This window comes from Lentzea waywayandensis (genome assembly GCF_900115955.1).
GTDB lineage: Bacteria > Actinomycetota > Actinomycetes > Mycobacteriales > Pseudonocardiaceae > Lentzea > Lentzea waywayandensis.
Genome location: NZ_FOYL01000003.1, coordinates 977,261 through 1,024,603 on the forward strand (window position 1 = coordinate 977,261; position 47,343 = coordinate 1,024,603).

Genomic DNA, 47,343 nt, shown 5'->3' on the forward strand with positions numbered 1-47,343 from the left:
CCGGTGTCGTGCTCACCAAGCTCGACGGTGACGCCCGCGGTGGTGCCGCGCTGTCGGTCCGCGAGGTCACCGGCCAGCCGATCCTCTTCGCGTCCAACGGCGAGAAGCTCGAGGACTTCGACGTCTTCCACCCGGACCGGATGGCGTCGCGCATTCTCGGCATGGGTGACGTCCTCACCCTGATCGAGCAGGCCGAGCAGCACTTCGACCAGGACCAGGCCGAGAAGGCCGCGGCGAAGCTGCACTCCGGCCAGTTGACGCTCGAGGACTTCCTGGAGCAGATGCTCGCGATCCGCAAGATGGGCCCGATCGCGAACCTGCTCGGCATGCTGCCCGGCGCCGGTCAGATGAAGGACCAGCTCGGCATGCTGGACGAGAAGCACCTCGACCGCATCCAGGCGATCATCCGCGGCATGACTCCGGCCGAGCGCGACGACCCCAAGATCATCAACGGGTCCCGCCGGCTGCGCATCGCGAACGGCTCCGGCGTCAAGGTCAGCGACGTCAACGACCTGGTCAACCGCTTCTTCGAGGCCCGCAAGATGATGGCGTCGATGGCCGGCCGGATGGGCTTCGGCGGCGGTGGCGGCAGCAAGACCCGCAAGGGCAAGAAGGGGAAGAAGGGCAAGGGCGGACGCGGCCCGACGCCCCCCAAGATCAAGGGCGGCTTCCCGCCCGGGATGTTCCCCGGCGGCATGCCCGGCATGCCTCCCGGCGGGATTCCGGGCATGCCTCCCGGTGGTGGCCTGCCGAACCTGGGCGGCCTGAACGAGCTTCCGCCCGGTTTCGACCCGTCGAAGTTCAAGTTCGACGGGGACGACAAGAAGAAGTGACCATGCACCTGCGCGGCGTCGTCCTGCCGGACGGCGAGCCGCGAGACCTGTGGGTCGTCAACGGCCGTGTCCGCACCCAGCCGGTGCCGAACGCGCAGACCGTCGTCGACGGCGGGTTCCTGGTTCCGGGCCTGGTCGACGCGCACTGCCACGTCGGCCTGGGCCCGCAGGGCGGCGTCGAGCTGCCCGAGGCCGTCGAGCAGGCGCTCACGGACCGCGCCGCGGGCACGTTGCTGATCCGCGACTGCGGCTCACCGATCGACACGACGCCGTTGCAGGAGCGCCTCGACCTGCCGCGGATCATCCGGTCCGGCCGGCACATCGCCCGCCCGAAGCGCTACATCCCGCACATCGGCGTGGAGATCGAGTCGGATCTCGCGACGGCCGTGGCCGAGCAGGCCGCGTACGGCGACGGCTGGGTCAAGCTGGTCGGCGACTGGATCGACCGCGGCGAGGGCGACCTCGCTCCACTGTGGACGGACGAGGAGCTGGCCCAGGCCATCAAGGTCGCCCACGCCGCCGGTGCGCGCGTGACGGCGCACGTCTTCGGTGAGGACGCGCTGCCGGGTTTGATCAACGCGGGCATCGACTGCATCGAGCACGGCACCGGCCTGACCGACGACACGATCTCGTTGATGGCAGAGCACGGCACCGCGCTGGTGCCCACGCTGATCAACATCGAGACGTTCCCCGGCATTGCGGACAAGGCCGGTAAGTACCCGAAGTACGCGAACCACATGCGTGACCTGCACGCTCGCGTCTCCACCACCGTGGCGTCCGCGATCGAGGCGGGCGTCCCGGTCTACGCGGGCACCGACGCGGGCGGTGGCATCCAGCACGGCCGCATCGTCGACGAGATCGTCGCGCTGCACGGCGTGGGGATGAGCGCTCTGGACGCCATCGGCGCCGCGTCGTGGGGTGCTCGCGAGTGGCTCGGCTTCCCGTCGCTGACCGAGGGCGCGGCCGCGGACATCGTCGTCTACGACGAGGACCCGCGGGAGAACCTCGAGGTTCTCCGCACGCCGCGCATGATCATGCTCAGGGGCCGGATCCACTAGTCCTGGAACTGGGCCATCGCACCGATCTGGTACGAGCCGCCCTTCTGGTGCGTGATGACGGCCATCCGGTTGGCGGCGTTGATCAGCCCGAGCAGGCAGATCAGCGCCGCGACCTGCTCGTCGTTGAAGTGCTTGCGGACGCCTGCCCAGGTCTCGTCGCTCACGCCGTCCCGGGTGAGCACGGTGCCCTCCTCGGTGAACGCCAGCGCGGCCTGCTCGGCCTCGGTGAACACCGTGGTCTCGCGCCAGCCGGCCACCAGGTGCAGGCGCAGCGGGTCCTCGCCGGCCGCGATGGCCTCCTTGACGTGCATGTCGAGGCAGAAGCCGCAGCCGTTCAGCTGGCTCGCCCGCAGGCTGACCAGTTCCGCCGTGATCGCGGGCAGCGACGTCTGGTGCACGGCCTGGCCGAGGCCCGCGAACCGCTTCGCGAGCTTGCTGCCGGTCTCGGTGCCGAAGAGGTTGAAGCGCGGTTCCATGAACTTTTCCTCCCTCGTGGACTTGCTTGACGACCACGAGATGCCGCTGCCCCGAATCCTGTGACTGTGATCCGGCCCACTGTCACAAACCGCCGTCGGCTGGTGTCTTGTGTCCATGGACGCCGCCACCGACACGTTCGTCAGCCACCGCAACCTCCTCTTCACGATCGCCTACGAGATGCTCGGCTCCGCCGCCGACGCCGAGGACGTGCTCCAGGAGACGTGGCTGAAGTGGTCGGGCGTGGACCACGGCGTGGTCGAGAACCACCGCGCCTACCTGGTCCGGATCGTCACCCGCCAGGCCCTCGGCCGCCTGCGCACCCTGGGCCGCCGCAAGGAGTCCTACGTCGGTTCGTGGCTGCCGGAGCCGTTGCTGACCGCCCCGGACGTCGCCGAGGACGTCGAACTGGCCGACAGCGTCTCGATGGCGGTGATGCTGGTCCTCGAAACCCTCACCCCGACCGAACGGGCGGTCTTCGTCCTGCGCGAGGTCTTCGACCTGGACTACGACGAGATCGCCGCCGCCGTCGACAAGAACCCGGCGGCCGTCCGCCAGATCGCCCACCGGGCCCGTTCGCACGTGGCCGCCCGCCGCCCGCGCGAGGTAGTGACCCAGGCGGCGTCCCGCGAGGCGCTGGCGGCGTTCCAGCGCGCCACCGAGACGGGTGATCTCCAGGGCCTGCTGGACCTGCTGGCACCGGACGTCGTGTTCCTCGGCGACGGCGGCGGCGTGAAGCAGGCCGTCCCGCGTCCCGTCGTGGGCGCCTCGAAGGTGGCGCGGATGCTGCTCGGCGGCCTGCTGAAGGTGACCGGATGGGCGATGGAACCTGCTCAGGTCAACGGATACCCGGCGCTGATCGTGCGGTTCGACGGCGAACTCGACACCGTGATCGCGGTGCGCGTCGAGGACGGCCGGATCAGCGGCCTGTACGCGGTGCGCAACCCGGCCAAGCTCTCGCACATGGAGCAGGAGACGACCCTGCGGCGCTGATGATCAGCGGCGCGGGGGTTTAGTAGCAGCCTTTGTCCGCCGATTCACTCACCAGGAGTGGGACATCCGGCGGGGACTCGATCTGACCATCTTTTGGCCAGGTGCTTGGCCCCGTTCGTGTCGGTGCCGCACAGTAACCTCGGACTCGGGGGCGGCAGCGTCCCCCAAGGGGGCTCGCGGTCCCCACTCCAAGCGTATCGCGAGGCACCGACAGCGCATCGGTGCTTCAGAAGCCGTCGATCGCGAGGTGGGCTGACCATGAGTGTGCCAGTGCCTGCTGTTCGTCCGCTGGCAGTCGCCGCGTGACTAGATTGCAGAGCGTGAGTGAAGCGGAATCCCTGAAGCCGAAGCGGGGCTTCATCGAGAGCGTGCGGGACATCAGCCGCAACCCGGAGCCGGAGCGGGTCGGCCAGCGCTGGGGGTTCGGCGCGTTCCTGCTGGTGGAAGCCGTTTTCATCCTCAGTGCCGTGTTCATCACGGCGATCGCCAAGCAGTTCGGTGTGAACCTGCTGGAGTCGGTGCCGCTGGTCCTGGTCGGCTCGATCGTGCCGACGGTCCTCGCGGCGGGCACTGCCATCGTGATCACGTACGTCCGCGGCAACGGCCCGAAGATCGACCTGCGCCTGAGCATGACGCGGGAAGACCTGGCCATCGGCCTGAAGCTCGGCATCCTCGGCCTCGTCCTCACCTACTCCGCCGCCACGATCTGGGCGAAGGTCGTCGGCGAGGAGAACGCCACGAGCGCGGTCGGCGACCTGCTGTCGGGCTCGAACCTGCCGCTCTCCGCGGCGATCACGATGTTCCTCTACGTCAGCCTCATCGGGCCGGTCTGCGAGGAGATCATCTACCGCGGCCTGCTGTGGGGCGCCGTCGAACGCCAGGGCTGGAGCCGCTGGGCCGCGTTCGGCCTCACCACGGTGATCTTCGCGATCGGTCACTTCGAGCCGCTGCGCACGTCGTTGCTGCTGGTGATCGCCATCCCGATCGGCATAGCCCGGCTGCTCACCCGCCGGCTCGGGGCGAGCATCGTGGCGCACGTGATGAACAACTTCCTGCCGGGACTCACGCTCCTGCTCGTCTCCGTCGGAGTCATGTGATGGACCTGAACAGCGACCTCGGCGAGGGCTTCGGCATCTGGAAGCTCGGCGACGACACCGCGCTGCTGGGCGTCATCACCAGCGCGAACGTCGCGTGCGGCTTCCACGCCGGTGATCCGTCCACGATGCGCAAGGTCTGTGAAGAGGCCGCCAAGAACGGCGTGAAGGTCGGCGCCCAGGTCAGTTATCGCGACCTGGCTGGCTTCGGGCGGCGGTTCATCGACGTCGACCCGGCCGAGCTGGCCGACGAGGTGCTGTACCAAATCGGTGCGCTCGACGCGTGCGCGCGAGCAGCAGGCACCGAAGTCGCGTACGTGAAGCCGCACGGCGCGCTCTACAACGCGACGGTGCACCACGAGAAGCAGGCCAAAGCCGTGGTCGACGGCGTCAAGGCGTTCAAGGACCTGCCGATCCTCGGCCTGCCGTTCTCCCATCTCCTGCACTGGGCGGAAGCCGCCGGCCTGCGTGCGGTGCAGGAGGCGTTCGCCGACCGCGGTTACCTCCCGGACGGAACCCTGGTGCCGCGCGGGCAGTCCAACGCCCTGCTCACCGACACGAAACAGGTCGTCGAACGCGCCGTGCGCCTCCTCTCGGGAGAGTTGGTCGCAGTCGACGGAGCGGTCATCAAGGTCCAGGCCGAGTCGTTGTGCGTGCACGGCGACACGCCAGGAGCGGTCGCGCACGCGCGTGCCGTTAGGGAAGCGCTCGGCACCGTGAAGCCGTTCGCGTAGGACCCGATTCGGATCCACCGGTTCCCATCTGGCAGAATTGCTCGCTGTCCGTCGTGGCCGGCCCCTCTGCCCGTGCCACGACTGTGCGAATCATCAACACAGAGCTTCGAGGAGTACCAGGCCAATGGCCGTCAAGATCAAGCTTCAGCGTCTCGGCAAGATCCGCCAGCCGTACTACCGCATCGTGGTCGCCGACGCGCGTACCCGTCGCGACGGCAAGGCCATCGAGACGATCGGCAAGTACCACCCCAAGGAAGAGCCGTCGTTCATCGCGGTCGACTCCGAGCGCGCGCAGTACTGGCTGGGTGTCGGCGCGCAGCCGACCGAGTCGGTCCAGCGCCTGCTGGAGATCACCGGTGACTGGCAGAAGTTCAAGGGCCTGCCGGGCGCCGAGGGCACGCTGCGGGTCAAGGAGCCGAAGACCCCGAAGGCCGAGCTCTTCGCCGCCGCGCTCGCCGCCGCGAACGAGGAGCCGATGACCGACGCCACCACGCCGAAGGCGAAGAAGGCCAAGAAGGCCGACGACGCCCCCAAGGCTGAGGCCGAGGCGCCCAAGGACGAGGCGTGAGTTTGTTGGCTGACGCCCTCGAACACCTCGTTCGCGGCATCGTCGACCACCCGGACGACGTCCGGGTGAACCTCGTCACGACCCGCCGCGGCCGCACCCTCGAGGTCCACGTCCACCCGGACGACCTCGGCAAGGTGATCGGTCGTGGCGGTCGCACCGCGACGGCTCTGCGCACCGTGATGGCCGGTATCGGCGGTCGTGGTGTCCGGGTCGACGTCGTCGACACCGACCGCTGAACGAAGCTGTAAAGGGCAAATGGACGTCGTCGTCGGCCGCGTGGCCAAGGCGCACGGGATCACTGGTGAACTCGCCATTGACGTGCGCACTGATTCACCCGAGTTGCGGTTCGCGCTCGGGCAGAAGATTCAGGCCAAGCTGCGTGACGGCACGTCCCGAAGCCTCACCGTGTCAGCCGCCCGGCCTCATGCCGGGCGGCTGCTCGTGCGTTTCGAGGAAGTCGTCACGCGCGATGTCGCGGAGTCGTTGCGCGGCACGTTGTTGCTGGGCAGCACGGACGACCTGCCGCCGACCGGCGACCCCGACGAGTTCTACGACCACGAGCTCGAAGGGCTCACGGCCGAACTCGTCGACGGCACGAAGATCGGCACGGTCAAGGAGATCCTGCACGGCCCCGGCGGCGAGTTGCTCGTGGTCATCCGTGACAGCGGCGAGGCGCTGATCCCGTTCGTGCGCGAGATCGTGCCCACTGTGGACGTTCGCGGCGGCCGTGTCGTGATCGACCCGCCAGAGGGCCTTCTCGATGCAGATTGACGTCGTCACGATCTTCCCCGAGTACCTGGCGCCGCTGCGTGCCGCGTTGCTCGGGAAGGCGATCGACAAGGGCCTGATCAGCGTCGGCGTGCACGACCTGCGTGACTGGACCCAGGACGTGCACAAGGCTGTCGACGACAGCCCGTACGGCGGTGGACCCGGCATGGTCATGAAGGCCGACATCTGGGGCCCTGCCCTGGATGACGTGTGCACGGACGAGACGCGTCTCATCGTGCCGACGCCGGCCGGACGTCCGTTCTCGCAGGAAGTCGCGCACGAGTACGCGAACGAGTCGCATCTCGTGTTCGCGTGCGGTCGCTACGAAGGTATTGACCAGCGTGTGGTCGATGACGCCGCACGGCGCGTTCGCGTCGATGAAGTGTCCATCGGGGACTACGTGCTGGTCGGTGGCGAGGTGGCGGTGCTCGCGATCGTGGAAGCGGTCGCACGGCTGCTGCCCGGCGTGCTCGGCAACCCGAAGTCGCACGCCGAGGACTCGTTCCAGGACGGGCTGCTCGAAGGGCCGAGCTACACACGGCCTGAGGTGTGGCGCGAGCTCGCGGTGCCGGACGTGCTGCGTTCGGGCAACCACAAGCTGATCAACCGCTGGCGACGTGACCAGTCACTCGCCCGCACCTTCGAACGGCGTCCTGACCTGCTGGAATCGCTGCCGGCGGAGGCGTTCGACAAGCACGACCGAGCCCTGCTCACGCGCCTGCGCGAGGGCGGGGAGTAGTCCGATTTCATTCCGGAGTGCCTGGTCTGGCACACTGGAACAGTTGCCGCAGCCGGTGTCATGTCGGCATGCGCACCAAGCCGAGCCCCCATCATGTCGTGCACAGCCATGGAACATGCTCTGGGGAGTTCAAGACACGTGAGGAACCACCGATGAACCTCCTGGACGCACTTGACGCCCAGTCGTTGCGCTCTGACATCCCGAGCTTCCGCGCGGGTGACACGCTGAAGGTCCACGTCCGCGTCATCGAGGGCTCGCGCGAGCGCGTCCAGGTGTTCCAGGGCGTCGTGATCCGTCGCCAGGGCGGCGGCATCCGCGAGACCTTCACCGTCCGCAAGGTCTCGTTCGGTGTCGGCGTCGAGCGCACCTTCCCGGTGCACTCCCCGAACATCGCCGAGATCGAGGTCGCGACCCGCGGTGACGTGCGTCGCGCCAAGCTGTACTACCTGCGCGACCTGCGCGGCAAGGCTGCCAAGATCAAGGAGAAGCGCGAGGCCCGTCCGGTCTCCTGACCGGTGGCTTCGAGCCCAGCAGACTTCGAGGACGCCTCCGCACCGGATGAACCGGAGCGGGGGCGTACTCCTGTCTGGAGAGAAATCCTCTACGTCGTCATGACGGCCGTCGTGCTGACGGTGCTCATCCAGGCGTTCGTGGCGCGGGTCTACGTGATCCCCTCGGCGTCCATGGAGAACACGCTGCACGGCTGCAACGGCTGCGAGAACGACCGGGTGCTGGTCGACAAGATCACCTACCGCTTCGGCGACATCGAGCCGGGCGAGGTGGTCGTGTTCCGCGGCCCCGAGGCCTGGACCTCCAACGACTTCCGCGGCGCCCGGTCGACGAATCCCGTCGCGGGTTTCGTGCAGAACATCGGTTCGCTGCTGGGCATCTCGCCCGCGAACGAGCGTGATTTCGTCAAGCGCGTGATCGCGTTGCCCGGCCAGACGGTGATGTGTTGCGACGAGCAGCACCGTGTCGTTGTGGACGGAAAATCGCTCGACGAGCCGTATGTGTACTGGCAGCAAGGCACTTCCCCTGCGGACCACGAGCCGTTCGACCCGATCCGAGTGCCGGATGGACGGTTGTTCGTCATGGGGGACAACCGGATGAACTCCACCGACTCGCGCAAACAGGGCGGCGGGGGCGTAGCGGGCACCGTGCCCGTCGAGAACGTCATCGGGAAAGCCCGGTACGTCGTTTTCCCGAAAGATCGGTGGAGTGTTGTGTCGGATCACAACCCCCAGCCCCTAGGCTGATCTCGTGGTCGACGACGCTCCAGAGCAGAACCCGCCCGGTGACGAGCCCAGTTCGGACGCTTCGGACAAGCCCGCGAAGCAGAAGAAAAAGGGCAACTTCTGGAAGGAACTGCCTGTCCTCATCCTGGTCGCGTTCGGCCTCGCGATCGGCATCCAGATCTTCCTCGGCCGCGTCTACATGATCCCGTCCGAGTCGATGGAGGCGACGCTGCACGGCTGCACCGACTGCTACGGCGACCGGGTGCTCGTCGACAAGGTCACCTACCGGTTCACCGACCCGTCGCCGGGCGACGTGATCGTGTTCCGCGGGCCGCCGTCGTGGCAGAACGACTTCATCTCCGACGAGCCGGCCAACCCGATCTCGCAGGGGTTGTCGTGGCTCGGATCGCTGATCGGGCTGCCGTCGGCGAACGAGGAGGACTTCGTCAAGCGCGTGATCGCCGTCGGCGGGCAGACCGTGAAGTGCTGCGACGAGCAGAACCGCGTGACGGTCGACGGCAAGGCGCTGGACGAGCCGTACAAGCACTACGACGAGGGCACGCCGGCCGAGCAGGAGTCGTTCGAGGAGCTCAAGATCCCGGACGGCATGCTGTTCGTGCTCGGCGACAACCGCAACCACTCGTGCGACTCGCGCTGCCAGGGCCAGGGCGGCCTCAACGGCCTCGTGCCGGTGGACGACGTGATCGGCAAGGCGCGCGTGATCGTGCTGCCTCCGTCGAGGTGGGGCGGGGTGACGGACCACGACCCGCAGGCCGTGTCGATGGGTGCGCCGGGATGGCAGCAGAACGTCCCGCTGGGGCTCGGTATCGTCGCAGCGTGGCCGCTTCTGCTGCTCGGACGTCGAGTGCGAGACCGACTCCGCCGATGACCATGCTGATGCCGCCTCGCGCGGTGGTGCGGGGCTCCGCGGGCAACTGGGCGTTGCAGAGCACGCTGGAGCGCCGGGGCCTGGGGCCGGTCGCCGGCGTGGACGAGGCAGGGCGTGGGCCGTGCGCCGGGCCGTTGGTGATCGCCGCGTGTGTCCTTCGACCGGGTGATGCTTCGCGGTTCGAAGGGCTGAACGACTCGAAGCTGATGACGGCGTCGGCACGCGATCGGATGTACGACCTGGTGCTCAAGCGTGCGCTGGCTCACTCGGTCGTGATCGTGTCGCCCGCCGACATCGACTGGCTGGGCATTCACGTCATGAACATCGAGGGCATGCGGCGTGCGGTCGCGCAGATGGCGACGCATCCCGGCTACGTGCTGACGGACGGCTTCAAGGTGCCGGGGATGCCCGCGCCGAACGTGGCGGTGCTCAAGGGCGACCAGGCCGCGGCGTGCGTGGCGGCGGCATCTGTGCTGGCCAAGGTCACGCGGGACCGGATCATGGCCGACCTGCACACCCGTCATCCGCAGTACGGGTTCAACGTGCACAAGGGGTACTGCACGCCAGAGCACACGGCGGCGTTGATGGAGCACGGGCCGTGTGCGGAGCATCGCTGGTCGTATGTAAATGTGGCAGCTGCGGCCGTCAAGCACGGTCTCGCCGCGCCGCACAGGGTGGCGCGCGGCACGACCGCGCAGGCTGTGGTCCAGAATGATGCAACCCCGGCTGACGCCGGGGAGCTCGCGACGAGTGAGGGCGCGGAGCAGATGACCCGCGCGGAGGCGTAATGAGTGCAGAGGATCTCGAGAAGTACGAGACCGAGATGGAGCTGTCGCTGTACAAGGAGTACCGCGACATCGTCAGCCAGTTCTCGTTCGTCGTGGAGACCGAACGGCGTTTCTACCTGGCCAACTCGGTGGACGTGCAGGTGCGCAACGCCGATGGCGAGGTGTACTTCGAGGTGCGCATGTCGGACGCGTGGGTGTGGGACATGTACCGCCCCGCGAGGTTCGTCAAGAACGTTCGTGTCATCACGTTCAAGGACGTGAACGTGGAGGAGCTGGACAAGCCGGACCTGCGTTTGCCGGAAAGCGGGCCGTTCCCCACGTAGGCCACTGGTGGCGTGACCCGAAACGTTGGCGGCGAATTCGCGCTCGGCAAGGCGCCTCGCGGCACTCGCCTGACCGCGAATTCGCACGGCAACGGCTCAGGCCACGCCACTAGCACATCCCACCGACAATTCCGCCGTTTCAAGATCCACAACGGCCGACTTGTCCACAGCCGCTGAGTTGTCCACAGATTCCCCTCAGCCCGGCCGCTCCTCCTGCCCCGCCCTGCAAGGTCGTACCCAACGACCCGCAGGGAGGCGAGGGCAGTGGTGGCACAGGCACTGGTCGAGACCAGGCAGCAGGAGAAGGGGCGTCAGGGCGAGGACCTGGCGTGCAGGTACCTGGAGGGGCAGGGCCTGGTGGTCCTGTCGCGGAACTGGACGTGCCGCGACGGGGAGCTCGACGTCGTGGCCGTGGAGGGCGATCGGCTGGTCGTCTGCGAGGTCAAGACCAGGTCCGGCCCGGCCTGGGGCCGCCCGGACGAGGCAGTGGACCAGCGCAAGCTCTCGCGGCTGCGCCGGACGGCCCTGCGCTGGCTGGCGGCGCACGGCGTCGGCTGGTGCAACGTCCGCGTCGACCTGATCTCGGTCACCTGGCCTCCCTCCGGCGAAGCGCGCCTGCAACACCTGCGGGGAGCCTGAGATGGGCCTGGCGCAGGCGTGGGCCGTCGCCCTGTACGGCGTCGACGGCCTGGCGGTCGAGATCGAGGCCGACGTGGGCGTGGGCCAGCCCCGCACCCACCTCCTCGGGCTTCCCGACGCGTCCTTGCACGAGTCGAAGGAGCGAGTGAAGGCCGCCGTCCGCAACAGCGAGGAGGAGTGGCCGAAGCAGCGCATCGTCCTGGGCCTGTCCCCGGCGAACCTGCCCAAGGGCGGCAGCAGCTACGACGTCGCCATCGCCTGCGCCACCCTCGCCGCCGCCGGCTCCGTCCCGTGCGAGCGCCTGGCCACCACCGTCCTGCTGGGTGAGCTGGCCCTGGACGGCCGAGTCCGCACAGTTCGAGGCGTTCTGCCCGCCCTGCTGGCCGCCCGCCGAGCAGGCCTCAAGACGGCCATCGTTCCGGTCGACGCCCTGCCGGAAGCCGCCCTGGTGGACGGCATCGAGCTCCACGGAGCCCAGACCCTCCGCGAGGTCCTGGCCTGGCTGCGCGGCGAGGACGTGACGCTGCAACCCCCACCGGCCTGCGCGGACCCACCACTGCCGGACGTCCCGGACCTGGCCGACGTGGTGGGCCAGCCAGAAGCCCGCTGGGCCCTGGAGGTAGCCGCGGCAGGAGCCCACCACCTCCTCCTGACGGGCCCGCCGGGCACCGGCAAGACGATGCTGGCCGAACGCCTCCCCGGCCTGCTCCCACCGCTGTCGCGCCAGGACTCCCTGGCGGTGACCGCCGTGCACTCGGTAGCAGGCGTCCTGTCCTCCGACTACCCGCTCGTGGCCAGCCCGCCGTTCGTCAACGTCCACCACACGACGTCGATAGCGGCCCTGATAGGCGGCGGCACCGGAATGGCGAAGCCGGGCGCGGCCTCCCGAGCCCACAAGGGAGTGCTCTTCCTCGACGAGGCCTGCGAGTTCGGCCAGAAGACCATCGACACCCTCCGCACGGCCCTGGAAGAGGGCGAGGTCCGCATCCCCCGCCGAGACGGCATAGCCCGCTACCCGGCCCGCTTCCAGCTGATCCTCGCCACCAACCCCTGCCCGTGCGCCCCGCCAAAGGAAGTCGACTGCATCTGCACGGCCACAGTCCGCCGCCGCTACCAGTCCCGCCTCTCCGGCCCACTGCTGGACCGCGTGGACCTCAGGGTCCGAATGAGAGCGACCACAGCCATGGCCAACGCCGACGCCACCCCACCAGAACCGACGTCGGTGGTCCGCGAACGAGTGCTCAAGGCCAGATCCCGAGCCGCCACCCGCTGGTCGGCCCACGGCCACACCTGGCCGGCCAACGCCCTGGTCCCAGGCCCAGCCCTACGTCGAGAGTTCGCCCTGCCAAGACCAACCACAGCCCTGCTGGACCGAGCGCTGGCAGTAGGCGCCCTGACGGGCCGAGGCGCAGACCGCTGCCTACGAGTCGCCTGGACCCTCGCCGACCTGGCCGAAGCCGACCGCCCAACCCAGGACCACGTAGCCGCGGCCCTCCACTTCCGAGAACGCCGAGCCCCCTGACCCACCGCTCCGACCCCGAGTCGCAAAGCCACCTCGCTCCACCAAGCCTTCACACCCAGGAGCCGCCGTTCGCGGAGCTTCAACGCCCCGACTCCGCGTCCGGCCCAGCAGAGCGGGCGCTCGTCCCCCAGCGAGCGCCCGCTCCCCACCAGCCACCGCACCCCCGCTAGCGCCCAGACCCCGCCGCTCACCGGCGGACCCGGCACCGGGCCTGCCCGGCACCAGGCCTGCCCGGCACCAGGCCTGGCAGCACCCAGGCCTGGCAGCACCCAGGCCTGCCCAGCACCCGGAGCTTGCCCGGCACCAGGCCGCCCAGCCCCCAGGCCTGCCCAGCCCCCAGGCCAGCTGTTCCAGTCGCGAGCTGCCCGGCCCCAGCCGGCTCCCAATGCAGCCGGGCGCGGAATCCCACTCCCACTCCGCGCCCGGTACCCCTCCACCGAGACGTTCGGACGCCTGTCCCAACCCAGGCGTCCGAACCTCCGGACACGAGCCTCGAGCCTCAGCTCCTGTCCGGTCCCGAGCGGGTCGTCCGCCCCTTCCCGGCGGGCGACCCGCTCACCTGACCCACGTCACGAACCCCAGCGCCCTCGACCAAGGAGCCCGAACATGACCTCTCTCCTGATCCCGGCTGCAAGCTCCGCAGCCTCCATCACTGCCGCCGTGCCGGCTCTCCTGCAACTGCAGTGCACAGTCCGGAAACGCACGTCCGGTGCCAGCCCACCAAGCCCGTGGCGCCCCGACCCGTGGCACCGCTGGCTGCCCTGGTGGTGGTTCCGGTGACCGCGACGCCGCCCACCGCGCCGCTGAACGGCCTGGCAACCACCCCGCCCACTCCGCCCGCCACGCCGCTGAACGGCTCGGCAACCAGCCCGCTCACGCCGCCCACCGCACCACTGAACGGCCCGGCAACCAGCTCGCCCACTCCGCCCACCGCACCACTGAACGGCCCGGCAACCACCCCACCCACCAACACCCGGTCCACCGCATCGCCGGCTGCCAGGGCCGTCGGCCCGACCACCACTCAGGCCACTCACCCGGCCACCACCCGAGCCGCCGACCCGGCCGCTGTCTCAGCGAGCTACCCGGCCACCGATGCGGTTCGCCTGGCAAGGGCCTACCTGTCTCGCGTCGCCGAGCCCTATGCGGCGGCACTCGCGGCACTGGTCGCCGAGGTCGGGCCGGTCGAGGCCGCGGAACGGGTGAGAGCCGGCGAAATTTCGCCGTCGGTGGCCAGTCAGACGTCCGCGCGGCGAGCGGAGGAGCGTGCTCACGCGGATCTTGCCGCCATTGTCAGGGCCGGTGGGCGGCTTGTCATTCCTGAAGACGAGGAGTGGCCGCGATGGCCATTGCTCGCGCTGGAGAACGTGGCTGCTCGTCGGTGTGGAGGTGAGCCGCTTGCGTTGTGGGTGCGTGGGCCGCACTTTCTTGCCGACGTGGTGGACAAGGCCGTGGCTGTGGTCGGGTCGCGGGCTTCCAGCGGGTACGGCGAGCACGTTGCCGGCGAGTTCGCCTACGGGTTGGCGTTGGCGGGCATGACCGTTGTTTCCGGTGCCGCGTATGGGATTGACGGTGCTGCCCATCGCGGTGCGCTTGGTGCCGGCGGACTGACGATCGCGGTGCTGGCCTGTGGGGCGGACCAGGCCTATCCCGCAGGGCATCAGGGGTTGCTCGTCAAGGTCGCTCGGGAAGGTTTGATCGTCAGCGAGTACCCGCCCGGCGTGATGCCCGCGCGGCATCGGTTTCTCACTCGCAACAGGCTCATTGCCGCGTTGGGCGGCGGCACTGTCGTCGTGGAGGCTGGGAAGCGCAGCGGGGCCAAGAACACGGCTGCGATCACTCTTGCGCTGGGGCGGCCGTTGATGGTGGTGCCGGGGCCGGTCACGTCGGCGAGTTCTGTTGGCTGCCACGAGTTGTTGCGGGACGGGCGGGCGGTGTCGGTGAGTTCGGTCGCCGAGGTCGTGGAGTCGGTGGGGCGGTTCGGCGACGACCTCGCGACCGAACCCGCCGAGAAGGAGAGCGACCTCGGCGCGCCGCAGGGGGAGGCCATGCGGGTGTACGAGGCCCTCGGGAAGCGGAACGGTGTCAGCGACGAGGTCGTGTCGGTCGAGTCCGGGGTGCCGTTGGAGCGGGTGCGGGCGTTGTTGCCCGAGCTGGAACTCGCTGGGCTGGCGCTTCAGGTCGACGAGGGCTGGCAGAAGCTGGAGCTGAGTTGACGGCGCCGCGGTCGAGCAGGCCGGTCCCTGCACGACGATCGGCCTGCGCGGCGGGCCGGTGACGTAGGCGCACGGGCTCCGCCGCCGCGGGGAGGAGAAGCAGAAGGACCATCTCGGACGGTAAAGCCCTCGGGTTGACCTGCGGCTTCTCCTCCTCTGCCGTCATCCGGAGGTGCCATCGGCCTCGCGTCTGGCGTCGTCGCCGAGGTACTGGTTGTTGTCTCGCAGCACGAGGGCGGCGATGACGGCGTCCGCCAGCGCGTCGGCCTTCTGCTGCTCCATGCCGAGCGACAGAGCGCGCTCAAGGGCGATCTGTCGCACCTCGGCGAGCTGGGTCGTGGTCAGCGGTGTGGACGGCAGCTCAAGTGGTGTGACGGGTTTGCCACGGAGCTTTCGCCACGCCTTGCGCACGGCGTTCGTGGTGCCGTCGCTGACGGCCTTGCCGACGTTGTCGGAGACGGCGGTGATCACGCTGCCGGACACGAGGGCGATCACCGGGGTCGCCATCGCGACGACGTCGCCCAGGCCGAAGCCCAGCGGGTCGTCGTGAGCCTGGCGCAGGCGGCGTTCTGCCTGCTTGGGGCTCTCCAGGTACGGGGCGGCGACGATGTCGAACGAGGACAGCTCCTCAGGAGCGATCTTGCGTACGACTCGGCGAGCGAGTTCATCGGCTGTTCGGACGGTGGTGCTGGCTGCCATCACTACTCCGAAAGGTGATCTGTGCGTGCCGCCAAACCCCTGCTCGTCACAGGGAGTTGAAACGTTATCGTGTTCCCGATCATGAGAGCGCTCTCAAATGGCGCGGGGGTGTGGCGATACTTGACCAAACGCCCCGACTGGCGCAGCGTCTTGGCCTATGTCCCCGCCGCCGCATGGTCGGACACGTCGTGTCGATCTCGTTCGCCTGCGCGAAAAACTGCCGGCGAACGTGACAGACGTGTTGCGGCAGTACGAACGGCACCTGATGTTGGAGCGTGATCTGTCGCCGCACACGGTGCGGGCTTACATCGGCGACGTGGTGGCATTGCTTGGACACGTCGCGGGGAATATCCCGGAGAATGCAGATGTAGAGCGCATCGACCTCACGAATTTGCGGTCATGGCTTGCCGCGCAACGCACTGCGGGCGCCAGTCGCACGACGCTTGCGCGACGTGCCGCTGCTGCGCGCGCGTTCACCGCGTGGGCGCACCGAGCTGGGCGTTTGGCCGCTGATCCAGGGCCTCGGCTCGCTGCTCCGCGACCACATCGGACGCTGCCGTCGGTGTTGCGCGAGGACCAGGCAAAAGACGCGATGAGGGCCGTATCCTCTGGCGCGTCCCAAGGCGATCCGGTTGCGCTGCGTGATCAGGCCGTGGTGGAGTTGCTGTACGCCACAGGTATCCGCGTGGCCGAACTCTGCGGTCTTGATCTCGACGACGTGGACTACTCCCTAAGGGTGATTCGAGTTCTGGGCAAAGGTGGACGCGAGCGCAGCACGCCATTCGGCGTGCCGGCCGAGCGAGCGCTGCGGCGATGGGTGGACGAGGGCAGAAACGCCCTGGTAGCACCGGATTCACCACCGGCGCTGTTCCTCGGTGCCCGCGGCGGCCGGCTGAACCAGCGAGCCGTTCGCACACTCGTGCACGAGGTCGTCGCCGTCGTACCGGGCGCACCGGACATCGGGCCGCACGGGTTGCGCCACTCCGCTGCGACCCATTTGCTGGAAGGAGGAGCGGACCTGCGCACCGTCCAAGAACTGCTTGGTCACGCTACGCTCGCAACGACTCAGCTTTACACACACGTCACTGTCGAACGGCTGAAGGCGATCCATGACCGAACCCACCCCCGTTCCTGACGCCGCAGGGGGAGGATCGCGTACGGCGACCGTGCCCCCTGAACCCGTCCTGCCCGCACCAGTGTCGAAGCAGGCGAGCAACGGGCACCGTCAGAACGGCGCGCCACGCACCGAGGCGACCCCCGAGCCCGGTGCCAACACGCATGTCAACGGCACGCCCGCTGCCGTTCCGACTGCGGTGACGCGTGCGGACGTGCGGTCCGGTGACGACGTCGAGGCCGGCATCGTCGCGCTGTGGCGCAGCTACGGCGAGTCCCGCGAGCAGAGCCAGCGCGATCGCCTGGTGCTGCACTACGCGCCGCTGGTCAAGTACGTCGCCGGCCGCGTCGGCACGGGTCTGCCAGCCCACGTGGACGTGGCCGACCTGATCCAGTCCGGCATCTTCGGCCTGGTCGACGCGATCGAGAAGTTCGAGCCGGAACGCGGCCTCAAGTTCGAGACCTACGCCATGCAGCGCATTCGCGGCGCGATCCTCGACGACCTGCGCTCCCAGGACTGGGTGCCGCGCTCGGTCCGCAGCCGCGCCCGCGACGTGGAATGAGCCCTCGAACGCCTCGGCGCCAAGTTGCAGCGCACGCCCACCGACCGCGAGCTCGCCGCAGAGCTCAAGATCGGCCTGGCCGAGCTGCGCGAGCTCTACGGCCAGCTCCAGCTCACCAGCGTCGTCGCCCTGGACGAGCTGATCGCCCCGAACAAGGGCGGCTCCTCCCTGGCCGAGTCGCTGCCCGACGACGCCGCGGAAGACCCGGTGGCGAGCCTCGTCGACCAGGACAGCCGCCGTCAGCTGGCCGACGCGATCGCCCAGCTGGCAGAACGCGACCGCGTGGTCGTGACCCTCTACTACTTCGAGAACCTGACCCTCGCCGAGATCGGCAAGGTCCTCGGCGTGACCGAGTCCAGGGTCTGCCAGCTGCACACCCGCGCCGTCCTGCGCCTGCGCACCAAGCTCAACGAGCAGTCCGAGGCCTGACCGCACCTCGTCCCACCCCAGCAGCCTGGCGTGTGCCGGGCTGCCGGACACCCGTACCGAGAAGTCGTACGGGCCTCCTCAAGGCGGCTTGAACCCCTTTCCGTCCGTTGCCGGGGCTAATTCACTCGAACGGGTGGCCCTTGGGGCTGCTCCAAGCACGCCCTGTGCCCACTCGGGCACCTCGGTGGACGCCTGGACCCGGAGTCGGGCAGTCGGCGAACAGGTGCGCCGAGCGTCGCGCGGGCGCCGAACGGGAGCGGCGGTCGTCGTGCGGTCGGCGAACCGCTGTGCCGGAAGGCGAGCAGCTTGCGGGCGGTCGGACCGCAGCCGTGTGGTGGCCGTTCAGGTGCTGCGGGAACCGGGCAGTGGGCGAGCGTCTGGACCTGGAGTCGGGCAGCGGACGACCAGGCGCGCCGAGCGCCGCGCGGAACGCCGAACAAGAAACGCCGAACAAGAACGCCGAACGGGAGCTGCGGCCGTCGTGCGGTCGGCGAACCGCCGTGCCCTGAGGGCGAGCAATTCGTGGACGGTCGGACCGCAGTCGCGTGGCAGGTGATCGGGCGCGGCGGGAGGCGGGCGTTGGGTGATCGGGCGCCGCGGGTGCTGGGTGATCAGGCGCGGCGGGAGGCGGGTGCTGGGCGGTCAGGCGCCGCGGGTGCTGGGTGATCGGGCGCGGTGAGAGGCGGGCGTTGGGTGATCGGGCGCGGCGAGAGGCGGGCGTTGGGTGGTCAGGCGGTGCGGGAGACAGGTTCTGGGCGGTCGGGCGCCGCTGGAGGCGGGCAGCGGGCGAACAGGCAGGCCGGGAGACGGGCGAGGTGAGGGGACGGCCGTCTCCCGGCCGCCTGGCGGGCGCTTGCGGCGTGTGTCGGGGGACGCCGCTGCTCAACCGCCGTGCGGACGGCGGGAGGCGCCCGATCGGAGCGCCGCGCGGGGGCAGTGCCGTGCGGCGGAGGCCTGGTCAGCCGCCTCGGGAAGGCGTGGTCAGGGGGAGCAGCCGTACCCGGCCCGCGGTGACCAGGCGGAGCGGATCCAGGTACGCGTGGTCTCGGCGGGCGCCCCAGTGCAGGCACGGGGACGGGCAGCGGCCCGCCTGCAGGTGACCGATCACCTCGCCCCGGCGCACCGGGCGGCCGGGCGTGACGGTGGGTGCGATCGGTTCGTAGGTGGTGCGCAGGCCGTTGCGGTGCTCCAGCGACACCAGGGTTCTGGCGGCCACCGCGCCCGCGAACACCACTGTGGCGTCGCCTGCGGCCAGGACCGGTGTTCCGGCGGGCGCCGAGAGGTCGACGCCTCGGTGACCGGGGCCGAACGGGGAGGCCGGGGCCTCGAACGCGCGCACTACGGAGTGAGGTGGTGGCAGGGGCCAGGCGAACCGGACCGGGGTGGGGGCCAGGAGCGTCGAGAGGAGCAGGGCTGTGGGGAGGAGGGGCATGGGTCAACGGTGGTGGGAGGGGGTGGCGGGGACCAGCGGGTATTGGGAATCTGTGGATTACTCGCCGGTTGTGGACAACTACCCCCTGCGAGATGGGGGCGATTCGAAGTTTGTCGGGGGTGAGGAGTAGACTTTTGGGCGCGTCCCGTCTGTGCGCGGGACGACTTCGCGTGCCAACGCAGATCCGACCGGCTGATCCCAGCAGGGTCGAGTCACGACGTTCGACGGTCCCGAGGGTGCAGAGATGCTCCGCGGGTGCGGACGGCGGCTTCGGCACCAGGGCTGAAGGCCGAACCCGGCCGGAAGCGAAAACCGAACCGACGCGCAAGGTGAGACCTCGCGCGTCCCGACAGATGAGGTGCGAACCGGCCATGGCCGTCGTAACCATGAAGCAGCTGCTTGACAGCGGCGTGCACTTCGGGCACCAGACCCGGCGCTGGAACCCGAAGATGAAGCGCTACATCCTCACTGAGCGCAACGGCATCTACATCATCGACCTGCAGCAGACGCTGACCTACATCGACCGGGCTTTCGAGTTCGTGAAGGAAACGGTCGCGCACGGCGGGTCGATCCTGTTCATCGGCACGAAGAAGCAGGCGCAGGAGGCCATCGCCAACGAGGCGCTCCGCGTCGGCATGCCCTACGTGAACCAGCGCTGGCTGGGCGGCATGCTCACCAACTTCTCGACGGTCCACAAGAGGCTTCAGCGCCTCAAGGAGCTCGAGACGATGGAGCAGACCGGCGGTTTCCAGGGTTTCACCAAGAAGGAAATCCTGATGATGAACCGCGAGAAGGACAAGCTGGAGCGCACGCTCGGCGGTATCCGCGACATGTCCAAGGTGCCCAGCGCCGTGTGGATCGTGGACACCAAGAAGGAGCACATCGCGGTCGGTGAGGCTCGCAAGCTGAACATCCCGATCGTCGCGATCCTCGACACCAACTGCGACCCGGACGAGGTCGAGTTCCCGATTCCGGGCAACGACGACGCGATCCGTTCCGCCGCTCTGCTGACCAAGGTCGTGGCCGAGGCCGCCGCCGCCGGTCTCATGCAGCGCTCCGGTGCCCGCCGCGACGCCGCCGAGGGCCAGGACAAGCCCGAGGTCGCCGCCGACGAGCCGCTGGCGGAGTGGGAGCAGGAGCTCCTCACCACCAACGCCGCCGTCGCGACTGAAGCCCCGGCTCCGGCCGAGCAGCCCGTCCAGTCCTGATTTCCCCCACGAGGTGCCCGCCCACAAGCGGGCACCTCGTGACCTAAGCGCGTACATCGCAGAAGGAAAACGATGGCGAACTACACCACCGCGGACGTCAAGAAGCTCCGCGAGCTGACCGCCGCCGGCATGATGGACTGCAAGAAGGCGCTGGACGAGGCTGACGGCGACTTCGACAAGGCCGTCGAGATCCTGCGCATCAAGGGCGCCAAGGACGTCGGCAAGCGCGCCGAGCGCACCACGTCCAACGGCCTCGTCGCCGTCAAGGACGGCGCGATGGTCGAGCTGCGTTGCGAGACCGACTTCGTGGCCAAGAACGCCGACTTCATCGCCCTGGCCGACGACATCGTCGCGCTCGCCAAGGCCAACAAGGTCGCCGACGTCGAGGCCCTCAAGGCCGTCGAGGTCGACGGCAAGACCGTGGACGCGCTGGTCCAGGAGTTCTCCGCCAAGATCGGCGAGAAGCTCGAGCTGGCCAAGGCCGTCGACTACGACGGCACCGTCTCGGTCTACCTGCACAAGCGCGCTGCCGACCTGCCGCCCGCCGTCGGCGTGCTCGTCGAGTACACCGGTGACAACGCCGAGGTCGCCAAGGGTGCCGCGATGCAGATCGCCGCGATGCGCCCGAAGTACGTCACCCGTGACGAGGTTCCCGAGGAGCTCGTCGCCAACGAGCGTCGCATCGCCGAGGAGACCGCTCGCGAGGAGGGCAAGCCCGAGGGCGCGCTCCCCAAGATCGTCGAGGGTCGCGTGAACGGTTTCTTCAAGGACGTCGTGCTCACCGAGCAGGCTTCCGTGACGGACAGCAAGAAGACGGTCAAGGCTCTTCTGGACGAGGCCGGCGTGACGGTTACCCGTTTCGCTCGGTTCGAGGTCGGCCAGAGCTGATTCGCATGAGGGCGGGGTTGCAGGCACCAGCGACCCCGCCCTTGGCGTGTCCACAGAAGTTTCCAGGCCAAAAGCGCGAGGAGAGGACCTGTGAGCGAAGAAGGTAGCCACGGCTACAACCGGGTGATGCTCAAGCTCGGTGGCGAGATGTTCGGCGGTGGTGGCGTCGGTGTTGATCCCGATGTCGTCCAGACAGTGGCCAAGCAGATCGCGGCCGTCCACAAGTCCGGCGTGCAGGTCGCCGTCGTGATCGGTGGTGGCAACTTCTTCCGCGGGTCCGAACTCCAGCAGCGCGGGATGGACCGCTCGCGCGCCGACTACATGGGCATGCTCGGCACGGTCATGAACTGCCTGGCGCTGCAGGACTTCCTCGAGCGCGAGCACGGCATCGACACCCGCGTGCAGACCTCCATCCAGATGACGCAGGTCGCCGAGTCGTACATCCCCCGCCGCGCGATGCGTCACCTCGAGAAGGAACGCGTCGTGATCTTCGGCGGCGGCGCCGGCCTGCCGTACTTCTCCACGGACACCACGGCGGCCCAGCGCGCGCTGGAGATCGGCTGCGAGATCGTCCTGATGGCCAAGGCCGTCGACGGCGTCTACACGGCCGACCCCAAGATCGACCCGGACGCGCTGATGTTCGACAACATCACCCACCGCGAGGTGCTGGAGCGCGGCCTCAACGTCGCCGACGCGACGGCGTTCAGCCTCTGCATGGACAACAACATGCCGATCCTCGTCTTCAACCTCCTCACCGAGGGGAACATCGCGCGCGCGGTGCGTGGTGAGAAGATCGGCACTCTGGTCAGCACCCCCGGTGGCCGCCCGGCCTTCTAGACCTGGTGGGATCTCTCCAGGACCGGGAATTGGGCACGAACACGCAGAGCAAGGAGCAGTCGTGATCGACGAGACCCTCCTCGACGCCGAGGAGAAGATGGAAAAGGCGGTTTCGGTGGCGAAGGAGAACCTCTCCTCCGTCCGAACCGGTCGTGCGACTCCCTCGATGTTCAACCGAATCCACATTGACTACTACGGATCGATGACGCCGCTCAACCAGATGGCGAGCATCACCGTTCCCGAGGCGCGCATGGCGGTCGTGAAGCCGTACGACGCGGGCCAGCTGAACGCGATCGAGAAGGCGATCCGGGACTCCGACCTGGGCGTCAACCCGAGCAACGACGGCGCGATCATCCGCATCGTCATCCCGCAGCTCTCCGAGGAGCGCCGCCGGGACATGGTGAAGGTCGCGAAGTCGAAGGGCGAGGACGCGAAGGTCTCCCTGCGCGGCGTCCGTCGCAAGGCGAAGGAAGAGATCGACAAGCTCGTCAAGGACGGCGAGGTCGGCGAGGACGACGGCGCGCGTGGTGAGAAGGAGCTCGAGGCTCTGACCCACCGCTACGTGGCGCAGGTCGAAGAGCTCGTGAAGCACAAGGAAGCCGAACTTCTCGAAGTCTGATGTTCCACTGATGGTTCGCCCGGCCGAGTCGCCGCAGGCGTGATTGCCCAGGCCGGGCGGAGGTCTTGATGGGAGCACAGGTGGCAGGCGGTCCCGCGGACGTCCCCACGTCGAAGCCGTCGCGCGCTGGACGTGATCTGCGCGCGGCGATCCTGGTCGGCGTCGGCCTCGGCGCCATGATCATCGCGTCGCTGCTGACCGTCAAGGAGACCTTCATCGGCATCGTCGCGGCTGCCGCGGCGGTGTCGACGTGGGAGATCGCGAACGCCTTCAAGAAGGCCGGCATCAACGTCGCCCTGTGGCCCGCGTTGATCGGCGGCCAGGCGATCATCTGGCTGTCGTGGCCGCTGGAGCGCTCCGGCATGATGACCGCGTTCGTGGTCACCGTGCTGGTGTGCATGATCTGGCGGTTCCGCGGCGGCTCGGACGGCTACCTGCGCGACCTGAGCGCGTCGGTGTTCACCGTCGCGTACGTGCCGTTGTTCGCGGCGTTCGCGGCCATGCTCGTCGTCCCTGAAGACGGCGCGGGCCGTGCGTTCGCGTTCATCATCGGTGTCGTGCTGTCGGACGTCGGCGGCTACGCGGCCGGTGTCTTCCTCGGCAAGCACCCGATGGCGCCGACGATCAGCCCGAAGAAGTCCTGGGAGGGCTTCGCCGGTTCGCTGACCGCCGGTGTGGTCGGTGGCGCGATCACGGTGACGACGCTGCTCGACGGCCAGTGGTGGCAGGGCGCGCTGTTCGGCGCCGCGCTCGTCGTCACGGCCACCGCGGGCGACCTGGTCGAGTCGCTGATCAAGCGCGACCTCGGCATCAAGGACATGGGCACGCTGCTGCCCGGCCACGGCGGCCTGATGGACCGGATGGACTCGCTCCTCCCGTCCGCCGTCGCCTCCTGGCTGCTGCTGCATCTGTTCGTGCAGTGACGTTTCGCGCGCAACGCCGCAAGTAGTGGTTGTGAGAGACCACGAGGCACTGGCGGCGTTCGAGCGGATCTACCGCGACAACGTCGGAGCGATCAGCCGGTTCTTCGCGCGACGGTGCGTGGACCCGCAGCTCGTCGGCGACCTGACCGCGGACACCTTCGTCCGCGCGATCACGTCGTTCGCCACGTTCGACGCGGCCAGGGGGTCCGCGTCGAGCTGGTTGTTCGGCATCGCCAGGCACACCTTCGCCGCGCACGCCGAGCGGTCCGTGAAGGGCGGCGATCTGGTGCGCAGGATCGGCGGCCGGCGTGAGCTCGACAGCGACGAACTGGCCGAGCTCGAAGCACGCATAGACGCCGAACGGCCTGGTCGCGCGCTGCTGGACCGGCTCGCTGAACTACCGGAGCTGGAACGGGAAGCGATCGAGCTCGTGCACCTCGGCGGTCTCTCTCCCAAGGAAGCGGCCGAAGCGCTCGGCGTGCCCAAGGGAGCGATGCGCACCAGGTTGTATCGCGCCATGGCACGCCTCCGCGCGGTCGTCGACGACGAAGAGGAGGCACGAGCCGATGAGCAGGTTTGAGGACAACCTCTGGGCGGAGCTGGAACGTGGTCACGCTCCCGTGCTGCTGCAGTCCGTTGCCACGCAACGACGTCTGCGCATGCGCCGATGGATGGGCGCAGCAGCAGGTGTGGTCGTACTGGGCGCCGCGGCAGTGATCGCACCCGTCTACTTCGGCGGCACGCCACCCGCGTACGCCGTGGTCGACAACCCGGACGGTTCGGTGACGCTCACCATCCGGGAGGTCCAGCGGTTCGAGGAGGCCACGGCCAAGCTGCGCGAACGGGGCATCCCGGCGATCGCGGTGCCGTTGCGGGAGGGCTGTGTCGAGACGGGGCGCAGCCTGAAGGTCCCGGTGGCCGCGGTGGACTTCGAGTTCACCGCGAAGGAATCCAAGATCACGATCACGCCGGACGGTATTCCGCCCGATGCCACGGTGGTCCTCGCGGCGGACAGCGGGGCTGATGTCTCGATCGTCGCCGGCGGCGTCTACGCGCGCGACCAGCTGCCCGGCTGTTTGCCGGTACGCGGACGTTAGTCGTCGTACGGGTCGTCCACCTCGGTGCGCGGCTCGGCCTCGATCACGCGGGACTGGTCGATCACGGAGAAGGCCATTCCCGCGTGGTCCTCGACCACGGTGATGCGTCCGAACGGGGTGTCGTAGGGCTCGACGGTCACCCGGCCGCCGAGCTCCAGCACCCGGTACGCCACCGAGTCGGTGCCGATCTCGGGCGCGGCGTTGAAGTACACCATCCAGTGGGAGCGCTCTCCGTACGGGAACTCGCGCCCCATCTTCTGCCGGCCGATCACCTCGGTGCCCTCGACGGACCACGACGCGTAGTCCAGCCGGTGGCCGTCGCCGATCTGCGTGATGTCGTAGTGGCACAACTCGCCGAAGAACTCGTCGGCCGCCGCGCCGTCACGGGTGTTCAGCTCGGCCCACGCGTAGGCGCCGTGCCCGCCCGTGCCGAACCGCCAGTCCGGCGGCACGTGCCGGAACCCGACGACGGCGCCGGTCGGGTCCTCGATCACGGTGCTCTGCGTGTGGTCGGCGGCGTCCTCGGGGTTGCGCAGCACCGATCCGCCGAGGTGGAAAGCCTTCTCCGCGGTCGCGCGCGCATGGGGCGTGACCAGGTACAACCGCCATGCGTCCGGGTCGCCCTGCGGCAGCCCGGCGACGGGGACGCCGTCCACCATCGCCACGGTGTAGCCGTCGTCGTCGGCGTAGTGCCAGCCGAACAGGCCGGTGTAGAACTCGATCGCGCCCTTGAGGTCGTCGACGGATCTCTCGACCCAGCACGGACTTCCGGACAGCAACGGTGCGAGCTGGGGCGTGTTGGGCGCGATCGACACTGCCGCCTCCTGCAGGGAAGAAGTGCCATCACGCTACGCCGTAGTTGGACGAATTCGAACGGTCATCGGCAAATGGAGGCCCTACAGTGTCTTCGTGAGGGGATTCGTGCGAGCGGCGCTGAATGCGGTGCGTCCGGTAGACGTAGTGCCAAGTCCAAATATCTGGCACTGGCCTGACGTCTACGAGGTCGAGAACCGCGCGCAGGACGTCCACGGCGCGATTTGGGCGGCGTTAAGCGAAGAATGTCCGTTTGACGGCCAGGACGTGGTGGACGTCGGCTGCGGCGACGGCTTCCACCTGCCCTTGTTCGCGCGCACCGCGAAGTCCGTCACGGGTGTCGAACCGCACCCGCCCCTGGTCGTCCGGGCCAGGCACCGGACTGCCGAGCTGGCCAACGCGCGCGTCGTTTCCGGTCCCGCACAACGACTTCCGCTCGACGATGCCTCCGCCGACGTGGTGCACGCCCGCACCGCCTACTTCTTCGGGCCGGGTTGCGAACCGGGACTGCGCGAGGCGGACCGCGTGCTGCGGCCGGGTGGCGCGCTCGCCATCGTGGACCTGGACGGCTCTGCCGATCCGTACGGGCCCTGGCTGCGCGCCGACGAACCGCGCTACGACCCGGTCGTGGTCGAGAAGTTCTTCGCGGACAACGGGTTCTCGCTGCGGCGGGTTACGGCGGAGTGGCGGTTCGAGAAGCGGGAGGACCTGGAGGCCGTGCTGCGCATCGAGTTCTCCGCGAAGGTCGCCGAACGGGCGATCGCCTCCGTGAACGGGCTGAGTTTTCCGGTCGGCTATCGCCTGCACGTCCGGCGCAAGCCGAAAGGGCTGATCGTGTGATCCGCGACTAGGCTTCGGTTCGTGGAGAAGCGAAACGCAGGCAGGTTGAACCGCCAGGTCGGCGTCATGGGACTGGGCTGCTGGCAGCTCGGTGCCGACTGGGGCGAGGTGGACGAGAGCGACGCGCTCGCGTTGCTGCACGCCGCGGCCGACACGGGGGTCGACTTCTTCGACACCGCCGACGTGTACGGCGATGGTCGTAGTGAGACGCTCGTCGGGCGGTTCCTCAAGGAACGCAAGGACGACGGGGTGTTCGTCGCCACGAAGATGGGGCGGCGGCTGCCGGCGCAGGTCGCGGAGGGGTACAGCCGGGAGAACTTCCTCGCGTGGAACGACCGGAGCCGCCGCAATCTGGGTGTCGACACGTTGGACCTCGTGCAGCTGCACTGCCCGCCCACTGCGGTCTACAGCCGTGACGAGGTGTACGACACCTTGGACGAGATGGTTGAGCAGCAACGGATTGCTGCCTATGGCGTGTCCGTGGAGAAGGTCGAGGAGGCGTTGGAGGCGATCAGGCGTCCGCACGTGGCCAGCGTGCAGATCATCCTGAACGCGTTCCGGCTCAAGCCCCTCGAGGAGGTGCTGCCCCAGGCCGCGCAGGCCGGGGTCGCGATCATCGCGCGGGTGCCGCTCGCGTCCGGTTTGCTGACCGGGAAGTACGACAGGGCAACGACTTTCGGTGCGGATGATCACCGCAACTACAACCGCAACGGCGAGGCCTTCGACGTCGGCGAGACCTTCTCCGGGGTTCCCTACGAGGTGGGCCTGGAGGCGGTGGAACGCCTGCGGCCGCTGGTGCCGGAAGGTGCCACGATGGCGCAGTTCGCGCTCAGGTGGATCGTGGACCAGTCCGGCGTCACGGTGGTGATTCCCGGTGCTCGCAACGTGGAGCAGGCTCGGGCGAACTCGCAGGCCGCCGAGTTGCGGCCGGTGGACGAGAAGGCCGTCGCGGCGGTGTACGACGAGCTGATTCGGCCGCACGTGCACGACCGGTGGTAGGTCACTCCTCGGCGAGGATCGCGTACAGCTTGCGGCGCAGCTCGTTGTAGAGCTCGGCGGCGCGGGTCTTCTGCTCTGGTGTGCCCGCGTGGGAGATCTGCTCCATCGCGGCGCCGAGCAGCCGGACCGCCGTGCGCAGTTCGCCGTCGACCGGGTCGAGCTGGATCTCGATGTCGTGCCAGGGCGGGGCCGGGTGCTCCGCCCTGCCGTGCTCGGTGAGTGTGAAAAGCTTCTTGCCTCCTTCTTCCAGTGCGGAGACGAGGCCTTCGTCGGCGAGCATCTGCAGCGTCGGGTAGACCGAGCCGGGGCTCGGGCTCCACACGCCGCCGGTGCGCTTGGCGATCTCCTGAATGATCTCGTAGCCGTGCATCGGCCGTTCTGCCAGCAAGGACAGAACCGCCGCCCGGACGTTGCCGCGCCTCTGGCGGCCGCCCCTGCCGCCGCCCCCGAAGGGACCGCGGCGATGCCTGTGGTGGTGCTCTCTGTGGTGTGGTTTCATCATCATGTCGCTAACGATATATCGGAATCTATCGCGATGCAACGGTCTTGTGTTGGTGAAGTTCGTGGGACACTAGATGTGCTATGACCTCGCTTCCCCTTGTCTTCGACGCGCCCAAGCGCGGCCTGCCGCCGCGCCACCTGGTCGACCTCTCGCCCGCCCAACGCGCGGAAGCCGTTGCGGCACTGGGTGAGAAGCCGTTCCGGGCGAAGCAGCTGTCGAACCACTACTTCAGCCGCCTGACCGTCGACCCCGCCGAGATGACCGACATCCCGGCCACCACGCGCGACAAGCTCGTGGCCGACCTGATGCCGCCGTTGTTCACGGTCGTGCGCAAGGTCACCGCCGACGAGGGCACGACGTCGAAGACCCTGCTGCGCGCACACGACGGCACGCTCATCGAGTCCGTGCTGATGCGCTACCCGGACCGCGCGACGCTGTGCATCTCGTCGCAGGCCGGCTGCGGCATGGCGTGCCCGTTCTGCGCGACCGGCCAGGGCGGCCTCCAGCGCAACCTGTCGACCGCGGAGATCGTGGACCAGGTGCGTCTCGGCGCCGCGGCCATGCGCGACGGCGACCTGCCCGGCGGCCCCGGCCGGCTCTCGAACATCGTCTTCATGGGCATGGGCGAGCCGCTCGCGAACTACAAGCGCATCCTCGAGGCCGTTCACCGCATCTGCGACCCGGCGCCGGACGGCCTGGGCATCTCGCAGCGCCACGTGACGGTGTCGACGGTCGGTCTCGTGCCCGCGATCAAGAAGCTGACCGAGGAGAACCTCCAGGTCCGCCTCGCCGTGTCGCTGCACACGCCTGACGACGAGCTGCGCGACACGCTGGTGCCGGTCAACACGAAGTGGAACGTCGCCGAGGTGCTCGAAGCGGCACGGGCCTACGCGGACAAGACCGGGCGGCGCGTCTCGATCGAGTACGCGCTGATCCGCGACATCAACGACCAGGGCTGGCGTGCGGACCTGCTCGGCAAGAAGCTGCGCAAGCACCTCGGGCAACTGGTGCACGTGAACCTGATCCCGCTGAACCCGACGCCTGGGTCCAAGTGGGACGCATCGCCGAAGCCCGTCGAGCGGGAGTTCGTGCGGCGGGTGCGTGAGCAGGGCGTCGAGTGCACCGTGCGCGACACGCGTGGGCAGGAGATCGCGGCGGCCTGCGGTCAGCTGGCGGCCGAGGGCTGACCCTCGTTATTGCGGTGCGCCGTGGAGGGCCGCGGCCTTACCGTTTCCCGCGATGAGACTCGAGGGGGAACGCTGGCGCACGCTCGTCAGCACGGTGAGGCTGGGGCGGGACGAGTACCGGGTGGTGCGGCCCGCCCGGCCGTTGCGTCATGCGCCGTTGTACGAGGGGTACATGGGCGTGGAGACGTGCGTGGACAAGGCGGCGGCGCTCGACATCGCCATGGCCTGGGCGTTCGCGATGCGGTCGCCGCGCACGGTGGTGTACCTGCCGTTGCGGCAGAGCGACCGCGAGTGCCGGAGCAGCGACGGGCCCGCGTTGGACCTGGTGCTGCTGCACCGCAGCCTCGGGTTTCGCCTGTCGAAGTGGAGGGACGTGCGGGCCAAGCTTCGGGGTGGACGGCCGCACACCGTTGTGTGCCGAGGGATGCCGCAAGAACGGCCGGTGCCGCGATGGAGCCAGGAGATGCTGCGCGGCGCGATCGTGGAAGGCACTGTGTTCGTCGTCGGCAGCAGGTCCACGTTCCAGGCCGGCGGGCAGGCGTTCCGGCAGTTGATCGAGGACTGCCCGCGGCACATGCACGAGGCCCCCGGCACGCACTGCTGTGCTGAGATCACCGCCAAAGACCAGCACTGGAACTGGCTGCACGTCGTGTACTGCGACCAGCACCGAGTCAGCACACGCCGATGAAGCTTGAAGGGGAACGCTGGCGCACGCTCGTCAGCACGGTGAGGCTGGGGCGGGACGAGTACCGGGTGGTGCGGCCGGCCAAGCCGTTGAAGCACGCGCCCCTGTACGACACGTACGACGGGTTTCGGGGCGTGCAGCTGATCGTGGACAAGGCTGCGGCACTGGAACTGGCGATGGCGTGGGAGTTCGCGATGCGGTCGCCGCGCACGTTGGTCTACTTGCCGTTGCGTGAGACCGAGTACGACTGCCGGTCGTTCGGTGTGGACGATGAGCCGTTGCTGGACCTCGTGTTGATGCACCACAGTCTCGGGTTTCCGCCGTCACGGTGGAAAGAGGTGCGGGCTCGGCTTGGGCGGGGGAGGCCGCACACCGTGCGCAGCAGAGGGTTTCCGGCGGTCGAGAGTCTGCTGACACCGGACCATCAACCGCTGCGCCGCGGCTACCGCGACGTGGTGCGGCACCACTTCGCGGCGGACACGTTGTTCCTCACCGGGAGCTGGAAGTCGTTCGCGCTCAACGGAGATCAGTGGCGTGAGCTGATCGAGGACGGGCCGCGGCGGATGCACGAGAACCCCGGCGAGCACTTCTGCACGGACATCGCGGTCGAGCGGATCTGGGACTGGATGCACGTCGCCTACTGCCACGAGCATCGGGTCAGCGCGAACACCTGACGCAGGGCCGGGATTCTGCGAAACTCCGCCCATGGGAGTGATGTACGACTACTTCGCCGCGCCGTCGGACGAGCTCGCGGCCGCCACGATCGACGGCGGGCCCGTGGGTGGTCCGTTCAGGACGGTCGAGACCAAGTGGCTCGATCCTGTTGTGGTGATGGGAAAGCTGGAAGAGTTGCTCACCGGCCGGCCCTACGACGAGGTGTTCGAGGACCCGCGGTGCGGCGACGACCTGGCGATCGAAGATGACGGTGAGCGGCTGGTCCTCACCGTCACCGACGGGCTGAGGGACGGGCTTGCCGGCACGGGCGAGCTGACCGACGTCGCCGAGGCCTGGTCGAAGATCGACGAACTGAAGAGGTTCGATCCCGTCGTTCTGGCCGAGATCCTGCATGAGCTCAAGGCCCTGGCCGTGGAGGCGGTCAAGAACGAGGAACGGCTCTACTGCTGGGTGTGCGTCTAGGGTTTCACCTCGGTCAGCACGCCGGTCGCCACGTCGAACACGAAGCCGCGCACGGAGTCCTTCACTGGCACGAACGGGTTGCCGACGATGCGCGCGAGTGACTGGCGCACGTCCTCCTCCAGGTCGCCGAAGGCCTCGGCGGACCAGGAGGGCTTGATGCCGACCTCGTCCTGGATCGAGCGCTTGAACTCGTCGTCGGTGAACGTCAGCATGCCGCAGTCGGTGTGGTGGATGAGGATGATCTCCCGCGTGCCCAGCAGGCGCTGGCTGATGGCGAGCGAACGGATCTCGTCCTCGGTCACGACGCCGCCGGCGTTGCGGATGACGTGCGCCTCGCCCTCGTTCAACCCCAGCACGCGGTACACGTCGATGCGGGCGTCCATGCACGCCACGACGGCCACGTGCTTGGCCGGTGGCAGGGGGAGCGGGCCGGAGAACTGGGCGGCGTACGTGGCGTTGTTGGCGAGCAGCTCGTCGGTCACCGACATGATTCATGTCCTCTCACCTGGATGTACAGGTGAGCAAACTGTTGTGTGCGCATACCTGCAACCGTGCCCGAACAGTGAGAAAGGCCCCCACTCAGACACAAGCGGGGGCCGAGCTGTCAGAGCTGCCAGTTCTGGTTCGCGCCGCCCGTGCACGTCCAGATGTTCAGCTTCGTGCCGTCAGCGGAGGAGTTGCCGGCGGCGTCGAGGCACTTGCCGGACTGCGGGTTGCGCAACGTGGTGCCGACGCGCGACCACACCTGTGCTCCGGTTCCGTTGCACGTCCACAGGTGCACGACCGTTCCGTCCGCAACGCCGGACCCGTTGACGTCCATGCACTTTCCCAAGGCGCGCAACGTGTCCCCGACGCGCGACCACTGCTGGGCGCCGCTGCCGTTGCAGCCCCAGAGCTGGATCGCGGTGCCGTCGGCGGTGCCGGAGTTGCTGATGTCGACGCACTTTCCGCCTGTGCCCACGATCGTTCCGGACCCCGACGAGGTCAGGAACTGGCTGCGTGCCACGTTCCAGCGCGTCGCCAGGTAGGAACCGGCGGGCGGGTTGGTGTGGAAGTAGTCGTCGCCGCCGCAGTCGAGCTGGTTCTCCGGCGCGCCGGGGCAGACGTTCACCAGGCCGCCGGGCGGGTTCGGGATGCCGCCGTCGTTGTAGCACATGATGTCCTGGTCGTCCCAGCAGTGACCGAACGCCGTGGAGTGCGGTGCCGAACGTTGCACGGCGCCCAGTGTGTGCAGCAGTTCGTGGGCGCTGGCCTGCCACGTCCAGCAGCCCGTTCCCACTGCGGCGTAAGAAGGTCCTGAGTTGTAGCCGTTGTCGGCACCGGGACGGTCGTCGCCCGGCGCGCCCCACGCCACGCCGCAGCCGCCGGAGTCGTGCCAGAACAGGTATTTGCGATCAGTGCGGTTGTAGCCACGCGCCGACAGCTGGTCGGCGATCGCGGAGGGAGAGGACATCGCCGACTGGGGAACGACAACGTTGTCCACCTTTGCGCGACAGTCGGCCTGCGTCACGAAGCGCACGTGCCGGAGGCCGCCGCCCAGGCGTGAGGCGGCCTCGACGAACGAGTTGTCGATCTGGTCGGCGAACGTCTGGAACTGGGTCACGAGCTGCGGATACCGGTCCGCGGACTGGTCGCCGCGCACGTAGACGGCCTGAACGCGCTTGCCGCTCACCCCGTCGCCGTCACACACGACGGACTGGACGGAGACGGCCGGCGAAGGCTGCCGGAACTCGTCCGGCAGATCGTCCACGATGGGACTGAGCAGGGACAACGCCACGAGCAACACGCCAAAAGACATGAGAGAGACCGCCTTCAACGCGATGACAGGGAAGCGGTCTAGACCATCTCGAACGGTAGCGAAACCCGCACGCACTGTCAGCGGACAGAACCGGACAGGAAACCGGCCGACACGGGCGTGCGGCTACCATGCGGCGTCGTGGGGGAAGACACGAGGCTGGTCGCGGGCAGATACGCGACGATCCGAGAACTCGGCCGGGGCGGCATGGGGGTCGTCTGGCTCGCCGAGGACAGGGTCATCGGACGGCAGGTCGCGCTCAAGGAGCTGCGGACCACCGAGACCGAGCGGGTGCTCCGGGAGGCCCGCGCGGCAGGCCGCCTGAACAGCCCGAACGTCGTCGGCATCTACGACGTCATCGTCGAGGACGGCGCGACGTACCTGGTCATGGAGCTCGTCGAGGCGCCCACGCTCTCCGAGGTCATGACCCGCAGGGCTCTCACCGAGGACGAGGTCGCGGACATCGGTCTGCAGACGCTCAACGCGCTGGAGGCGGCGCACGCGGCGGGCATCGTGCACCGCGACGTCAAGCCCAGCAACATCATGGTGCTGCCCGACGGACGCGTGAAGCTCGCCGACTTCGGCATCGCCCGCGCGATGGACGATCCGGGGCTGACCGCGACCGGCGGCATCATGGGCTCGCCCGGTTACATGGCGCCGGAACTGTTCGCGGGCAAGCAGCCTTCGCCCGCGAGCGACCTGTGGGCGTTGGGCGCCACGATGTTCCACGCCATCGAGGGCCGTTCGCCGTTCCAGCGCGACACGACCGCGGCCACCATGCACGCGATCATGTACGAGGAGCCGGTCCTGCAACGGACCAGGGGCCCGCTCGCCGACACGATCATGGCGTTGCTCGCCCAGGACGACACCCGCCGTCTCACCGCGGCCCAGTTGCGGGAACGGCTCAGCGGCGCCACGAAGACGGTCAAGCCGCTGACGCCGTCCGAGCAGACGGTGGTGATCGAACCGGTCACCGCCTACGTCGCGCCGAACACCCCGACGCACGCCGACTGGGACGAGAAGCCCAAGTCCCGCAAGAAGATCGGGATGTTCGCCGGCGCCGCGGCCGCGGTCGTGGTGATCGCGCTCGCCGCGGTGTTCCTCCTCAAGCCGGAGGCCCAGCGGGGCACGGCCGCCGCCGCACAGCAGGGGGCGAGCTCGCAGCAGCCGTCGTCGAACGCGAGCAGCACCGCGTCGAGCGCGCCGGCGAGCAGCAGCAGTGCCGCGCCGAGCAGCAGTGCGGCGCCGTCCAGCCAGCCGGTGAAGTCCTCCCAGGCGACGCAGCCGGCCCAGCCGCCGACGACGCAGCCGAAGCCGCCGCGCGAGACGCTGGTGCTGACCCGTCACCTGAAGGCGGGTGGCTTTCACTTCAGCGGCACGTCACGCGTGGCGACGCCGGCGGGTTTCGCGGCGGAGGCGAACACCCTCGGCAAGCTCCTCGCGAAGGAGGAGGCGGGCACGAAGCCGCTCTACGCCTGCCGCGTCAACGGGTCCGAGGACCACATGACCTCGGTCTCGCCCACCTGCGAAGGTCAGACGGTCGTCAGCGCCACCCCGCTCGGCCACGTCTTCACCGGCAAGCCCGCCGACGTGCCGGCGCTGCCGCTGTACCGCTGCCTGTTCAAGGGCACGCACTTCGACTCGCTCGACGCGAAGTGCGAGGGCTACCAGCCGGAGTTCCAGTTCGGCTGGGTCGTCGGCTAGCGGGTCGTGGCGGGCTCCAGGCCGAGGGGTTCGGAACCGTCGAACGTCTCGCGCGCCTCGGCCACGGACTCGTAGTTCTTCTGCGCCCACAACCGCAGCGCGGCCAGCGGCTCGGTGACGCTGCGCCCGAGCTCGGTCAGCTCGTACTCGACGCGCAACGGCACCGAGGGGTAGACCGTGCGCGTGACGAGCCCATCGCGCTCCAGTGTGCGCAACGTCTGCGTGAGCATCTTCTGGCTGACGCCCTCCAGCCGGCGCTTGAGCTCACCGAACCGCTTGGGTCCGTCCTCCAAGTCGCCGATCACCAGCGCCGTCCACTTCGACGCGACCATGTCCAGCAGGTCGCGGCACGGGCACATCTTGAGGTAAACGTCCCTGATCACGGCTAGTTTCTACCAGGTACCTAGTGCACAAGATAGTGCCTAATTGCTAACGGAGACCTGCTCTCCCATGCTTGACAGCATGCGAGCGATCATCCAGAACGAGTTCGGCGGCCCTCTCACCCTCAGCGACGTGCCCAAGCCCGCGCCGCTTCCGACGGAGGTCCTGGTCAGGGTGCACGCCGCCGGCGTCAACCCGGTCGACTGGAAGACCCGCGCCGGAAGCGGCATGGCCGGGATGCAGACCTTCCCGTTCATCAACGGCTGGGACGTCTCCGGTGTGGTCGAGGAGGTCGGCTTCGGTGTCACGACCCTCAAGCCCGGTGACGAGGTCTACGGCATGCCGTGGTTCCCGCGCGCCGCGAGCGCGTACGCCGAGTACGTCACCGCGCCGTCCCGCCACTTCGCGAAGAAGCCGAAGAGCCTCACTCACGTCGAGGCGGCCGCGTTGCCGCTCGCCGCGCTCACCGCGTGGCAGATCCTCGTCGACACGGCGGACGTGCAGCCGGGGCAGAAGGTGCTGATCACGGCCGCGGGAGGCGGTGTGGGGCACCTCGCGGTCCAGATCGCCAAGGCGCGTGGCGCGTACGTCATCGGCACCGCGCGTGAGCCCAAGCACGCGTTCCTCAAGGAGATCGGCGCCGACGAGGTGATCGACTACACCCGGGGCGACTACGCGGGCAACGACATCGATCTGTTCGTCGACCTCGTCGGCGGCGAGTCACCGGACTCGGTGCGGCCCGGCGGGTTGTTCGTCGGCGTGCCGTCCGGAGTGGACGCCGCGATCCGCGGTGACATCAGGACCAGCCCGATCCTGGTCGAACCCGACCGCGCGGGCCTGGAGGCGATCGCGGCGCTGGTCGAGTCCGGCGAGCTCAAGGTGCACGTCGACGCGACGTTCCCCCTGCAGGACGCCGGAAAAGCACATGCCCTGGGCGAGACGGGCCGCACCCAGGGCAAGATCGTGCTCGAGACGCTCTAGCGGCGCCAGGACGTCCGGCGGCGAGCCGTGTCCCACACCAGGAAGGCGATGATCGAGACGCCGGTGCCGACGAGGAAGATGTTCTCGGTCTGACCGTGGTGGTTGCCGATCAGCATCAGGAAGCAGAAGCCCGCCGAGAGCCAGCCCGCGATGCGGGTGCCCTTGGGGAACGTGCCGTGCCAGCCCCACTCGTGCGACGGCTCCTCGTGAGGGTCGACGGCAGGACGCTTGTCCAGTTCCGAGGACGTAGCCACGGTTTCCTCCACTGCTCATCCGGATTACGAGGTCATCGTCGCACATGACGACGAGCACGGAGGTGTGAGGTCGCGCGCGCACGACTGACGAGCGAGGTCGCACGGGTCTAGGCTCTTCGAGGCCTACCCGTTCGATCTTGCGAAGGCGCCTCGACTTGACCGGCTTCTCTCCCGCCGAGGCCTCCACCCCGGACACGTTCGCCCCCGTCGAGATCGGTCTCCACGGTGTGCGCAAGCGCTTCTCCGATCAGGTGGCGGTCGACGGCGTCTCGCTGAACGTCCACGAGGGCGAGTTCTTCTCGGTGCTCGGCCCGTCGGGCTGCGGCAAGACCACGGTCCTGCGCATGATCGCCGGTTTCGTCGATCCCGACGAGGGCCGCATCGAGCTCGACGGCAACGACATGGTGGGCGTCCCTCCGTATCGGCGGGACGTCAACACCGTCTTCCAGTCGTACGCCCTGTTCCCGCACATGTCGGTGTGGGACAACGTCGCCTACGGCCTCAAGCGCAAGAAGGTCCGCGGCGACGAGCTGAAGAAACGCGTCGGCGAGCACCTCGAACTGGTGCGGCTGTCGCAGTTCGCCAAGCGCAGGCCCACGCAGCTCTCCGGTGGTCAGCAGCAGCGCGTGGCCATCGCCCGTGCGCTCGCGGCCGGTCCGCAGCTGCTTCTGCTGGACGAACCGCTCGGCGCGCTCGACGCCAAGCTCCGCAAGGAGTTGCAGATCGAGCTCATGCGCATCCAGCGCGAGGTCGGCACGACGTTCCTCTACGTCACGCACGACCAGGAAGAGGCGCTGGTCCTCTCGCACCGCATCGCCGTGATGAACGCGGGCAAGATCGAGCAGGTCGGCTACCCGGAGGACGTCTACGAACGGCCCGCGACCCGGTTCGTCGCCGGGTTCATCGGCACGTCCAACATCCTCGACGCCGAGGTGTCCGGTGTGGACGGTGAGTTCGCCGCTCTCACGGCTCCCGGCGCCACGAACCTGCGCGCCAAGTTCTCCGGCAAGGTCAGCCACGGTCAGAAGGTCGCCGCGACCGTGCGGCCGGAGAAGGTGCGCCTGTTCAACGAGACCGCCGAACCGCCGACGGGCTGGTGCGTGCTCCAGGGCGTCGTCCAGGACGTCGTCTACACCGGCGTTTCCACGCAGTTCGTGGTCGACACCCCCGGCGGCGTGCTCACGGCGTTCGTGCAGAACGCCCAGCGCATCGACGACGCGGGCGCGCCCGGCCAGACCGTGCGGATGGCCTGGGACCCCGAGTTCACCGTGCTGCTGGAGCAGAAGGATGGCTGAGCAGGTCCGGATCGCCCGGCTGTGGGACGTCGACAGCCCTCGGGTGACCCGCCGCACGATGCTGGGCTCGATGGCGTTCTTCGCTCTCGCCGCCTGCGCGGTCGGTCCCGCGCCGACGAACACCGGGGGTCCGAGCGCGGGAAGAGCGGTGAACCTGACCGACGAGCCCAAACTCAACTTCTACAACTGGACCGACTACATCGCGCCGGAGACGTTGCCCGGCTTCACGGCTGTGAGCGGCATCGAGGTCACGTACGACAACTTCTCCACCAACGACGAGATGGAAGCCAAGATCGCGTCCGGCCAGGCGGGCTACGACCTGGTGGTGCCGAGTGACAACTTCCTGCGCCGGTTCCTGCGCTCCGGCCTGCTCCAGCCGCTGGACCACGACGCGATCGGCAACCTGCGCAACCTGGAGCAGCGGTTCGTGGACGCCGAGTACGACCCCGGCAACCGGTACTCCGTGCCGTGGGCCTGGGGCACAACGGGTCTGGCGTACTCGAAGTCGCAGATCGGCGGCGACGTCACCGGGTTCGACGCCTATGACCTGCCGAACGCGCAGGGCCGCAGCTCGATCCTCGACGAGGCCCGCGACGGCATGGCGATCGGGCTCCTGAAACTCGGCCACGACCCGAACACCGCCGACGCCGGGCAGATCGACGACGCCGCGAACTTCCTGCTGTCGTTGAAGAAGAAGCTCGGCCAGATCACCTCCGACGTGATCGAACCGCTGACCTCCGGTCAGGTGCGGCTCGCGCAGTCGTATTCGGGTGACGCGTTTCAGGCACGCGCCACCAACGACGACATCGGGTACGCCATCCCGACGGAAGGCGGACTGTCCTACGTGGACCTGCTCGTCATCCCGAAGGACGCGCCGCACGCCGGGAACGCGCACCGGTTCATCGACTACGTCCTGGGCGCGGAAGCGGGTGCGGCGCTGTCCAACGCCGTCCGGTACGGCAGCCCCAACGCCGCCGCGAAGCCGTTGATCGACAAGGAACTTCTGAACGACCCGGTGGTCTACCCGCCGGAGGACCAGCTGAAGAAGCTCCCGTTCACCAAGGACCTCGGCGGCGACGTCGAAGCGCTCTACGCCGACGCCTGGACGAAGGTCAAGACCGGCTGACGGGGAAGGACTTCAGCCCGCGGATCACCACCGAGTCGCGGAACTCGACCGGGCCCGTCTGCCGCAGGTCAGGCATGCGGCGGGCCAGCGCGCGGAACGCCACCTCGCCCTCCATGCGGGCGAGCGTCGCGCCCAGGCAGTAGTGGATTCCGCTGGAGAACGCGAGGTGCTCCGGCTTGTGCACGCGCATCACGTCGAACTTGTGCGGCTCCGGGTAGACCTCAGGGTCGCGGTTCGCGGCGGCGAGCAGCAGCGTCACGACCTCGTCCTTGCCGATCCGGTGGACCTGCTCGTGCGCGATCCGGCTGGTCATGTGCACCGGCGGCGCCCACCGCAGCGTCTCCTCGACCACCGCGGACGCGAGTTCCGGGTTGGCCTTGAAGAGCTTCCACTGCGACGGGTGGTCGAGCAGCGCGCGCATGCCGTTGCCGATCAGGTTGACCGTGGTCTCGAAGCCCGCGACCAGCAGCAACACCAGGGTGCTGAGCATCTCCTGCGCGGTGAGCCTCTTCTCGGCCTCGGCGGCGATCAGAGAACTGATCACGTCGTCACCTGGCGTCTGCCGGCGTTGCGCGATGAGCCGGTCGAACAGTTCGAGCACCTTGTCGTTGGCGTCGGCCATCTCCGCGGTGACGCCGGAGTCGATCGACGCGGCGACGAGCGCGCCGTAGTCCGCGAACTCGGCCGTGTCGGCGTCCGGGATGCCCAGCAGGTCGCTGATCACCGAGATCGGCAGCGGCGCCGCGAAGTCCGTGATCAGGTCGAACTCATCGCGGTCGAGCAGCGCGTCGGCGACCTTCTCGACGCGCGCCCGGTACTCGTCGATCTTCTTCGGGCTGAACGCCGGCGTCGCGATCCTGCGCAGCCGGGTGTGGTCCGGCGGGTCGAGTTCCAGGAACGACTCGGCCAGCAGGCTGCCGTTGGCCGGACGGCTCCCGTCGGAGAACCGCATGCCGAACCGCCGGTCGCGCAGGATCGTGTTGGCCACCGGGTGGCTCGTCGTGACCCAGAGGCCACCGTCACCGCTCAGCGGCCCGAGTGCGCGCAGCCGCTCGTAGATCGGATGCGGGTCTTCATGTCCGGTCAACTGCTCGAACATCACTTACCCCCTCGAACACCGTGGACAGCACGAACCGGGGAGCGTCCAGCGGCGCGAGACGGCCGTCGCTGATCGCCTCCCAGGCGTTGAAGAGCCCGGCGTAGAGGGTGTGCAGGATCCACCACGCGGGCAGGTCGCGGCGCAGCTTCGTTCCCTGCAGCCGGGTGATCAGGTCGAGCACGGGCCGGTCCATCTCGCGGATGCGGGCCGCCAGTTCCTCGTCGCGGTCGAGGCCGGGGAAGCGGAGCAGGAACTCCACCCGAGGGCCGAGCGCGACCAGGCGCGTCATGAGGTCTTCCAGCGCGTCGTCGCTGTCGAAGTCGACGTGGCACGCCACCGACTCGATCAGGTCCAGCGCGTCGCTCGCGACGGCGCGGACCAGCGCCGTCCGGGTGGGAAAGCGCTTGTGGAGTGTGGTCCTGCCGACACCGGCGGCCCGCGCGACGTCGCCCAGGGACGCGGTCGGGTCCTTGAGCAGCACGGATGTCGCCGTCTGCAACAGGTGAACACTCATGTTCACAACGGTACACGGATGTTCGCCTTGGGAACGTGATGGCAGGATGTGGATCCGTGCTTCGACGCTGGCTGAAGGCCAACGCCCTTCTCGCCCCGACCGGGGTCTGGCTGGGGTTCTTCCTGATCGCGCCGCTCGTCGTGGTCGTCGAGTTCAGCTTCGCGACGCGCGACACCGGGGTCGCCCGCGCGGTGCTGCCGTGGACGACGCAGGCGTACCTGACGGCGCTGGACCCGGCGTTCCTGCCGATCTTCGGGCGGACCCTGCTGTACGCGGGCGCCACGACCGTCGCCTGCCTGCTGCTCGGCTTTCCGCTGGCGTGGTTCATCGCGCGGTACGGCGGCAGGTACCGCACGGCGTTGCTCGCGGCGGTGCTGATCCCGTTCTGGTCGAGCTACCTCGCGCGGATCTACGCGTGGAAGGCGCTGCTGGACGGCGAAGGTCTCGTGAACACCGTGCTCGGCTGGGTCGGGCTGGACCGCGACGGCGGATTCCTGCTCACGCACGGAGCGGTGGTTCTTGGTCTGACGTACGGCTTTCTGCCGTTCATGGTGCTGCCGCTGTACGTGGCGTGCGAGCGGTTCGACGTCCGGCTGACGGAGGCGTCGTACGACCTCGGGCACGGGCGTGTGTCGACGTTCTTCCGCGTGGTGCTGCCAGGGGTGCGCAGCGGTGTGCTGGCCGGATCGCTGCTGGTGCTGGTGCCCGCGGCCGGTGACTTCGTGACGCCGAAGCTGCTCGGCGGGGTCGAGCAGTCGACGTTCGGTTCGGTGATCGACGACCAGTTCCGCGGCGGCAACAACTGGCCGCTGGGCTCGGCGATGGCCGTGCTGCTGCTCGTGCTGGTGGTGTTCGTGCTCGTGTTGCGCGGGCGGCGTGGGGAGGACGTGCTGTGAACCGTCGTCCGTGGGTGCTCGGCGCTGTCGTGGCCCTGGTCTTCCTGTTCTTGTACGCACCGATCGCGTGGCTCGCCATCGCGTCGTTCAACTCGTCGCGGTCGTTGTCGCGGATCAGCGGGTTCTCGTTGCAGTGGTACGCGGAACTGCTCGACGACACGCGCGTCTTCGCGTCGTTGCAGCTGACCTTGCAGCTGGCGTTGGCGTCGGCGGCGATCTCGACGGTGATCGGGACGCTCGCGGCGTTCGGGCTGCGTCGTGCGTTCCCCGGCCGAGGGCTCTGGACGGTGCTGCTGTCGCTGCCGTTGGTGGTGCCTGAGGTCGTCATGGGTGTGGCGATGCTGGGGTTCTTCGTGCGTCTCGCCGGGATTCCACTCGGGTTCGGGGCGCTGTTGTTCGCGCACGTGGCGTTCTCACTGAGCTTCGTGGTCGTCGTGGTGCGCTCGCGGGTGTCCGGAATGGACGTTCGGATGGAGGAGGCCGCGGCCGACCTCGGGGCGTCGCCGTTCGTGGCGTTCCGGACCGTGACGTTGCCGCTGGTGGCGCCCGCGGTGGTGGCGGGCGCGGCGTTCGCGTTCCTGCTGTCGTTCGACGACGTGGTGATCTCGTCGTACCTGACCGGGGTCGGGTCCACGACGCTGCCGGTGTTCGTCTACGCGCAGGCGTCTAAGCGCGGGATCTCGCCGGAGATCGTGGCGCTGTCGACGTTGATGGTCACGGCGACGGCACTGCTTTTGATCATCGGCGTTCTGTTCGCCTCGTGGAGGGCGCGCAAGACGGGATCAGCCGCGAAGCTGGCTGTGTAGTCAACTTTCGTCGCGAGAATTCGATACTCCAGCGTGCCGCGCGGACATGGGACGTCTCGTAGCTTGAAAGCGTGATTACTGCTGTGCGGACCAGGGCCGAGGCGTTCCGCGCCGACACCCTGGCCCGGCTTCGGGCGCTGACCCCGGTGCGGCTCGTCGGCGACCTGCTCGTCATGGTCGCCGTGCTCCTGCTGGACCTGTGGCCGGGGCCGTGGGCGGAGACGAAGGCGTCGGGCTGGACGCTCGTCGTCTACTTCGCCGTCTACGTGGTGATGCTGCCCCTGCGGCACCTGCTGCCCGCGACCGTCATGATCGCGGGCGCGGCGATCCCGTTCTTCGGGCCCGCGATGATGGTCGTGCTGAGCTACACGGCCGGCCGCCGCATCGAGTCGTGGGTCAAGGCGGTGGTGTCGACCACCCTGACGTTCATCGTCGTCGTGCTGCTGTGGGACTGGGACCAGCGGCCGCTCGACATCGAACCCGTCTACGGGATGCTGATCCTGGTCACGATCTTCGGCGTGGGCGTGGCGCTGCCGTTCCTCGTCGGGCGGTACCTGGCGCAACGCGAGGCGCTGATCCAGGCCATGCAGGACCGCGAGGCGCGCATGCACGTCGAGCACAAGATGCTGTCGCGGCAGGTCCGGCTGCGCGAACGCAGCCGCATCGCCCAGGACATGCACGACAGCCTCGGCCACCGGCTGTCGTTGATCTCCGTGCACGCCGGCGCGTTGGCGCTGGACCCGTCGCTGGGGGACAAGCAGCGCGAGGCGATCGGGGTGCTGCGCTCGGCGGCGTTGACGGGCATGGGTGAGCTGCGGTCGATCATCGGCGTGCTGCGGGCGGAGGACGGTCCCGACGACGACCCAGCGACACGGACCGCGGAGTCCATCGACTCGTTGGTGAGCGACGCGCGCAAGGCCGGCGTTCTGGTCAGTCTGGTGCGCGGCGGGCAGGCGCACCCGTTGCCGTCACGTGTCTCTCACGCCGCCTATCGCGTGGCCCAGGAAGGCCTGACCAACGCCGCCAAGCACGCGCCGGGCGCCGCGGTGCAGGTGACGGTGAAGTACGAGCCGGACGCCCTGGTCGTGGAGGTGCGGAACAACCCGTCGCGCAACGGGTCGCCGGTGCAGGAGCCGGGCGTCGGCCTGATCGGACTCACCGAACGCGTCCGCGTGGCAGGCGGAATCCTGCACGTCGGCGCGTTGCCGTCGGGTGGCTTCCGGATCGCCGCCGTGCTGCCGTACGAGGAGACGCCGCTCCCGGACGAGCCGGAGGACGAGCAGGACGAGACCGAGTCGCCGCGCGGCATCCGCAAGTGGGCGGGCGTCGGGTCGATCGCGGGCGCGTCCCTGGTGCTGACGATCATCATCGGCGGCTTCACCTACCTCGGCGCGCAGCCGGTGACCGAGGTGGTGTCGCAGGAGAACCTCGACCGGATCCAGGAGGGCCAGTCCGAGGCCGACGTGCTCGCGCTGCTCCCGGCCGGCGACGAACCCCTGGTGGCGGACGGCGAACGCAAGTCCCAGGCCAGCCCCGAACCGCCCGGCGCGCGCTGCGTCTACCACATCACCGACGAGCAGTCGTACCTCGCGAAAGGCACCCGAGTGGTGCGTTTCTGCTTCCGAGACGGCAAGCTGGTCGAGAAGAAGATCCACGTGCAGAGGACAGGTCAATGATCCGGGTGCTCATCGCCGACGACGAGCCGCTGATGCGCGCCGGCATCAAGGCCATCCTCGGCACCGCCGACGACATCGAGCTCGTGGCGGAGGCCGGCGACGGCCGAGAGGCGCTCCAGATCGTCCGCGAGCGCCGAGTCGACGTGGCCGTGCTCGACATCCGCATGCCACGCATGGACGGCCTCGCATGCGCCAAGGAACTCCGCGTCGTCGCACCGTCCGTGCGCGTCGTCATGCTGACGACGTTCGGCGAGGACGACAACATCGTGCGCGCGCTGTCCGACGGTGCCGCCGGCTTCCTGCTGAAGGACTCCGCACCCGAGGAACTGCTACGAGCCGTGCGCGCTGTCAACAACGGCGAGGCCTACCTCTCGCCGATGGTCACCTCGCGCGTCGTCGGCATGGTGGCGACGTCGGGGCAGCCGAAGCGGCAGGAGGCGCAGAAGGCCGTCGAGGGGCTGACCGACCGCGAGGTCGAGGTGCTGGCGTTGCTCGGGCAGGGCATGTCGAACGCCGACGTCGGCGCGAAGCTGCACATGTCGGAGGCGACGGTGAAGACCTACGTGTCGCGGTTGCTGGCCAAGCTGGGGCTGACGAACCGGGTGCAGGCGGCTCTGCTGGCGCGCGACGCGGGCATCGCCACCTGACAGGGCGCACGCCGACCTGCGGGACAGGTCGTGTTCAGCCGCGAGTTCGCGTCGGCCGACCCAACTGGCAGGTCGCGCTCGGCCGCGAGTTCGCGCCAGCCGCTCCGATGGGCAGGTCGTGTTCAGCCGCGAGTTCGCGCTGGTCGTCCGGTCGCCCCTTCGTCGGGATTCGGCGAAGCCCAATCGCGGCGAAGCGGTGGCCGGACGACCAGCTTCCCGGCGAACTCGCCGGAGTCTGCGAAGCAGCGACCAAAAAAACGGCCGTTCGGGTGACACCCGAACGGCCTCAAACGTCTGATACGGCTAAACGCGACTGCGCCGACCCGTGACCAGGCGGTAGATGCCCAGCAGGACCAGCGATCCGACGATGGCCAGCAGCCAGGTCCGGAGATCGAAGAACGAGCCCAGATCGGTCCCGAACACCGCAGATCCGATGAATCCACCCAAGATCGCGCCAACGATGCCGATCAGCATCGTGATGATGATTCCGCCAGGGTCCTTGCCCGGCATGATGGCCTTGGCAATGGCTCCGGCCAGCAGACCTAGCACGATCCATCCGAGGATGCCCACGGAGAGTCTCCTTCCAACGACTTGACGTCGGTGGAATGCCCTCGAACTGGCGACTTCACACCTTCAAGACCGCTCCGTTATCAAAGTAACGGGCTGTGCCGAGGCTCTCAGGCACTCTCCGGAACAATGAGGGGCGATGAGTACTCCACGCACTGTCCTGATCCTGGGCTCGACCGGCTCTGTCGGCACCCAGGCGCTCGACGTCATCCGGCGCAACCGCGACCGCTTCAAGGTCGTCGGGCTCGGCGCGGGTGGACGTCAGCTCGACCTGCTCAAGGAGCAGGCAGCAGAGTTCGACGTGAAGACAGTCGCCGTGGCCAACGGCGCTGAGGTGCCCGGTGTCAGGACGCTGACCAGCATGGTCGACCTGATCGAGGCGGCGCCCGCGGACGTCGTCCTCAACGGCATGGACGGGTCCAGGGGGCTCGAGCCGTCGCTCAAGGCGCTCGAGACCGGGGCCGTGCTCGCGCTCGCGAACAAGGAGTCGCTCATCGCGGGCGGGGCGCTCGTGCTGAAGGCGGCCAAGCCCGACCAGATCGTGCCGGTCGACTCCGAGCACTCGGCGCTCGCGCAGTGCCTTCGCGGTGGCACCCGGAACGAGGTGCACAAGCTGGTGCTCACGGCGTCCGGCGGGCCGTTCCGCGGGAAGAGCCGCAGCGAGCTCGAAGCCATCACCGTGCAGCAGGCGATGGCGCACCCGACCTGGTCGATGGGCCAGGTCGTCACGATCAACTCGGCGAACCTGGTCAACAAGGGCCTGGAGCTGATCGAGGCGCACCTGCTGTTCGGGGTTCCCTACGACCGCGTCGACGTCGTGGTGCACCCTCAGTCCATCATCCACTCCATGGTGACCTTCACGGACGGCTCGACGCTCGCGCAGGCGTCGCCTCCGGACATGCGGCTGCCGATCTCACTGGGGCTGGGGTGGCCCGAGCGCGTCGCGGGTGCCGCTGCCGCCTGTACCTTTGACACCGCCACCTCGTGGACGTTCGAACCCCTGGACAGCGTCACGTTCCCGGCGGTCGAGCTCGCGCGGCAGGCAGGCACCGCCGGCGGTTGCCTTCCTGCGATCTACAACGCCGCGAACGAGGAGGCACTCGCCTCCTTCGTCGCCGGCGACACGTCGTTCCTGTCGATCGTGGACACCATCGGCCAGGTTCTCGGCGAGGCGAATGACTGGCAGAAGGACCCCGCGGACGTCGCGGAGGTCCTGGCCGCCGAGGACTGGGCACGCGCACGTGCCCGCGAGCTGGTTGGAAGGAACTGAACTTTCCGTGAACACATTCATCAACATCCTTGGGGTGCTGCTGTTCGCGACCGGCATCGCGGTGTCCATCGCGTTGCACGAGTTCGGGCACCTGCTGACCGCGAAGGCCTTCGGCATGAAGGTCACCCGCTACTTCATCGGCTTCGGCCCGAAGCTCTTCTCGTTCCGCAAGGGCGAGACCGAGTACGGCCTGAAGGCGATCCCGGCCGGCGGCTTCTGCGAGATCACCGGCATGACGGCGCTGGACGAGGTGCACCCGGACGACCGCAAGCGCGCCTTCTACAACCAGAAGGTGTGGAAGCGCGTCGTCGTGCTGTCCGCCGGCTCGATCACGCACTTCATCCTCGGTTTCATCATCCTGCTGATCCTCGCGATGTCGCTCGGCCTGCCGAACAACAAGGACCTGCCGGTTCTCGCCGAGATCACGCCGTGCGTGCAGAACCACACCGTCGGCCTCACCGCGCCGTGCGAGCCCGGCGCCCCGGCTCCGGCCAAGGACGCGGGCCTTCAGCCCGGCGACGAGGTCACGTCCATCGCGGGCAAGCCGATCTCGACGTGGTCCGAGATGCTCAAGATCACCCGTGACCTGAGCGGGCCGACCGAGTTCAAGGTCCTGCGCGACGGCAAGGAGCTGGCGCTCACGGTGAACGTGCCGAAGGTCACCCGCGAGGTGACGGACGGCAAGGGCGGCCGTGAGGTCAAGGAGGTCGGCGCCATCGGCGTCACCTGGCAGCAGAACTTCGAGTACAGCCCGCTCGCGGCGGTCCCGGCGTCCCTGGCGTTCACCGGCGACATGTTCGTGAACACCTGGAAGGGCCTCATGCGCTTCCCGGAGCGCATCCCGGCCGTGGTCAAGGCCATCGGTGGCGGCGAGCGCGACCTCGACACCCCGATCTCCGTCGTGGGTGCGTCGCGCCTCGGTGGTGACGCCGCGGAACGCGGTTTGTGGGCGTTCTTCATCCTCATGCTGGCGGGCCTGAACTTCTTCGTCGGTGTGTTCAACCTCCTGCCGTTGCTCCCCCTTGACGGTGGTCACATCGCCGTCAACCTGTACGAACGGGTGCGAGACTGGGTGAGGAAGCTGCGCGGGAAGCCCGCCGGCGCCCCGGTCAACTACATGCGCCTGTTGCCGCTCACCTACGTGGTCATCTTCATCGGCGGCGCCATCACGCTGCTGACCGTGACCGCCGACATCGTCAACCCGATCAGGTTGCAATAAGTGATTTACGGAAAGGTGCACAACCCATGAGTGACGGCGTGATGCTCGGAATGCCGGCACTGCCGCCGCCGGTGCTGTCGGAACGTCGCAAGACCAGGCAGCTGATGGTCGGCAACGTCGGTGTCGGCAGCGAGTTCCCCGTCTCAGTCCAGTCGATGACGACCACGTTGACGTCCGACGTCAACGCGACTCTGCAGCAGATCGCAGAGCTGACGGCGTCCGGCTGCGACATCGTGCGCGTCGCCTGCCCGTCGCAGGACGACGCTGACGCT

General features: G+C 68.6%; 55 protein-coding genes and 1 pseudogene (1 of these 56 running past the window's edge). 43 read left to right on the plus strand and 13 right to left on the minus strand.

Annotated features, from left to right (window positions below):
- Both ffh and BM417_RS15320 read left to right on the plus strand, forming a co-directional pair.
- Nucleotides 1–833, plus strand: partial view of a signal recognition particle protein gene (gene ffh / locus BM417_RS15315; RefSeq protein ID WP_093593352.1) — the 3' portion only. It extends 733 nt beyond the left edge of the window; 833 of the gene's 1,566 nt are visible here — the last part of the coding sequence; its start codon lies beyond the left edge, outside the window; it ends in the stop codon at nt 831–833.
- Nucleotides 834–835: 2 nt separating this feature from the next.
- The gene (locus BM417_RS15320; protein ID WP_093593815.1) at nt 836–1,891 is read left to right on the plus strand and encodes an amidohydrolase family protein; all 1,056 of its coding nucleotides are present in this window, start codon (nt 836–838) and stop codon (nt 1,889–1,891) included.
- On the opposite strand, the gene BM417_RS15325 is transcribed toward BM417_RS15320, so the two are convergent.
- Nucleotides 1,888–2,367, minus strand: coding sequence for a carboxymuconolactone decarboxylase family protein (locus tag BM417_RS15325; protein WP_093593355.1), 480 nt, complete (start codon nt 2,365–2,367; stop codon nt 1,888–1,890). The genes BM417_RS15320 and BM417_RS15325 overlap by 4 nt on opposite strands.
- A 115-nt stretch (nt 2,368–2,482) precedes the next feature.
- Between BM417_RS15325 and BM417_RS15330 the strand changes: the two genes are divergently transcribed.
- The 14 genes from BM417_RS15330 (at nt 2,483) to BM417_RS15395 (ending at nt 12,657) form a co-directional block, all read left to right on the plus strand.
- A complete protein-coding gene (locus BM417_RS15330; protein WP_093593358.1) occupies nt 2,483–3,358 on the plus strand; it encodes an RNA polymerase sigma-70 factor in 876 nt (291 codons plus the stop codon).
- A 320-nt stretch (nt 3,359–3,678) separates the two neighbouring features.
- Nucleotides 3,679–4,455 carry a CPBP family intramembrane glutamic endopeptidase gene (locus tag BM417_RS15335; RefSeq protein ID WP_322788955.1) on the plus strand — a complete coding sequence of 259 codons (777 nt, stop codon included), beginning with the start codon at nt 3,679–3,681 and terminating at the stop codon, nt 4,453–4,455.
- Nucleotides 4,455–5,186: a LamB/YcsF family protein gene (locus BM417_RS15340; protein ID WP_093593361.1), complete on the plus strand. Its 732-nt coding sequence runs from the start codon at nt 4,455–4,457 to the stop codon at nt 5,184–5,186. Before BM417_RS15335 ends, BM417_RS15340 begins: the two co-directional genes overlap by 1 nt.
- A 124-nt stretch (nt 5,187–5,310) precedes the next feature.
- Nucleotides 5,311–5,754, plus strand: a complete 444-nt coding sequence (gene rpsP / locus BM417_RS15345; RefSeq protein WP_093593364.1) for a 30S ribosomal protein S16 — start codon at nt 5,311–5,313, stop codon at nt 5,752–5,754.
- Nucleotides 5,751–5,990, plus strand: a complete 240-nt coding sequence (locus BM417_RS15350) for an RNA-binding protein (protein ID WP_030468017.1) — start codon at nt 5,751–5,753, stop codon at nt 5,988–5,990. The genes rpsP and BM417_RS15350 overlap by 4 nt, the downstream gene beginning before the upstream one ends.
- A 19-nt stretch (nt 5,991–6,009) precedes the next feature.
- Nucleotides 6,010–6,525, plus strand: a complete 516-nt coding sequence (gene rimM / locus BM417_RS15355) for a ribosome maturation factor RimM (protein WP_093593367.1) — start codon at nt 6,010–6,012, stop codon at nt 6,523–6,525.
- Entirely contained in the window at nt 6,515–7,261 is a 747-nt protein-coding gene (gene trmD, locus BM417_RS15360) for a tRNA (guanosine(37)-N1)-methyltransferase TrmD (RefSeq protein ID WP_093593370.1), read from the plus strand. Before rimM ends, trmD begins: the two co-directional genes overlap by 11 nt.
- A gap of 152 nt (nt 7,262–7,413) precedes the next feature.
- A complete protein-coding gene (gene rplS / locus BM417_RS15365; RefSeq protein ID WP_093593373.1) occupies nt 7,414–7,773 on the plus strand; it encodes a 50S ribosomal protein L19 in 360 nt (119 codons plus the stop codon).
- Between the two features lie 3 nt (nt 7,774–7,776).
- On the plus strand, nt 7,777–8,517 hold the full coding sequence (gene lepB, locus BM417_RS15370; protein WP_407656145.1) for a signal peptidase I: 741 nt from the start codon (nt 7,777–7,779) through the stop codon (nt 8,515–8,517).
- Between the two features lie 4 nt (nt 8,518–8,521).
- Nucleotides 8,522–9,385 (plus strand): signal peptidase I, encoded by an 864-nt coding sequence (gene lepB, locus BM417_RS15375; protein ID WP_093593379.1) that lies wholly within the window; start codon nt 8,522–8,524, stop codon nt 9,383–9,385.
- Entirely contained in the window at nt 9,382–10,173 is a 792-nt protein-coding gene (locus tag BM417_RS15380; protein ID WP_093593382.1) for a ribonuclease HII, read from the plus strand. The genes lepB (BM417_RS15375) and BM417_RS15380 overlap by 4 nt, the downstream gene beginning before the upstream one ends.
- The gene (locus tag BM417_RS15385; RefSeq protein WP_030468024.1) at nt 10,173–10,496 is read left to right on the plus strand and encodes a DUF2469 domain-containing protein; all 324 of its coding nucleotides are present in this window, start codon (nt 10,173–10,175) and stop codon (nt 10,494–10,496) included. The genes BM417_RS15380 and BM417_RS15385 overlap by 1 nt, the downstream gene beginning before the upstream one ends.
- A gap of 267 nt (nt 10,497–10,763) precedes the next feature.
- Nucleotides 10,764–11,135, plus strand: a complete 372-nt coding sequence (locus tag BM417_RS15390) for a YraN family protein (RefSeq protein ID WP_245821928.1) — start codon at nt 10,764–10,766, stop codon at nt 11,133–11,135.
- A gap of 1 nt (nt 11,136) precedes the next feature.
- A complete protein-coding gene (locus BM417_RS15395) occupies nt 11,137–12,657 on the plus strand; it encodes a YifB family Mg chelatase-like AAA ATPase (protein ID WP_093593388.1) in 1,521 nt (506 codons plus the stop codon).
- Between the two features lie 187 nt (nt 12,658–12,844).
- Here the strand turns inward: BM417_RS15395 and BM417_RS46800 are convergent, their stop codons facing one another.
- Nucleotides 12,845–13,066 (minus strand): hypothetical protein, encoded by a 222-nt coding sequence (locus tag BM417_RS46800; RefSeq protein WP_143138659.1) that lies wholly within the window; start codon nt 13,064–13,066, stop codon nt 12,845–12,847.
- Between the two features lie 367 nt (nt 13,067–13,433).
- Here BM417_RS46800 and dprA point away from each other — a divergent pair, with 367 nt between their 5' ends.
- Nucleotides 13,434–14,870 carry a DNA-processing protein DprA gene (dprA, locus tag BM417_RS15400; RefSeq protein ID WP_322788956.1) on the plus strand — a complete coding sequence of 479 codons (1,437 nt, stop codon included), beginning with the start codon at nt 13,434–13,436 and terminating at the stop codon, nt 14,868–14,870.
- 162 nt (nt 14,871–15,032) lie between these two features.
- Here the strand turns inward: dprA and BM417_RS15405 are convergent, their stop codons facing one another.
- Nucleotides 15,033–15,569 (minus strand): hypothetical protein, encoded by a 537-nt coding sequence (locus BM417_RS15405; RefSeq protein WP_093593391.1) that lies wholly within the window; start codon nt 15,567–15,569, stop codon nt 15,033–15,035.
- Between the two features lie 157 nt (nt 15,570–15,726).
- Here BM417_RS15405 and BM417_RS15410 point away from each other — a divergent pair, with 157 nt between their 5' ends.
- Complete coding sequence (locus tag BM417_RS15410; protein ID WP_093593394.1) at nt 15,727–16,704, plus strand: tyrosine recombinase XerC; 978 nt, start codon at nt 15,727–15,729, stop codon at nt 16,702–16,704.
- Nucleotides 16,679–17,674: pseudogene (locus BM417_RS15415) on the plus strand (FliA/WhiG family RNA polymerase sigma factor). The gene BM417_RS15410 and the pseudogene BM417_RS15415 overlap by 26 nt, the downstream one beginning before the upstream one ends.
- A 958-nt stretch (nt 17,675–18,632) precedes the next feature.
- Here the strand turns inward: BM417_RS15415 and BM417_RS15420 are convergent.
- Entirely contained in the window at nt 18,633–19,106 is a 474-nt protein-coding gene (locus tag BM417_RS15420) for a M23 family metallopeptidase (RefSeq protein ID WP_093593397.1), read from the minus strand.
- A gap of 371 nt (nt 19,107–19,477) precedes the next feature.
- Here BM417_RS15420 and rpsB point away from each other — a divergent pair, with 371 nt between their 5' ends.
- From rpsB to BM417_RS15455, 7 genes are all read left to right on the plus strand, one after another.
- A complete protein-coding gene (rpsB, locus tag BM417_RS15425) occupies nt 19,478–20,314 on the plus strand; it encodes a 30S ribosomal protein S2 (protein WP_093593400.1) in 837 nt (278 codons plus the stop codon).
- Between the two features lie 72 nt (nt 20,315–20,386).
- The gene (tsf, locus tag BM417_RS15430; protein ID WP_093593403.1) at nt 20,387–21,202 is read left to right on the plus strand and encodes a translation elongation factor Ts; all 816 of its coding nucleotides are present in this window, start codon (nt 20,387–20,389) and stop codon (nt 21,200–21,202) included.
- Nucleotides 21,203–21,328: 126 nt separating this feature from the next.
- Entirely contained in the window at nt 21,329–22,039 is a 711-nt protein-coding gene (gene pyrH, locus BM417_RS15435; protein WP_396426237.1) for a UMP kinase, read from the plus strand.
- A gap of 61 nt (nt 22,040–22,100) precedes the next feature.
- Complete coding sequence (gene frr, locus BM417_RS15440) at nt 22,101–22,658, plus strand: ribosome recycling factor (protein ID WP_090066386.1); 558 nt, start codon at nt 22,101–22,103, stop codon at nt 22,656–22,658.
- A gap of 68 nt (nt 22,659–22,726) precedes the next feature.
- A complete protein-coding gene (locus BM417_RS15445) occupies nt 22,727–23,581 on the plus strand; it encodes a phosphatidate cytidylyltransferase (protein WP_093593408.1) in 855 nt (284 codons plus the stop codon).
- Nucleotides 23,582–23,612: 31 nt separating this feature from the next.
- Nucleotides 23,613–24,161: an RNA polymerase sigma factor gene (locus tag BM417_RS15450; RefSeq protein ID WP_218164471.1), complete on the plus strand. Its 549-nt coding sequence runs from the start codon at nt 23,613–23,615 to the stop codon at nt 24,159–24,161.
- A complete protein-coding gene (locus BM417_RS15455) occupies nt 24,148–24,678 on the plus strand; it encodes a hypothetical protein (RefSeq protein ID WP_093593411.1) in 531 nt (176 codons plus the stop codon). The genes BM417_RS15450 and BM417_RS15455 overlap by 14 nt, the downstream gene beginning before the upstream one ends.
- Here BM417_RS15455 and BM417_RS15460 read toward each other — a convergent pair.
- Nucleotides 24,675–25,493, minus strand: a complete 819-nt coding sequence (locus BM417_RS15460; RefSeq protein ID WP_093593414.1) for a VOC family protein — start codon at nt 25,491–25,493, stop codon at nt 24,675–24,677. The two genes, BM417_RS15455 and BM417_RS15460, sit on opposite strands and share 4 nt — an antisense overlap.
- A gap of 145 nt (nt 25,494–25,638) precedes the next feature.
- On the opposite strand from BM417_RS15460, the gene BM417_RS15465 reads away from it, so the two are divergent.
- Both BM417_RS15465 and BM417_RS15470 read left to right on the plus strand, forming a co-directional pair.
- The gene (locus BM417_RS15465; protein ID WP_245821929.1) at nt 25,639–26,331 is read left to right on the plus strand and encodes a class I SAM-dependent methyltransferase; all 693 of its coding nucleotides are present in this window, start codon (nt 25,639–25,641) and stop codon (nt 26,329–26,331) included.
- Nucleotides 26,332–26,352: 21 nt separating this feature from the next.
- Entirely contained in the window at nt 26,353–27,330 is a 978-nt protein-coding gene (locus tag BM417_RS15470) for an aldo/keto reductase (RefSeq protein ID WP_407656146.1), read from the plus strand.
- A 1-nt stretch (nt 27,331) separates the two neighbouring features.
- Here BM417_RS15470 and BM417_RS15475 read toward each other — a convergent pair whose 3' ends face one another.
- The gene (locus tag BM417_RS15475) at nt 27,332–27,835 is read right to left on the minus strand and encodes a PadR family transcriptional regulator (RefSeq protein WP_093593420.1); all 504 of its coding nucleotides are present in this window, start codon (nt 27,833–27,835) and stop codon (nt 27,332–27,334) included.
- A gap of 77 nt (nt 27,836–27,912) precedes the next feature.
- Between BM417_RS15475 and rlmN the strand changes: the two genes are divergently transcribed.
- Genes rlmN through BM417_RS15495 form a run of 4 tightly spaced genes read left to right on the plus strand, consistent with a single transcriptional unit; the run spans nt 27,913 to nt 30,841 of the window.
- Complete coding sequence (gene rlmN, locus BM417_RS15480; protein WP_093593423.1) at nt 27,913–29,019, plus strand: 23S rRNA (adenine(2503)-C(2))-methyltransferase RlmN; 1,107 nt, start codon at nt 27,913–27,915, stop codon at nt 29,017–29,019.
- Nucleotides 29,020–29,071: 52 nt separating this feature from the next.
- On the plus strand, nt 29,072–29,707 hold the full coding sequence (locus BM417_RS15485; RefSeq protein ID WP_093593426.1) for a hypothetical protein: 636 nt from the start codon (nt 29,072–29,074) through the stop codon (nt 29,705–29,707).
- Entirely contained in the window at nt 29,704–30,378 is a 675-nt protein-coding gene (locus BM417_RS15490; RefSeq protein WP_093593429.1) for a hypothetical protein, read from the plus strand. Before BM417_RS15485 ends, BM417_RS15490 begins: the two co-directional genes overlap by 4 nt.
- A gap of 31 nt (nt 30,379–30,409) precedes the next feature.
- Nucleotides 30,410–30,841, plus strand: coding sequence for a hypothetical protein (locus tag BM417_RS15495; RefSeq protein WP_093593432.1), 432 nt, complete (start codon nt 30,410–30,412; stop codon nt 30,839–30,841).
- Here the strand turns inward: BM417_RS15495 and BM417_RS15500 are convergent.
- Both BM417_RS15500 and BM417_RS15505 read right to left on the minus strand, forming a co-directional pair.
- On the minus strand, nt 30,838–31,329 hold the full coding sequence (locus tag BM417_RS15500) for a beta-class carbonic anhydrase (protein ID WP_093593435.1): 492 nt from the start codon (nt 31,327–31,329) through the stop codon (nt 30,838–30,840). The genes BM417_RS15495 and BM417_RS15500 overlap by 4 nt on opposite strands.
- Before the next feature lie 116 nt (nt 31,330–31,445).
- Nucleotides 31,446–32,639, minus strand: coding sequence for a ricin-type beta-trefoil lectin domain protein (locus BM417_RS15505; protein ID WP_093593438.1), 1,194 nt, complete (start codon nt 32,637–32,639; stop codon nt 31,446–31,448).
- A gap of 138 nt (nt 32,640–32,777) precedes the next feature.
- On the opposite strand from BM417_RS15505, the gene BM417_RS15510 reads away from it, so the two are divergent.
- The gene (locus BM417_RS15510) at nt 32,778–34,340 is read left to right on the plus strand and encodes a serine/threonine-protein kinase (protein WP_281251317.1); all 1,563 of its coding nucleotides are present in this window, start codon (nt 32,778–32,780) and stop codon (nt 34,338–34,340) included.
- Here the strand turns inward: BM417_RS15510 and BM417_RS15515 are convergent.
- Entirely contained in the window at nt 34,337–34,699 is a 363-nt protein-coding gene (locus BM417_RS15515; RefSeq protein ID WP_093593830.1) for a winged helix-turn-helix transcriptional regulator, read from the minus strand. The genes BM417_RS15510 and BM417_RS15515 overlap by 4 nt on opposite strands.
- A 103-nt stretch (nt 34,700–34,802) precedes the next feature.
- Here BM417_RS15515 and BM417_RS15520 point away from each other — a divergent pair, with 103 nt between their 5' ends.
- The gene (locus tag BM417_RS15520; RefSeq protein WP_093593444.1) at nt 34,803–35,702 is read left to right on the plus strand and encodes an NADP-dependent oxidoreductase; all 900 of its coding nucleotides are present in this window, start codon (nt 34,803–34,805) and stop codon (nt 35,700–35,702) included.
- Here the strand turns inward: BM417_RS15520 and BM417_RS15525 are convergent.
- Nucleotides 35,699–35,956: a DUF2631 domain-containing protein gene (locus tag BM417_RS15525; protein WP_093593833.1), complete on the minus strand. Its 258-nt coding sequence runs from the start codon at nt 35,954–35,956 to the stop codon at nt 35,699–35,701. The two genes, BM417_RS15520 and BM417_RS15525, sit on opposite strands and share 4 nt — an antisense overlap.
- Nucleotides 35,957–36,111: 155 nt before the next feature.
- Between BM417_RS15525 and BM417_RS15530 the strand changes: the two genes are divergently transcribed.
- Together BM417_RS15530 and BM417_RS15535 are read left to right on the plus strand one after the other, a co-directional pair.
- Nucleotides 36,112–37,251 carry an ABC transporter ATP-binding protein gene (locus tag BM417_RS15530; RefSeq protein ID WP_093593447.1) on the plus strand — a complete coding sequence of 380 codons (1,140 nt, stop codon included), beginning with the start codon at nt 36,112–36,114 and terminating at the stop codon, nt 37,249–37,251.
- On the plus strand, nt 37,244–38,377 hold the full coding sequence (locus BM417_RS15535; protein ID WP_093593450.1) for a polyamine ABC transporter substrate-binding protein: 1,134 nt from the start codon (nt 37,244–37,246) through the stop codon (nt 38,375–38,377). The genes BM417_RS15530 and BM417_RS15535 overlap by 8 nt, the downstream gene beginning before the upstream one ends.
- On the opposite strand, the gene BM417_RS15540 is transcribed toward BM417_RS15535, so the two are convergent.
- Complete coding sequence (locus BM417_RS15540; protein WP_093593453.1) at nt 38,364–39,476, minus strand: cytochrome P450; 1,113 nt, start codon at nt 39,474–39,476, stop codon at nt 38,364–38,366. The genes BM417_RS15535 and BM417_RS15540 overlap by 14 nt on opposite strands.
- Nucleotides 39,451–39,990: a TetR/AcrR family transcriptional regulator gene (locus BM417_RS15545; protein ID WP_093593456.1), complete on the minus strand. Its 540-nt coding sequence runs from the start codon at nt 39,988–39,990 to the stop codon at nt 39,451–39,453. Before BM417_RS15545 ends, BM417_RS15540 begins: the two co-directional genes overlap by 26 nt.
- 56 nt (nt 39,991–40,046) lie before the next feature.
- Between BM417_RS15545 and BM417_RS15550 the strand changes: the two genes are divergently transcribed.
- From BM417_RS15550 to BM417_RS15565, 4 genes are all read left to right on the plus strand, one after another.
- The gene (locus BM417_RS15550) at nt 40,047–40,886 is read left to right on the plus strand and encodes an ABC transporter permease (RefSeq protein ID WP_245821930.1); all 840 of its coding nucleotides are present in this window, start codon (nt 40,047–40,049) and stop codon (nt 40,884–40,886) included.
- Complete coding sequence (locus BM417_RS15555; RefSeq protein ID WP_093593462.1) at nt 40,883–41,692, plus strand: ABC transporter permease; 810 nt, start codon at nt 40,883–40,885, stop codon at nt 41,690–41,692. Before BM417_RS15550 ends, BM417_RS15555 begins: the two co-directional genes overlap by 4 nt.
- A gap of 71 nt (nt 41,693–41,763) precedes the next feature.
- Nucleotides 41,764–43,368, plus strand: a complete 1,605-nt coding sequence (locus BM417_RS15560; RefSeq protein WP_143138660.1) for a sensor histidine kinase — start codon at nt 41,764–41,766, stop codon at nt 43,366–43,368.
- Complete coding sequence (locus BM417_RS15565) at nt 43,365–44,015, plus strand: response regulator (RefSeq protein WP_030479625.1); 651 nt, start codon at nt 43,365–43,367, stop codon at nt 44,013–44,015. Before BM417_RS15560 ends, BM417_RS15565 begins: the two co-directional genes overlap by 4 nt.
- Nucleotides 44,016–44,318: 303 nt before the next feature.
- Here BM417_RS15565 and BM417_RS15570 read toward each other — a convergent pair whose 3' ends face one another.
- Nucleotides 44,319–44,585, minus strand: a complete 267-nt coding sequence (locus tag BM417_RS15570) for a GlsB/YeaQ/YmgE family stress response membrane protein (protein WP_093593468.1) — start codon at nt 44,583–44,585, stop codon at nt 44,319–44,321.
- 136 nt (nt 44,586–44,721) lie between these two features.
- On the opposite strand from BM417_RS15570, the gene dxr reads away from it, so the two are divergent.
- The 3 genes from dxr to BM417_RS15585 form a co-directional block, all read left to right on the plus strand.
- On the plus strand, nt 44,722–45,852 hold the full coding sequence (gene dxr, locus BM417_RS15575; protein ID WP_093593471.1) for a 1-deoxy-D-xylulose-5-phosphate reductoisomerase: 1,131 nt from the start codon (nt 44,722–44,724) through the stop codon (nt 45,850–45,852).
- Between the two features lie 7 nt (nt 45,853–45,859).
- Nucleotides 45,860–47,071, plus strand: coding sequence for a M50 family metallopeptidase (locus BM417_RS15580; RefSeq protein WP_245821931.1), 1,212 nt, complete (start codon nt 45,860–45,862; stop codon nt 47,069–47,071).
- Between the two features lie 50 nt (nt 47,072–47,121).
- Nucleotides 47,122–47,343: flavodoxin-dependent (E)-4-hydroxy-3-methylbut-2-enyl-diphosphate synthase (locus BM417_RS15585; RefSeq protein WP_177320455.1), on the plus strand; the 222-nt coding region annotated here is incomplete at its 3' end.

Bases quoted from the DNA above. Each gene is read 5' to 3' on its own strand.
- BM417_RS15420 (WP_093593397.1), bottom strand. From the start codon at position 19,106: ATGCCCCTCCTCCCCACAGCCCTGCTCCTCTCGACGCTCCTGGCCCCC.
- BM417_RS15340 (WP_093593361.1), top strand. From the start codon at position 4,455: ATGGACCTGAACAGCGACCTCGGCGAGGGCTTCGGCATCTGGAAGCTC.
- BM417_RS15410 (WP_093593394.1), top strand. From the start codon at position 15,727: ATGTCCCCGCCGCCGCATGGTCGGACACGTCGTGTCGATCTCGTTCGC.
- BM417_RS15500 (WP_093593435.1), bottom strand. From the start codon at position 31,329: ATGTCGGTGACCGACGAGCTGCTCGCCAACAACGCCACGTACGCCGCC.
- BM417_RS15445 (WP_093593408.1), top strand. From the start codon at position 22,727: ATGGGAGCACAGGTGGCAGGCGGTCCCGCGGACGTCCCCACGTCGAAG.
- rplS (WP_093593373.1), top strand. From the start codon at position 7,414: ATGAACCTCCTGGACGCACTTGACGCCCAGTCGTTGCGCTCTGACATC.
- BM417_RS15535 (WP_093593450.1), top strand. From the start codon at position 37,244: ATGGCTGAGCAGGTCCGGATCGCCCGGCTGTGGGACGTCGACAGCCCT.
- BM417_RS15475 (WP_093593420.1), bottom strand. From the start codon at position 27,835: ATGATGATGAAACCACACCACAGAGAGCACCACCACAGGCATCGCCGC.
- rpsB (WP_093593400.1), top strand. From the start codon at position 19,478: ATGGCCGTCGTAACCATGAAGCAGCTGCTTGACAGCGGCGTGCACTTC.
- dxr (WP_093593471.1), top strand. From the start codon at position 44,722: ATGAGTACTCCACGCACTGTCCTGATCCTGGGCTCGACCGGCTCTGTC.
- BM417_RS15385 (WP_030468024.1), top strand. From the start codon at position 10,173: ATGAGTGCAGAGGATCTCGAGAAGTACGAGACCGAGATGGAGCTGTCG.
- tsf (WP_093593403.1), top strand. From the start codon at position 20,387: ATGGCGAACTACACCACCGCGGACGTCAAGAAGCTCCGCGAGCTGACC.
- rimM (WP_093593367.1), top strand. From the start codon at position 6,010: ATGGACGTCGTCGTCGGCCGCGTGGCCAAGGCGCACGGGATCACTGGT.
- rlmN (WP_093593423.1), top strand. From the start codon at position 27,913: ATGACCTCGCTTCCCCTTGTCTTCGACGCGCCCAAGCGCGGCCTGCCG.
- BM417_RS15325 (WP_093593355.1), bottom strand. From the start codon at position 2,367: ATGGAACCGCGCTTCAACCTCTTCGGCACCGAGACCGGCAGCAAGCTC.
- BM417_RS15330 (WP_093593358.1), top strand. From the start codon at position 2,483: ATGGACGCCGCCACCGACACGTTCGTCAGCCACCGCAACCTCCTCTTC.
- BM417_RS15540 (WP_093593453.1), bottom strand. From the start codon at position 39,476: ATGTTCGAGCAGTTGACCGGACATGAAGACCCGCATCCGATCTACGAG.
- BM417_RS15405 (WP_093593391.1), bottom strand. From the start codon at position 15,569: ATGGCAGCCAGCACCACCGTCCGAACAGCCGATGAACTCGCTCGCCGA.
- trmD (WP_093593370.1), top strand. From the start codon at position 6,515: ATGCAGATTGACGTCGTCACGATCTTCCCCGAGTACCTGGCGCCGCTG.
- BM417_RS15320 (WP_093593815.1), top strand. From the start codon at position 836: ATGCACCTGCGCGGCGTCGTCCTGCCGGACGGCGAGCCGCGAGACCTG.
- BM417_RS15515 (WP_093593830.1), bottom strand. From the start codon at position 34,699: ATGTGCCCGTGCCGCGACCTGCTGGACATGGTCGCGTCGAAGTGGACG.
- BM417_RS15455 (WP_093593411.1), top strand. From the start codon at position 24,148: ATGAGCAGGTTTGAGGACAACCTCTGGGCGGAGCTGGAACGTGGTCAC.
- BM417_RS15565 (WP_030479625.1), top strand. From the start codon at position 43,365: ATGATCCGGGTGCTCATCGCCGACGACGAGCCGCTGATGCGCGCCGGC.
- BM417_RS15395 (WP_093593388.1), top strand. From the start codon at position 11,137: ATGGGCCTGGCGCAGGCGTGGGCCGTCGCCCTGTACGGCGTCGACGGC.
- BM417_RS15380 (WP_093593382.1), top strand. From the start codon at position 9,382: ATGACCATGCTGATGCCGCCTCGCGCGGTGGTGCGGGGCTCCGCGGGC.
- pyrH (WP_396426237.1), top strand. From the start codon at position 21,329: ATGCTCAAGCTCGGTGGCGAGATGTTCGGCGGTGGTGGCGTCGGTGTT.
- rpsP (WP_093593364.1), top strand. From the start codon at position 5,311: ATGGCCGTCAAGATCAAGCTTCAGCGTCTCGGCAAGATCCGCCAGCCG.
- BM417_RS15485 (WP_093593426.1), top strand. From the start codon at position 29,072: ATGAGACTCGAGGGGGAACGCTGGCGCACGCTCGTCAGCACGGTGAGG.
- BM417_RS15505 (WP_093593438.1), bottom strand. From the start codon at position 32,639: ATGTCTTTTGGCGTGTTGCTCGTGGCGTTGTCCCTGCTCAGTCCCATC.
- BM417_RS15545 (WP_093593456.1), bottom strand. From the start codon at position 39,990: ATGAGTGTTCACCTGTTGCAGACGGCGACATCCGTGCTGCTCAAGGAC.
- BM417_RS15520 (WP_093593444.1), top strand. From the start codon at position 34,803: ATGCGAGCGATCATCCAGAACGAGTTCGGCGGCCCTCTCACCCTCAGC.
- BM417_RS15495 (WP_093593432.1), top strand. From the start codon at position 30,410: ATGGGAGTGATGTACGACTACTTCGCCGCGCCGTCGGACGAGCTCGCG.
- BM417_RS15490 (WP_093593429.1), top strand. From the start codon at position 29,704: ATGAAGCTTGAAGGGGAACGCTGGCGCACGCTCGTCAGCACGGTGAGG.